The sequence below is a fragment of the Desulfovibrio sp. genome, assembly GCF_014803725.1.
In the GTDB taxonomy this organism is placed as follows: domain Bacteria; phylum Desulfobacterota; class Desulfovibrionia; order Desulfovibrionales; family Desulfovibrionaceae; genus Desulfovibrio.
Genome location: NZ_JAAVBE010000016.1, coordinates 1 through 53,279 on the forward strand (window position 1 = coordinate 1; position 53,279 = coordinate 53,279).

Below are 53,279 nucleotides of genomic sequence, written 5' to 3' on the forward strand. Positions count from 1 at the left end.
GCGGTGTTGACGCCAGACCCGGGACTCGTGATGGGATTGCCGCCGGCGCCCACAGTGACCGGGTACTCCTCCCCGGCCACGAGCCATGCGAAGCCCCAACGTAAGCCTCCGCTGTCGCCGCCAATTACGCTATAGTAAGTCGCATAGGCCCCGTGGCCGCCGTCGATGCACAGCACCTCGTGCCAGCCAGTCACCCGCGCGGTGAAGGTGCCGGACTCGGTGAGCCAGAGCTCACCGTTGAGGAGCAAGTTGCCGCCCAGAGCGGAAAGCCGGCCAGCTTCGTCCACCGTGACGGTTTTGCCGTCGGGCTGCATGAGGCCGGCCTTGAGGAGCGTGGCCAGGTGCGTGGGCGATTTAATAACCGCGTCTAGTGCCGCCACCAGCGCGGCCTCCACTTTGTCCAGGTCGCCGTCGTCCAGCACGCCGGGCGCGTAGCGGCGCGCCAAAAATTGCGCCAGGCCTGCGACCACGTGCGAGGCCTGCCGGGCCTGCTTGTTGGCGAGCTTGGCGCGGGCGATCCCGGGCTGGTGGCCAACATTGCGCTGCATGTCCACGGCGTATTCGGCTTGGGAGAGCAGATCGCGGCCCTCCTGGCCCTGCGCGCAGAAGGGCAAAATCTCGTTTATGGTGTCCTCGGGCGCAACGGTGACGCCCGTGTCCTTGAGGTCGGTTATGCTTTGCGGCTGTGCCATGTCTGGTCTCCTCGGGGGGCACTGTACGGCGCCCTGGCTTGCCGTTGCCCCCCGATATTGTTCGGGGGGCTGCCTATGCGGGAACCATGTACTCGGGCCAGCGGCCGGCATCGCCGGCCTCGTCCGGCCAGCCGGCAAGGCCGTCCGACTCGCAATCCCACGCGAACAGCTTGCCGCCGTCCGGCGTCACCGCGTACCAGTTGATGCGCACGCCCTCGGGCTTCAGCGGGATATAGTTGCCCGTGAGCAGCGCGCGGAAGACGGCATCGAGCCTTATGCCCGCTATGCCCACGCTCATGCTCATGTCCTGGTTGTCCTGGATGACCAGGATGCTCCCCGTGTCCGCAAAGACCATGCGCCAGACGGCGTAGGCCTGGGGCACGCTGCCGTCCCAGTGGTTCGCGGCGATACGCGCCTTGACCAGGCGCCGGAAGTTGTCGTCATCGAGCACGGAAAGGCCCGAGGCCGGGTCGTAGCGGCCTTTCCACACGCCCTCTTCCCAGCCCACGCCCTCCACGTCCCAGCTAAAATAGACGCCTTCCAGGGGCGTGTACAGGTAGCGGGTGACGCCCACCCACAGGCCCACGGCGTCAAGCTGCACGCCCACGGCCGTGTCCACGTCAAAGGCCGGGGGCAGCGCCGCAAGCGCCGCCTGGGCGTCCGCAAAGGGCTTGACGCTCGCGGCCACCAGCGCCAGAAAGTGCGGGCGGCGGTGCTCGCTCGTGACCAGGGCAACGTAGTCCGCCACGCCGGGCATTAGTCGCCCCCCGGCAGCAGCACGTCCTCCACGGCGCACTTGGCGGCGGCGTTGAACGCAATGGGCAGGTTGGCCTGCTGCCACGCGGCCTCGCCGTCCGGGGCGTCGCCCGTGCAGATCTCCACGGCCAGAACGTCAAAAGACCTGCGCCCGGGCACGTCCGCCTCATTTATGGGGCACAAGAGGCGGCTGACCAGCACGTCCTCGCCAATGGGCAGCGCGTTGACGTAGGCCGCAAGATTTTCGCGGATGGCCTGCGCGGTGCTGGACAAAAAGCCCGCCAGGGGCTTGATGGCCACGCGCAGGCGCACGCGCACGGGCGCGGCGTAGAAAAAGCGGATATGGTTCGGCACTCCCATTTCGTCCCGCGTCAAGACCTCCACGTCGCCGTAGGTGTAGCAGCCGGGCGTCTTTTTGATGGCGATGGCGTCCGCAATGGCCTGGGCGTTCCCCCCCTCCACCACAAGGCAGATACTATGCGGCGGCAGCCCGTTGTCGTCCGCCACGTTGGTGTCGTTTTCGTAGCCTCGCCAGCGCGTCACGCCGGCCACGGCCGCCACGGCGCCCAGGGTGCCCTCAAATACCGTGAGGCTCGGCAATGCCGTGGAGACCGCCTGCCGCTCGCGCAGGGCCGCGTCCGTCTCCACAGCGCGGCCGGGCGTGGCGGCCATGGTGTTGACGGCGCTTTGCCAGCCCCGGCAGGGAGTGGCGATGATCTTGATCTCGCCGGCGCCGGCGTGGATGTCCCCCGGCTCCTGCGCCGTGGCCGTGACGGTAATTTCGCCCGCGGCGGGGATGACAACCTCGGCGGGCAGATCCCACTTGCGCCCGCCGTCGTCCTCCAGTTGGCCGCCCCGAATGATAGTTCCGGCCGCGCCCACGAGGCGCACGGGCGCTGTGCTCACGCCCGCGGCGTGGCGCCTTATGCCGTTGATGATGACCATGCGCGAAAGCCCGGCCCCCTGGGCCGTCTGTGGCGAAAAGGCGTTGTAAACAGCCGCGGCGAGGGCGTAAGTATCCTGTTGCGCCAGGGCTATGATGGCGGCAAGCTGGCCCTCCTGGCTGTCCGGCTCAAGGTAGAGATCCGCCCCGAATATGTCCCGCAAACTCTGCCGCATGGCCTCAAGCGTGGCAGGGTACTCCGGCAGACGGAAGCCGTCCCGGTCAATAAAGGCGCTGTCCGCCATGGTGCCTCCTCACAACGTCGCGGCCACGGTGGCCGGCCCGTAAACAGTGTCGATCTCTGCGCTCACGGTGAGCTTGCGCGTCTCGGAGTCCCAGGAACTTTCATAACTCACGAGCGCCCGCACGCCCTGCGTCTGCAAAATGCGGCGGCGCAAAATGGGGTCATAGGTCTCCCGCGTGTGCTTGCCCCAGACGTGCGTGGCGTAGGGCGTGCCCTCGGTGAGATCCAGGAACCACTCGCCGGCGAGCAGCGCAAGGCGCGTCTTGACCGCCTGCGCCACGCCCAGGGCGTCATCCACAAAATAGTCGGCCTCGCCGTGGCCCAGCCGGAAGTCCCCGGCAGTGTCCAGCTTGCGGTAACGCATCAGGCCGGCTCCCCGGTTGTGCCGCCGGAGTCCCCCGGGTGTGTGTGGTGCGCCACGCTCTTGCCCCCGGCGGTCATGTCGCCCGTGGCGTCCAGCGTGCCCGTGAGGGTCACGGCCCCGCGCATGCTCACAACGCCCGCGCCCCCGCCTGTGCCCGTGGCGATCAGGTTGCCCTCGATGGTCACTTGCGGCGCCTTGATAGTCAGGCTGGCACTTGCCTCAAGCGTTATTTCCCCGGCCGGGGAAATGACCAGGCTGCCCTGTTCGTTGCGCATGTCCACGGTCTTGTCCGGCTTGATGGTCAGGCTTGCCTTGCCGTCGTCCATGCGCAGTTGCACGTTTTCGGGGTCTACGGGCGGGTTCAGGCGCCCCGCTTGAGAGCGGGGGCCCACAATGGCCAGCCCGTCCGAAAGGTCGTGCATACGACTGTCCGGCGGGGGCACGGTCTTACCCCCCTGCCACCAGCCGTCTATGCAGCGGCTGGCAAAGACCACCAGGGCCTCGTCGCCGGGCTTGATGGGATAGGTCAGCGAAAAACCGCCCCCGCAGGGAAAGACCACGGGCACGTCCACCAGCAGGGGCATGGCCTGGTTCTGGACATGGCCGCCTTCCCCCTTTACGCTGCCCATGACCGCGGGCTGCACGCTCACGGTCATGGCCACGGGGTCAAAGGCCTGGACAATGCCGGGCAGCGCCGTCCAGAGCTGCGCCTGCTGGCCTTCCTGGGCGAGGCGCTGGGCCTCCACCGGGTCATTGAGTCGTTCTGATCTTTCCATAGGCGGAGGGTTCTCCCATGCTAGATGTTATTGAACGTCAGCTTATTGAAGCAGAGAAGGATCTTGCTCTCTATTCCAGCGCCCCGATTAGTGTGTTAAGTGGGGCACTTTTTGCAATGCTTGGATTGATGCCAGCATATCTTAGCAGTGATATAAAACATCTTGGCCTCTACTTTACTTGTATTTTTATGATTGGTTTTATTGCAATATTATGTTATATTTATTCAAAGTGTAAATTAAATAATGATATAATCCCTAAAATTGTAAGACTGCGCACCGAAAAAATGAAACTTGAATATGAGATGTTCAAAGCGCATCCATAGGTAATTTTGCGGTGTCGTCAATGCCAATGCACACCAGGTCGGCGTACCAGTCATTGCCGCGCGTATCGCCCCTGAACTCCACCTTGAGGATGCGATAAAAGCCGTCCGCGTCCATGCGCGGGGCCTGCTGGCCGGCCGCCTGCTTCAAGGGCGACTGCATGGCCTTGACCTGCGCGTTGTCGAGCTTGATGCGGCCGCCCACGGCAAGGCGCGGGTTGAGCAGGCAGCGCACGGTGATGCCGTCCTGCGTCTGCTCGGGGCTGCCCACAAGGCCGGTCTCATGCGTCAGCACAACGGCCTCGCCGGGCAAATAGCCCTTGCGCGGCACCATCTGCACCTTGCCGTCCTGGATGCTCCAGTCGGTATCGGTATCGCGCGCCTCGTCGCGCATGTACTCCCGCGCCATGCCGTACATGACCTTGCCGCGCGGAAGGGGCTGGCCCCCAAGGTCGGGCGTATAGCCGGGCTTTGCGCCCTTGGCCCCCATGCTTCCCTGGCACACGCGCACGCGGTCGGCCGGGCGCGAGCCCGCGGCCAATGTGGTGTTGACCGTGGCAAAGTTGTAGGCGCGGTCGCCGTCCGCGGCCAAAATGGCCAGCACCGTGTCCACGCCGTTCTCGCGCCACAGGCGCACCTGGCGGATATTGCCACGGAATATTGTGCCCAGGTTGCCCTCATAGCCGGCGGCGAGGTTGACCTGGGTAAACTCGCGGCGAATCTTCGCGGCCGTGTCGTCCGAGAGATTATAGACGTTGATCTCGGCGCTGTTGGGCGTCTCTGTGTCGCCCTTTTTTGTGGCAAAGGTTATGCGCAGGGCGGAGAGCTCCAGCCCCTCGCCGCTGTCCGGGCCCACAATGAGCGAGCAGGCCCTAAGCCATTGCCGGCCTTCGTTTTCGGAACCGCTCACCCGCGCGTCCTGCGCGGGATTCGCGCTCGCTGCGCCCTGAGCGCGGTCAGGGCTTGCTCCGCTGCGCGGCGCCCCGCCCTCCCTGGCGGTGAAATCAGGCATTGTCCACCTCCGTTTCAAACAGCAGCAGCACGTCCTCGCCCAAGTTGTCCAGGTCGGGCGGCATGTCGCCCGAAAGAGAGAGTCCCCCGCCAAGGCCCAGGTAGGCATAAGGCCGCAAAAGATCACAGCCGGCCACCAGCGGGATGCCCAGGACAAGCGGGGCGAGGTCGTCCGGCGCGTCAAAAATGTCCAGCAGCCAGCCCCCGGGGGCGTCCGGGCAGGTGCTCTCCGCCCAGCGCACGGCCAGGCGCAACTCCCGCCCGGCCAGGCTTATGCCGAAACTTTGCGGCTCGGGTGTCAGGGGTATCTCGTACAGTGCCATGCGGGCACTGTACCAGAAGGCTTATATGTGGTATCCCCCCGAAAAAGTTCGGGGGGAAGGCCGTGCCAGTGCAAACCCCGCAGGCCATGGGACAAGGAGGGATCAATGGAATTCAATGAAGGGCTGACAAGCCTCGCCAACCGCGCGCAGAAAATGAAGCCGAGCCTCAATACCGAAGAGGCCACCAAGACAGCCTGCGTGCTGCCGTTCATCCGCCTTCTGGGCTATGATGTTTTCAACCCTCTGGAGGTCGTGCCGGAGTTTGTGGCGGACGTGGCTGACAGGAAGGGGGAAAAGGTCGATTACGCCATCCTCAACAGTGAGGGCAAGCCCATCATCCTCATTGAGTGCAAAACGTGCGGCTGCATGCTCAACAGCGACAACTGCGAGCAGCTTCACCGCTACTTCACCACTGTGGACGCGCGCATCGGCGTTTTGACTGACGGGCTGCGCTACCTCTTCTTCTCCGACCTGGAGGAGTACAAGAAGATGGACAGCCGCCCCTTCATGGAAATTGACCTCGAGAACATCGACGCCACGCTTATTCCCGAGCTCGCCAAGCTCCGCAAGGATGCCTTTGACCTTGAAACCGCCCTCGGCACGGCCAAGGAGCTCAAGTACAACCGCCAGATAAAGAACCTGCTGCTGGCCCAGATGGAGGAGCCCAGCGAGGGCTTTGTGGACTTCTTCGTGCGCGAGCTCTATGCGGGCCGGGCCACAAAGAATGTGCGCGAGCAGTTCGCGGCCTTTGTGAAGCGCGCTTTCAGCGAGTTTGTGGAGGAGCGGGTGGACGCCCGGCTCAAGTCCGCCATCGCCGCCGCGCCCAAGAAGGCCGAGGCGCCCGCGCCCGCCCCGGTCGAGGAGAAGGTGGTCACAACGGAAGATGAGTGGCAGGGGTTCTTCCTGGTCAAGTCCCTGCTCATGGGCGTGGTCGATCCTGCCCGCGTCTTTATCCGCGACGCGCAGAGCTATTGCAACGTGCTTCTGGACGACAGCCGCCTGAAGCCGCTCATGCGCATGTATTTCAACAACCCCGAGCGCATGCGCATTGAGCTTTTTGGCGAGAACAAGGAAAAAACCATGGTGGACATCACCGGGCTGGATGACATCCTGCAATATGCGGAGGCCATCCGGGATACGGCCCGGCGCTACGACGCCCAGTAGACATGAAAAAGCCCCGCGCACGCGGGGCTTTTTCGTGCGCGAAACGCAATTTGAAAATTTTGCTTGACTCAAATTGTAAGTATATGCTTATCTAAGCCCGCAGGAGGTCAACGTGGCAGACGAGCAGACCACCATAACCATACGGGTAGCCAAGGAGGAACACAAAAAGGCTAAGGTTGTTGCCGCACTTGAGGGGAAAACTCTCAAACAAATCTTTTTGGAGGCAATTAATCGGCTGGCCGAAAAACAAAAACGGGATTAAAAACCTAAATCGGCGCGCCTCAAGACTGGTACTCTTAAAGCGCGCCTAACCGTACCACTACATCGGAGGTAGTGAAATGGCTGATAACACAGTATCTCAACTCGCGCCCATTGTCAAAGAAAACAGCGGTATAACCTTTCACGCCCTGGGGCCTGCCCCCGCCGTCCTTTCCACTGACGTGGCCCGCCACTTCCAGAAACGGCATACCAATATCCTGCGCGATATTGACCGCCTGCGCTCTATCCTACCGAAATCATTTCTTGCGCTCAATTTTGAGCCCAAGTCCGTTGAGGTAAAAATCGACAACGGGGCGACTCGCCAAGTCCGCGCCTTCCTCCTCACCCGCGACGCCCTTTCCCTGCTCATCATGGGCATGACGGGGAAGGCGGCCATCATGTGGAAGCTGCGCTACATCGAGGCCTTCAACGCCATGGAGGCGGCGCTGGGCATGGCCGCGCCCCGGCAACAGGCCCTGCCCGTGGCGCAGGAAGCGCGGCTCAAGGCCACCTACCTTGAGGGCATGCGCGAGGGCGAGCGCCTGGCCGCCAAAAAAGACCGGCTGCGCCTTCTGGAACGGGCCATGGGCTACCGCCGCAAGGGCATGAGCCTTCGGGACATTGGCGTGCTGCTGGGCATTTCGCACAACAGGGTGGACAGGCTGCTCGCCGCCGGGCGCAGACTGGGCATGGGCGTGGAAGCGGCCCGGAAGGACAAAGGGGAGGCGGCGTAATGGCGGGCATCTATGACTTCCCCACGGCGCAGCCCTTTGACCGGGTGCGGGCGGTAGCCAAGGCCCTGGGCTTTTTGGGCACGGCCACATGGGCGCTGGAGGACATGGCGGCGCAAAAGCGCGGGCCGGATCTCAATGCGGACGACTATGAGGGGCTCTCCATCCTCTTGCAAACCTGCGCGGAGACCTTGGCTGAAGTGGAAAAGACGCAATGAGCGAGAAGGGGGGCGAAAGCCCCCTTCTTACTTGTTCATATCGCGCCGATAGCCCTTCCCTTGCAAGCCGGCCTGCATGGCGCTTTGCTGGGGCGCGGCCTTGGCCTGCTTTTGGCCCTTGTCCGCGCTGCCCCCGGTGCGCCCGGCGTTTTTGTGCCGCTTTCGCGGCGGCACGCTGGTCGTCTGTGTCTGGACGATGATCACCTCGCGGCATTGCGCCGTGACAAAAAGGGCGTGTTCGCTGGTGTTGTCCGTTGTGGTGTTTACGGCCTCCACCAGCATGTTGGTGTAGAGGCGCTTGCCGGTGACAATCTCCACGGGCTCGCGCTTGCGCATGAGCTCAAGCAGCTTCTCGTAGATTTCCCGGCTGGCCCCGGGGCCGGCCGTGTCCGAATGGCCCGCGCGCAGGGTCAGGCTGGCGGGCTCGACGTAGGCGTGGTCATTGATTTTCGCGCCCTGCTCCACGGGGTGCTCGGTAATGGTCACCTTGTCCTCGTGGGCCTCCTCCACCACCACGGCAAATTGCAGGCCGCCCAGGTTGCGCCCCGTTATCACTGTCCCGCTCTCGCTCACCGCACCGCCCCCTGCGTGTTGCGCGCAATGTCCGCGGCCACGTTATGCTGCGCCGCGGCCACCTTGCCCGCCACCTGTTCCGGGTTTTGCGCGCCGTTGACCGTAATTTCGGCCTTGCTGTCCACCTTGACGCTCGTGTTTTTGTTGGTCGCGCCGTGGGCCTGGAGGGGCGAGGGCTTGAGGGCTGCCCCTTGCGGGATAACAGGCGGCGCGGCGGGCGCGGCCTGCTTTTCCGGCGCGGCAGCGTCCCCGGAAAGGCCCAGCTTTTTTTGAATGAACTCGGGCAGGATGGACGCCATGCTCCTGATTTTGCCCTTGATCCAGTCGATAGCCGGCGCAAAAAAGTCCATTATGGCCTTGGCCGCGCCCTCGGCCCAGGCGGCCACGTCCGGGAAGGCATCGGCAAAGCCGTCCCAGAGGTGCCCGAAAAACTCTTTTATGGGCTCCCAATACTCAATGACCAGGGCCGCCAGAGTTATGATGATGCCAAGGGGATTGGCCTTGAGGATGCCCCACAACACCTTGAATGCGGCGGTAACGCCGCCCAGGACACCCTTGACCGCCAGCAGCGCCCCCTTGAGCGCCAGGGCAACGCCAAGGCCCGTAGCTATGGCCGTAAACAGGCGTTCATTTTCGGCGCAAAACTTGAGCACGGCGGAAATGGCGTCGCCTATGGCCTTGCGTACGGCCTCGATGGTCTCTTCCCAGAGCCCCCAGTCAAAATAGCTCTCGCCCCCCTCCATGTAGGTGCAATAGTCGTCAATGAGGGCCACAATGGCCGCAAGCCCGGCCACGATGGCGCCAAGCGGCGTGGCAAGGAAGCCCGCGTTGAGGAGCTTCCAGGCCGTCAGGAAGAGCGCGAGGCCCTGGACAAGGCGCTTTTGGCCGTCATCGAGCTTGTCATACCAGGAGACCAGGGACGCCGCCCAAGTGACGACACGGCGCACCAGGGCGCCCACAACCCCGGCCACGCGCAAGACCAGGCTTATGACGGTCTCAAACAGGCGCTTGATCTTGCCGAAATTTTCCATGACGACGCGGCGCAGGCTCTCCACGTCCCCCCTGATCTTGCCCAAAAAGGCCCCGCCCACGGCCTTGGCCAAAAGATCGCACATGGAGCGCAGCTTCCTCAGCTCGGCCATAAAGGCCTTGCTGTCCTCCGCGGCCTTTTGCGCGTCCCGCCCGGCAACGGCGTACATGGCCGCGAACTCGCTTTTGAGCTCGCCCACGTCCCGCGTAAGCATGGGCACAAGGGCCGGGTCAATGCCCATGCGCCTGGCGTAGAGCCGCGCGGCCTGGTCGCTCATGCCGCGCATGGCCCGGCCCGCGCGCTCCAACAGTACGCTCGCGTCCTTGATGTGCGGGTACTTGCTCTTGAGGCTGCCCAGGGACGTAGCCACCGCGTCGGCGCTGGCGCCTGTCTGCTCGGCCACGTAGCCAAGCTCCTCCAGCTTTTGGATAGGGACGCCCAGGCCCTCGGCCTTTTTGGCCAGTTCCACCTCGCTTTGCGCCACGCGCATGATGCCGGCAATGGCCGCGCCCGCGGCCACAGAGCAGGCGGCGCCAAAGCCGGCCACCTTGGCCAGCGCCGCCTTCATGCCCTTTTCGTCGACTTTAAAGCCGATGCTGGCCAAAAATTCGGCAATGGTCGCCGCCATCATGCGTCCTTGTGTCTTATGGCGTCCAGGTAGCGGCGCTCATTTTCGGCCGCCACGTCCAGGGCGTCGTTCATGAGCGCCACGTCCTTGAGGTCAAGCTCTCCGTTTTTCAGGCTCTCATAGCGGCACATGCCGCGCACGGCGGGCCGCAAGAGCCAGTCCTCGCCGCCGGGCATGGCCACCCACTCAACACTTACGCCGTCGCCGTCTCCCCCCCAGCCGGCGCGAGCGAGGGGAGCGCGAGAAAAAACCCCGCAAGATTGTCCTGGAGGGTGTGGGCGGTGAGCGAAATCAGGGTCAAGAGGTCGAGGTCGTACATGGTCGCGCCGTTCTGGCGCACGCGGGCCCAGCCGCCCCCCGCAATGCGGCACTCGCACACGTCCAGGCAGGCGTTGCAGATGTATTCCAGGCTCTCGTCCGGGAGCGCGCCGATGGCGCAGCCCAGCGGCTCCACAAGGGTCTCGGGCCGCTCCATGTCCGCCTGCTGCAAAAGGCCCTGGAGCTTGCCCAGCACGGGCGCGGCGCGCTTGACGATATACATCTGCGCAAAGGCGTTGAGCTTGCCCGTGCGGTAGGTTGTGCCCTGGATGATCACTTCCTTCATGGCTTGTCTCTTGGTTTAGAAGATTTCCGGGGTGCCGCTGCCGATCTGGCTCTCGATCTTGCCGGCGTGGAATGTCCACTGATAGGTGCCCCCCTCCTGGGCAAAGACCTTGTCCGGCGCCTTGGAAAAGGCCACCTCCTGACACGTCACGGTGTCGCCGCGGGCAATGTCCCGGATGGTTACGGTGTTGCGCCCCCAGGAAGAGCTCGACTTGCTCTGCGTGTTGTAGAGGTTTTGCAGGAGGCGGTTGACCGGGCTGGTGCGCAGCAGGGTCACGGTGATAGTGCCCGAGCAGTCCGCGATCAGGGAGTGCATGGCCGCGCCGTCCGCGCCGATGGTCATGACGTTTTTGTCGCCCGTGGGCGTTATGGCGATGCCCTCCTGGGCAATGCCCACACGGTCGCCCGAGAGCGGGAAATTGCCCCCGGGCCCGGAAATGGCGGCCTGAACGTCCAGGAAAGAATATGCAAAGCCCATGATGCCCCCTTTTAGCGGTTGACGTTGATGGCCACGTCCACGGAATGGATGGCCCCGGCCAGCTTGATGGCGCACTGGATGGGCGGGGCCTTGCGCTGCTCGCGCTCGCTCTGCGCCTGCAACTCGATGGGCTCGGAATAGACGTAATAGCCCTTGGGCAGGTACTCGCCGCGCTCAATTTGCCCGAAGCCGTCGCCGTTCCAAGTGCCCGGCGCCACCAGGGCGTTGTTGACGGCCTGCTCCATGACGTTCTCAATGCAGGCGATCAACTGGTTGACGCCGGAATTGGTTTGCGGGATCTTGGTCTTGCTCTGGTAGAGCAGGTTCCACAACTCCGTCTGCACGGCGTTTTGCAGCCAGTCGGTGCCGTGGATCTCGTCAAACCAGGCGTCGCCGCTCATGACGCCTTCCTGCAAAATGGCCGTGTCGTTATTGTAGGCCGCAAAGACGTTGCAACGCTTGGCCGCCAGGGTATTGGCCTGGCTTTCGGTCAGGCCCTCGGCTTCCACGCTCGGGAGCTGCTTGAATTTGAGCGTAATGGTGGAGCGGTTGGCCGAAAAATTGACCGTAAAGGCCCGGCCGATGGCGCTTATGGCCGCGTAGGGGTTGGCGCTGTAGCAGACAAAGCAGCGCGAGAGTTTCAGCGCCTTGGCGCGGCTCGCCAGGTCGTCCGCGTAAGCACTGTCCAGGACGCGCGTATCGGTAACGGTGGCCGCATAAATGCGGCTCTTGGGCGCCGCCTGGAGGTACTGCGCCACGGCCAGGTGGTCATCCACGGGCACGTCCGCGTCCGCCACGGCAAAGCCGTACCAGTCGCCGCGATCCGCCAGCTCCACCGCGCACGCTTTCAGGCTTTCGGCGTCGTGGCCGTCCTGGGGCGCAAGGCCCGTGGCCCGCGTCATCTTGAGCATGGCGGCGAGCGGCGTGCCGTTTTCGGCGTCCTCACAATAGTTGAGAGTGGCTTCCGCGCCCGTGGCCTTGCTGGTCAGCGCGAAGCGCTCGCCGTCAAAGGTGCAGTTGGCCCCGGCGCCCGCGGCTTTGGCGTCAATGACGGCGGCCACGGCGTTGAGGTTCGTGGCCGCGGAAAAGTCCAGGTCTTCCAGGGCCGTCTCCACGCCGCCCACGCTGATCACAAGGGAGCCGTCGGTAATGACGCTCCAGCGACTCATGGCCATCTCTTCGGCCGTGAGGATGCCGCCCGCAAGCTGCGCCGGGCTGGCCGTCTTTACCCAGCGGCCGATTTGCAGGATGGCCGGGCGCGGGGACTGACTGAAAAAGAGCTCCGCGGCCAGATATTCCGGGGCCGTGACGCCGAAGTCCGCCGCCACGCCGTCAATGCCCGTGTAGGTGCGGATACGCTCCGCGGGACTGATCACAGAGGACGGCCCGGCAATGAGCAAGACGCCGAAATTGCGGCGGCTGGCGGCCAGCGGTTGCAGGTTGACGGTGACGTTGACAACGCGGTCAACGGAAAGGGCTTTCGTGGCCATAGCGTGCCTCCTATCGGCTTCTGCCGCACAGGCCGCAGGCCCGGGCGGTCTTGAGATCCTTGATGTCTGTAGTCCCTTCGCGGGGCGGTGTCTTGCCCATCCACGGCCCGCGCGTAAACGTGATGCTCACGTCCTGGCGGCGCTGCCAGCGCCCGTCAACAAGCTCCGGCGCGGGCGTTATGGCGCCCACGCGCACCAGGGCGAGGTTGGCCGGCTCGCGCAGCATGGCCCGGTTTTGCTCGATCCACAGGCCGTCGCGCAGTGCCCTTGCCAGCGCCCGGGCGTGGGGCCCGTAAAAACTGCACAGCACGGCCAGGCTCTCATGGACAGCAAGCCGGGTTGCGCCGCCCTCATGCCAGGCCGCGCCGCCCGGCGCGTCCTCGCCCACAATGCCAAGCGCGCACCAGTCCACGTCCGGGCCCGGGGCCGCGGGCGGCTTGGGCTGCCAGCGCGGGCGCACCATGGGGCCGGGCAGGCCCGTAAGGCCGCAGACCATGCCGTGCAGCACGTCCTCCAGGGTCGGCTCGTCAGGCCCGGGCGCGGGCTTGAGCCACCCGGCCGAAAGACTGCTCGCGTCACTCACTTGCGGCCTCGGGCAACAGCGTGGCCAGGGCGCGCACATAGCCGGGCCACGGCTCCACGCTGGCCACCTCGTAGCGCTGCCCCTGCCACAAGATCACGTCCGCCGCTGTGCCTTCGGGGCGCTGGCCCCCGCGCAGGGGCTCGCGGCTGTAAACCGTGATGGTCTCGCGGTCGCGGTCGCCTTCGGGCAAGCGCTCCAACTCGCGCGGCGTGGCGGGCTGGACGACACCCCGCCAGGGCAGCACTTCACAGGCCAGTTGCGCCCGGCCCATGTCGTCCACGGTCTCTGTCTGACGTTCCACATCAAAGGCCGCGCAAAAATCCGGGTCGGAAAGCAGGTAGGAGACATCAAGCGCCATTGCCGCCCCCCGGCGTGATAAGGCCACTTCCCCCGCCGCGTTTGCGGATGACATAGGTGTGGCTTTTCATAAGCTGGGCCGTGTCGATGAGCGGGTTCAGCCTGCCGCGCTCGAGGCGGGACTTGCCGCGCTTGACCTCGCCCTTGCGCTTGCCCTTCTCATACGTGAGCACCTTGCCTTCGTCGTTTTTCAGCAGGGGCTTGTAGTCCAGCGTTTCGGCCTTGAGCGGCTGCCAGTCGTTATCCTGGAACATGGCGCGCACCGAGCTTTCCCCGCGCTGGCCAATATGGTTGAGCGCCGCTTCCACGGCCTGCTCATTGCCCTTGAACGCCTGCGCGGCCGCTTCCCGGAGCTCCTGCGCCGCCATAGGGAGTATTTTTTCAATGCCCGGTATGAGGTGCGGGCGCGCCGGAATACCCGCGGCCGGGGCCCCGAACTCGTGAATATAGGACAATTCGGCGTTGTTAATGCCGTGGCTTGCCCGCGCATGGGCGCCGTGATCCTTTTTCTTGATGTCGCCGCGCTCGTCGTCATCAGCCGGGACGCCGATGAACACGTCCTGCCCGGTCAAATTGGCCACGGCCCGGCGGATGGCGGCTGTCTGGTTCGCCGTCTGCCTCACGGAAAGCGTGGGCTTCATGCCACCATGCCCCCGGCCCCCACTATCTGCACCAGCGCCCAAAACTGCTGGCCGTAGCTCGTCAAATTGTATTGGCCAGCCCCAGAAAGGGCATTGCCCTGGGCGGACGCGCCCGTGCGCGTGGTGGAGTGCGAGAGGCCGCCCACGGTCTTTGTCTCGCTGGTCACGGGGCCGGCGGCCGCGTTGATGCCGCCCGTGCCCGAGGCGTCCTTGGCCGCTTCAAGCTCAAGCGTTATCTGGTGCGCGGCATAAAGCCCCATGCCCTCCTCGAGGAGTTCCCCCCAACGAGCGGCGGGCAAGAGCTTGCCCGCCACCCGCAGGTGGAACGCCACGCGGCCGTCCGGCACAAGGTCCGGCGAAAACTGCGGGAACGCCTCGCGGAAGGCCGCCACGTTCATGGCTATACCCCGTCCGCGTAGGCCACGGTCTCGGGATAGACGAACTCCACCTCGCCCAGAGCGGCGTAGTAGGTGGTCATCTGGTACAAGCCCCGGAACTCCACGGGCGTGTGCTGGAGCGGCACCAGCGGGAAACGCACATACTGGCGCGACTTGGTGTAAGCCACCATGCGGTCTTTCTTGGCCGTGCCGATGCCCGCCAGGTGTTTGACCGGGGCCACCTCCAGCAGCCTGCCGTTGACGGTGTTACAAAGGCACTGCTCGCGCACATATTGCAGGATGCTGATGCTGCCCGCTGCCGTCATGGGCTTGGTGAGGCTGCTCATGGCCTTGGGCGGGACCAGCAGGCGATCCGGCAGGATGGAGTAGCCGCTGGCCTCCCAGGCGGTTTCCAGAACCTGGTTGATGCTCTTCAGGATCTCGTCCGGCGTGGACGCGCTCCACAGCTTGGCCAGCGTTGTCGCGCTTACGTCGGGGTTGTTGCACAGCCCCGTGGCCCCCACGGCCTCGTCGCCCACATAGACCATCTGATCGATGTCCATCTGGTGTTTGAGGTGCAGGGCGTCCAGCTTTTCGCGGTCAATGGGGCGGCTCAGCTGCTGGGCGGCCGCCAGTTCCTTGACCGTGTAGCCAATTTCATTGGCCCACAGGCGCAGGGGCTTGCTGGACTTTTCGATGTTGACGGCCACGCCGGGAATGGCCGTGGCGTCCTTGCCCGCCCAGTTGATGCCACCCGCGTAGATGCCGCCCATAGCCGCAAAGCTGGTGTTGGTGTAGCTGGACACCTCGTCGGCCAGGGTCACGTCCTCGCGCAGGTCAATGTCGCGCCCCCAGGTCACGGCCGCCAGGGGGCCGTGGAGTTCCGGGTCCAGACGCTCGAGTTCCCCCTTGAGGAAAGCCCCGGCGTCGCGGATATGTTTTGCGTCCATCGTAAACATGCGTCTCGCTCCTAGATGTTGAAGGCGATCTCGACGATGCCGCCGTCGTCCGCGGCCCCCATAAAGATGCAGCCGGGCACCTCCACGGTCTCGTCCTTGACCGCCGTGGCCTCGATGTCGCCCACGGCCTTGCCCTCGGCGGCGGCAACGCGCACGTGGACGGCCGCGCCCTTGGCGGCCGTGCCGCGCGCAAGCCGGACGGCCATGTAGCCGCGCCGCATGCAGTCCTGGATGCTCCCGGCCGTGGCCTGCGCGTCCTGTGTGGGATAGGGGCGCACCACGAAGCCGTAGACGGCGTCGGCCGCCGCCGAAAGCGGAGAAAGTTTGCCCGCGCCGTCCAGCTTGACGGGCGCGCCGAAAGCCACGTCCGCGCCCATAAGGCCGGATTCCACCGTGGCCTCGGCCTTGCGAGTCACGTCCCCGGCAAAGCCCGAGGGCATCCTGGTCAGGTAAGCGTTACCCATTATTGCCTCCCTTGCCGTAGAAAGCGGCGTTGGCCTTGTTGATGTCAGCCGGGGTCCACACCTTCGGGCCGCCATTGGCGACGGGGCGCGTCAGGCTGTCCGCGGTGCGCCGGTTGTTGCCGGCGGCCGTGACAGCGGCCACGGCGCCAAAGGCCGCGGCAAGCTCGGGCGCGCTCGCGCGGGAGAGCGGCTTGTCGCCCAGAATGTCCCGCACGAGGCGGGCGCTATCCGCGTCGCGCATGGCGAGCGCCAGCGCCCCGCGCTGCACGGCGTCCGCACTGTCGCCGGCGCGCGCGCCCGCAAGGCCCATACCCTTGGCGCGGCGCACCATATCCGCGTCCGCCAGGCGCTTGGGCCGGCGGTCACGGGCGGGCGCGGACGGCTCTTCGTCCTGGGGGTTCGCCGGGTCGTCATCGTCGCAAGGGTCTTCATCCTGCGGGCTGCCGGGCTCCTCGTCCCGGGGATCGTCGTCGCCCGCTTTTTTGGGCATGAGCGCCTCGCAGAGCGTGCGCAGCATGAGCTTGATCTCTTCCAGGCTGGCGGCCACGTCGTCGTCGGTGGTCGCCGGGGCCTGCTCCTCGTCCTTGCCGGGCGTGTCCTCGTCCGCGGGGGCCGGGTTTTCCTCGTCCGCGGCCTTGGCGGCTTCCTCGGCTTCCGCCGCATCCAGCCAGCGGCGCAGCCGCTGCCAGGGCGTACCCTTGGGCTTTTTGGCCATAGCTTCCTCATCCTTGATTTTGCAGCGCCCACCGGCCCTGCCGTGATCGACCAGGGCAACGTGGTTGCCCCGTATATGCGTCTGCCGCCCCACACCGGGGCGGATGCGCTCCACTTCCGCGTCATAGCCGCAAGACAATTCGCGCAGGCCGCCCTCAATGGCGGCAATGGCTTCCGCGTCCGTCACCAGGATGTCCGCCAGCACAAGGTCGCTCGCGGGCCCGCTGCCCCGGCGCACATTGGTCACAATGCCGCGGGCAAGCTCGGCCCAGTTTTCCGGGGCCACGTCCTCGTCGGGGTGATCCAGCGTGAGCGGCTTGCCCTCAAAACTGGCCAGCGCCTCCGGGCTAAAGACCTCGCTGTCGTCCCGGTAGACCAGCACTTCCTTGCCGGCAAAGCCTTCGGTTATGTCCTCGCTCACCTCTTCGGGCAGGTAGCGCATGACGCCAGTCCGCCCCAGGGCGGCCTCGCGGCACAGCAGGTAGCCCTCGGGCGTCTTGTCCAGGTGCTCGGAGAGATTCACAACGGTGCGGATACGCATGGGGGCAGCATGGACTTGGGGCGCAAAAAAAGCCCCCCCGAAAAAGTTCGGGGGGGCCGGAATTGTAAGACGTGTTTACAGGGTGTTTATCTTGCCGCCTGCTGCGTCAAACGGGGCCGTCCTGTAGGTCGGCCCATGTTGGCACTTAAAAATGTCTTAGACGGCGTTTTTGACATAGGGGGCGAGATCGGCTTCCCGGGCGTAGAGGACGCCATAGCCGGATTCGGCCTTATCATCATCAAATTCCACCTCATATGTGTTGTCCGGGAAGACATTGATGACGGTCGCGAGCTGGCCGGCCTTCGCCGATACCTGTGTATCGCCGTAAAGGTCACGGCCCTTCAGGGAGTGCAGCAGCACAACGCTGTCAAGGTCGTTATATGGCATGGCTTTTTTTGTCCGGCAAAATATTTATGAGGCGCGGATGGGTTGAAATACTCTTTCCATCATCGGCCCTCTTATAGAACCACGCCGTAATGACGTCAACAGTCTTGCCATTGGGCCCCGTTACGGGCACTCGCACATTAAACCGGATTCCTTTCTTGTCTGGCGTGCCGTGAGGCACGGCCTCCAGGTGCTCGAGGTAGGCCATGACCTGTTTTTCTATCATTGGGGCGTCCTTTGCCGTGGCTCCGATGGTCGCCTGCCAAAGAATCGCCTTATCCTTCCCCCGTGGGTGATTAAAATCCATTGAATATGTGGTCAGCTTCTCCGGCACGAATATGGCCTTGTCCACGTTGAGCAGGGGCGCGTCCGGCACATGCGGGATGACTTCCGAGCCCACGGACTTTTCCCATTGCGTCAGGAGACGCTTTTGCCCGCTCTCCCGCTCCTCCTCCTGCGTGGGGAGCATTGCGCGGTATACGCCCTTGCCGTCGCTCCTGGGTATGACCGGCTCCGGGTAACAGCGGCAGTTGGGGAACTCGCCGGCATGCCCGGTCATGCCGTCAAGCGTGGGCGGCTCGCTCCACTTGACAAACTTGCCCTCCATGGCCCGGTGGCTCGGACGCGTGGCGCCGTCGCGCACACTGCGCCAAATGTAGCCCTCGCTCCCGAACTGCTCGGAGCGCGCTTGGGTGAGGGCCGTGGCGGCCTTGCTTACCTCGGTCACGGCTATGACCTTGGCGCGGGCCTTGGTGACGCCGTTGAGGCCATAGATCTCCTCGGCCATGTCCTCGGCGCGCATGCCTGTAATGAGGCTTTCGTGGGCCAGTTCGCCCGCGCGTAGTGCCGAGTCCAGCACCAGGGACTTGATGAGGCGCGTATTTTCGGCAATGCGCGCGGCCACAACCTGCCCCACGGCATCGCCGCCCAAAAATGTCCGCATGTCGTAGCCCATGCGGTGCGCCAGACGCGCAAACTTGTCCGCGTTGTCGCGCTCTATGCCAAGCACCATGTTGGCGGCCGTCTGCTGCGCCCAGGGGCCGATGGTCTCGGCATAGTCGCGCAAGGTTGCCTCAGCGTCCCGGGGGGGATATGTGGCCAGCACGCCCGCGATCTTGTCCGCCAGGCTTCTAAGGGCGCGCGCGTAGGCGCGCTCGGCCCCGCGCGAGGGCGTAAACACGCCCGCCTTGGCCTTGGCCGCGTCTGCCCATGACCACACCAGGCCGGGCCATGCCGGGGCGCGCCAGGGTGTGCTCATTGCTGGTCAGGGGCCGCGGGTGTTGCCAGGCCGGCGAGACCTGCCCCGAGCTCGGGCAATGCCGGGGCGGCCTCGGCCTTTTTGGCGGCCTCGATGTCCGCGTCCGTAATGCCCGCAAAGCGCCCCGTGAGGCGCGAGGAGTCGCGCAGGGCGGCAAGGGCCTGGGGCTCCTTGATGATGCCCCCTTGCGTAAGTGCCGCCACGGTCTGCGCGTCCGCCGTGGCAATTTGCGCCTTGTCCATTTCCGACGGCTGCATCAGGCTCTCAAACGCAAACGTAAAGCCCTCGGGCAAATCCTCGCCCCACAGGTGGCGCGAGAGCACGGCAAACACCACGTCCAGGGCGGGCCTAAGGTCGTCATCCTGCAAGGTGGATATGGTGTCGTAGTAGGTGCGCAGATCCGACTCGCCGCTGCTGAAGCCCTTGGGGCTCTGCCCCAAAAGACGCACCAGGGGGATGCCCGTCGCCCCCGCGATCTGCTCGGCAAAGGCCTGCAAGGCGTCGTACATGCCCGCAAAGGTATAGCCGGTCGTAAAAAAGGTGTCGTTTTTGTCCAGCAGGGTAATACCTTCGTTGCTCTGCATCTGCCGGATCATCTCAAATTGCTTGACCAGCGCGGTCTCGGCGCGGCCGCCCGTGGCCAGGATGGCGCGCAGCCCCTCCACGCCTATGACGCGCAGGAAAGACTTGTACAGCAAGTTTGCGCTGCCCTGCGTGGCGCTGTCATAGGCAATAAGCCTGTCGTAGGCCTGCTCCACCACGCTGGCGCCCCAGTGCTGCTCGGTGCGGCGCTGCTGCCAGGGCAGCTCAACGCCGATGAAGCGCAAAACGCGGCTGTGGTGGATTTTCTGGCGGTCAAAGCCCTCGCCGGTGTTGACCGTATAATACTCGGGATAGCCCAAAAGCGGGCCCAGGTCGTCGATAAGTTCGGTGCTGGGCGTCAGTTGCCAGCGGTCGAGCACATGCAGGCCGCGGAAGCTGCCCCGGGCAACTGCCGAAATATCCAGGGGCCGCGCCAGGTCGTCCCCGTCAATGAGCAGCACGGCCAGCGCGCCGCCGTAGAGCCGCGCCCACTTGATAGCATCCGAGAGTCGCCCCGGGCAGCCCAGGCGGCGATAAGCCTGCCAGAGCTCGTCGGTTTTGCCCACGTCCCATTGCGCTTGGATGTCAACGCCGCCGCGCACCATGTCCTCGGCCACCACGTTGACCATGCGGCCCACGAGCCAGCTTGTGCGGTACATGTCCTCAAGTTGCAGGCGGTCGCGCGTGAGATAGCCCCCGGCCTGGTAGCCGCTTTGGGCGAGCATGTTGTCCTCGCCCAAGCCCAGCCGCGCCACGAAATTCTGGAAGCCGTCCCGCATGCGCAGGCTGCGCCGCGCCTGTTTTGCCTTGGGTCTAATCATCGGCAAGTTTCTCCCATACGCTCAAGCCGTGGCTCTTGAGATAGCGCAAGGCCTGGCTGGTGGCGTCCACCTGGTCGTCGTGGGCCCCCGCGGGGAAGGCCACGAGTTCTTCCTTGTATTCATCCAGCCAGGGCGCGGCCGCCGGAAGGTACACATTGCCCCCGGCAAACAGCGCCGTCACGGCATAGGCCCGGGCAATCTTGCTGCCGTCCGGCTCAATGGGCACAAGCCCGGGCACGTCGTCGCGCAGGGCGTCCAGCACGGCCGGCCCGTTGGCCTTGTCCTCAATAAGCACGGCCGATGTCTCCGGGTGCCGCACACACATGGCCAGCACCGCGGCCTTGCTGGCCGTAAAGCCCATGCGCGCCCGGTGCTGCTCGAGCAGGTAGTAGGCAACGCCCGCGCGGGCCCACAACTGGCCCACCACAAAGTCCGAGCCGTCCGTGTCCTTAAAGGTCATGTCCCAGGACTGGATCACCTCGTCAAAGCGCTCCGGCAAGTCTCCGCGCCGCCATGTCCTGAACCATGCCTCGTCAAAGATGTTGCCGCCGTCCGCCACCGGGCTCTGCTGGTACAGGGCAGACCATTGCGTAGGCGAGAGCGTGGCCCGTGTTTCCAGCAGCTTCTCCACCGGGTGCAGCTCCGGCACCAGGGCGCGGCCTTCGGCGTCCAGCGCCGGGAACTTCAGGTGCTCGGCGCGGCTGTTTCTTTTGCTCACCGTGCCTATAAGGTCGTCCACGGCCCAGCTTGTAGCCATGATGATTTGCCCGGAGCGCCGGGAAAGGCGGGTCAGAAAGACCGTGTTGTACCAGCCCTCAATGGTGCGCTTGACCGTGGCCGAGCGGGCCTCCTCCTCATTTTTGATGGGGTCGTCGATGATGCCTATATCGACGCTCTTGCCGGTCAAGGCGCCGCCCACGCCCGCGCAAATGTAGTACCCGCGGCGCCCCACAATATCGAAGCGGTCAGAATTGCGGAGCGCCAGGCCCTCCAATGTCACCACGCGCTTGGGGTTCAGGGACGCATGGGGGAAGAGGGTGGCGTATTCCTCGCTCATCATGATGCGTTGCACGTCCCGGTTCATGTCCCGGGCGAGGTCAGCGCCATAACTGCACGCCGCAATGCGGAGGTCAGGGTTCTGCCCGAAGGCAAAGGGGGGAAACATGCGGGAGACAAGCTGGCTCTTGCCATGCTGCGGGGGCGCCTGAAACAGCTTGACCGGGCGGCGCCCGGCCAGCACGGCCTCCAGGAAGTCATCCAGCGCGCCGCAGACGGTGCGGGAAAAGTCGCTATGGATGTAGTCCGGCATTATGTAGGAGACAAAGGCCGCCATATGCCGCCGGGCCTGCTCGGCCTTGAGGGCGCGCCGCTCCTGCTCGCGCTGTAAACACTCGATGGCCTGCGCGCGTTTATGCGCCGGCATGGGGCACTTCCACGGTCAATTCGGCCAGCTTGCGCGCCAGGTCTTCGTCCGAGAGTTCTTTTATGGAGGCCGCGCTGCCAAGCTCGCGCACGCGCGCGCGGATCTGCTCGCTTGCCTCGCGCCGGGCCTCCTCGCGGATACGCTTGGCAAAGTCCGCCTCAAGGGTCATGGCCTGGGAAAGGTTCTTGAAACTGCGCGCCAGGCGGTCGATTTCCGCGGCGTCCACCTTGGCGTCCGGGTTGCCCATGCGATCCTGTATAGCGCGGTAGCAGATGCCGCGCAGCATCTCCACCAAAAGGCGCCCCTGCTCGCTCTCCACGCTTTCCGCGCCAAGCTCCTGCGCCAGCGCCCGGGCCATGTCCCGGTTTTCGCGCATGACCTTGGCCGCCGCCTCAAAATTGCTCGAATAGCGCCACAGGGCCGTCCGGCTGGGCGCGGCCTCGCCCTCGGCCGCACATTTTGCGGCCACAAAGGCGTGGAGCTCGTCCAGTGTCATGCGGCCCTGGGCCAGGGCCTTGTCGATCTGGCTGCGCAAGGAAAGCGGCAGGCGCGTCACCGTGCTTTTGCGGCCCATATTAGTCCCCCAGCCGGGGCCGCTTGATGCCCGGCACCACCACAAGGCCCCTTGCCACCTCCACGCCCCGGGACGTGACACGGAAAATAGGCACCGTGCCCACGTATTCAACGCGCAAAAGCCCCCGCTCCTCCAGATACGACGCGTCCTCCATGACCTGCACGCGCGGCACGCGGTGCGCCATGAGTTCCAGGGCGTCCTGCATGACGCTGGCGCTCATGCGGCCGTCCGCCTCCTCGGCCAGGAAGCGCAGGATGACCAGGCGGCGGTCTTGCGCAAGGCGCTCCTGAAATTCCGCATTGTAAGACATTTCCGCCCAGCCCTCCTACTTCATATGGACTTCCTGGAACATGTCCACGGTGCGTTCCAGGCGGCTTATCATGTGCTCAAAGCCATCCATCTGCGCGCGCAGGCCTTTGACATCGCCCTCCAGTTCTTTGACCGTCACCATGATGTCCTGGAGCTCGGCCGAGGTGGGCAAATTGTCCAGCTTGCCGCTGAGGGCCTGCAATGTCGTGGCGCGCGCGTTCTGGCGCCGCTCCACAGCATCAATGCGGGCCTCGAGGCCGGCATTGGCGCTTTTGCGGCAGGCCTCGCAGTCCTGCCGGGTCACAAAGACCTTCTTAATAGACCACCACAGCCACAGGCAGGCGCCCGTGGCCACAAACTGAATGATGCCCGGCAGGTAATGCCAGAGCAAAGAGGCCACATGCTCCATTAGTCATCTCCCGGCGCGGGCGCCTTGGCTGGCGGCTCGGCTGGCATAAGTTGCGCCTCGTAGCAGTCCAGGGCATCCGAGAGTCCGGCAATATAGTCCCGCATGATCTGGTCGCGCCGCTTCAGCAGCGCATAGCCCCGGGGGCTCTCCAGCAGGTCAAGCCCGGAGAGCCTGGGCAGCTCCGGGGCGGCAGGGCGCGCGCAACGCGCGGGCCAGATGATAACCGGCGCAGACTCGCGCGGGGCCGGGGCGCCCGCGCAGGCGCTACAAAGGGCGGTCAAGATCAGCACACAAGGCACGGCGCGTGGCATCGTCCGGCACTCCCTGGGCTTCCGCCCCGCTCATGGAGCGGAGGGTCATGTTGGTAAGGATGTCCTGCCAGCGCCCGGCATCAGCGCGGGCGGCGGTCTCGCGGTCAAGGCAGGCCTGCGCCTGCACCATGAGGGCCTGTGTGGCCGTGTTGGCGCGGTCATTGGCCGCCTTCCACATGGCGATATTTTCGCGGAGCTGCCCCATTTCAGCCCCGGCACGGGCGGCCTTGGCCCTCCACCGGGCGGCTTCCGCCTGTGCTGCCGTGACCTCCAGTTGCTTGATGGCAATGGCCCCGACGATGACCGCCCCGAAAAAGAGGTAGATGATGGTATCTCTCACGGCCGCCCCTCCTGGGTGGCAAGCTCGGCCAGCGCCGGGCGGTAGCGCTCGCGGCGCTCGCCCATGACGTTGCGCACATAGGCCCGGTTGACGCTGTAGGGGGATTTGTCCGCATAGGCCTTGCCCATGCTCTTGCGCGACTTTCGGCTGTGCGTCTCCACATGGCCGCGCCACCGGCCCTGGTCACAGCCCTTGACACGCCCGCAATAGGCGCGGTCTTGCAACACGCCGCCAAGGCCCCCGTTGTAGGCCGCCAGCATCATGGCCGCGCGGTCGTCGTCCGTGGCGCAGCCCTTGAGGGCGTTCCAGGCGTGGCGATCCTTGAGAAGGAGCGCGCGCAACTGGAGGCGCGGGTCATAGCGGTCTTCCCAGCGCCACGTCTTGAGGCTGGCATGGAGCCTGCGCACGTCGTCAAAATTGTTAAAGCGCACCTTGCCGGCGCTGTCGTAGGCGATGGTTATCTGCCCGAGCCCAAAGCCATACTCGCGCGAGGTCTTGAGCTCGGTGCGCGGGTTCCAGCAGCGCCGGTCGCGCAGGCCGTAGCACGTCTCTTGCTCCACCTGGCCGGCATAGATGGCCGGGTCGTAAAAGTCCGGCGTGTAGGCCAGGTGCTCCTCAAAGAGCATGGGCAGGTAGAGTTGCGCCAAGAGCGGCAGCGCCAGCAGGGCCGAGGCCATGGTTACTTGCCCCAGGCCATAAGGGTTATGAGCAGCCCGAGGATCAGGATCACCCGCGCCAGCACCACCAGCGCCGAGGCCACGTTGCCCTCCACCAGCGCCGCGCGGATATGCTTGGAGAGACGCAGGTAGGGCATGAGTATCTTGGAGAGCATGAGGGCGGCGCCGGCCATGCCGATGACATATGCCAGGTAGCCGGCGAGTCCCAAGGTGGCCGCGGGGTCAGTCAAAAGGCCCAGGCCCAGGCCGGCCGCCAACAGCAGGAGCGCGCGGAAGTCGTAGAGCGGGCGCAGGGTGGCAAACAGTTTTTTGAGCAGGTTCATAAAAAAGCCTCCTGCGCTGGTGTAGCGCAGGAGGCCTTTGAAAATAGCCCCGAACTTGTTCGGGGCTATCCGGGCACATTCTTGTTAAAGTCGTCGATGAAGGCTTTGGAAGGCATGGCCTCACGGATTACCGGCCTGCCATGTAAAATTTCAAATAATAATATCAGGCCACGCGCACCGATTTTACCGGCATGACCTTCCCGTAAGTCCCCAGTCCCACACAGGCGTACAAGTTGGCCCTCAAGGAAGGACTGTAATGCGAGCCCAGAGTCTGCGGGTATGTTATCGCTCTCATACCCAACGGGATCTTGGTTATCCAGTTCAACTACAACCATATTCCTTGGAAGATTGTTGGTTGGCATTCGCCATAGCTCCTGCGTTAAATATTTCGAGGAGGCTGCCCTGGCGGGCGCTGTGTCGTGCTGACTTGGCCAGATATTCCACATAGCGCTGCGTCACGTCAAGGCGCAGGGCAATTTCCCGCTCTGACATGCCCCTGGCGAGCATGTCGAGGATCTTGCCCTTGCGCGGGCCTTCCTTGCGTCGGTTGGGCGTGACGATGATCTCGCCGCCATAGACCTGCGCCAGCTTGCGCAGGGCCGCGAGCCCGATGATCCTGGCGAGCTCGCCGCCCTCGTCCGGCACCTTGGGCACATAGAGCGTCACGCCGCCCCGCGTGCGGCACAGAGCGTGCGCCGCGTCGTTACCAATAAGGCCCGCAAGCTCGCCCCAGCTTATCCAGCACGCGCCCATTAGTATACCTGCCTGCCGTGGCGCCTGGCGTCCCGCGTCAGGGCTGCGATGACGCCGCGCAACTGCTCGGGCGTGGCCTGGTCAAGGGAGCGCGTAACGCCGCCAGATTGCTTTTTGAGGATGCTGACGGCATAAGCCCAGGGCATGTCCGTGCCCTCCACGCGGCCCTTTTCGGCAAGCTGCGCCTCGATTTTTTGCATGAGCTTTTTGCGGCCCTGCCCCGTGTCGTCCTTGGCAAGCGTGGCCGGCACCGTGCGCTTGCGGCTCGTCCCGCGCCGCGCGTGGCCGCGCTTGGGGCGGAAACCGTAGGCGCGCAACTCAAAGACCATGCGCTGCAAGCCCTCACCGTCCAGGTGCGCGGCCGAGCTGACGCCAAAGTTGCCCTCAAGCATGGCGCGGTATTCCGCGTCTGTGAGGCCGAGTTGCTTTTTCGCCACGTGGATCTTGGCCAGGAGCGCCTTGCGCATTTCCTCGGAGACCGTCCCGCGTTTACGGCGTGGCGCCGGGGGCCGCTTGGGCGCAGCCTGGGCTGGGGCCGCTTGCGGCTCCCGGGGGCCGGAAAAGTGGATCACTCGGGCGCACATGGCTAGGCCTCCTGCTTGGGTACTGTGGGCCATTCCGCCCACATGTCCCCCACGGTGAGGGGGCAGGTTCTGTTATTTTCCCCGTAATCCGGCCAGCGGGACTCCCATTCCCAGCCAACAAAGACCGGCGTGTCACTCCCATCGAAAGCCTCTACGGGCTGTAGCGTATAGCCCTGGTCTCTTACTTTTTCTTCGCCATGCGGGCGCAGGAGATAGACCGTCCGAAGCTCCGGGATGAGATCCCATCCCTTGTCATACAGGAGTTCCTTGATGGAGTGCGGGCGCGTCTCGAGGGTGCCGTCGTAGGTAATCCAATTAATGCTCGTGGTCATATTGCGCCTCCCGGTTTTTCATCCACTGGCGGGGGCGCCCGGCTTGATACTTTGCGGGCAGGGGCGTCACGTCCTCGCAACGGGCATGCCAGCGCCGTCCGGCGGCACTGACCAGCACATACCAGCAGCCGTCATTCGCCAGGATGGGCTCGGAGTACGTCCAGCCCATAACAGGCTCGCCCACGTCAAGTTCGCCCTCGCCCGGAAGCCACACGCGCACGCGCATGTCCGCGCAGATCTCCGGGCGCGGCGTGGGCTCAAGCGGGCCCGCAGCCAGCAGGCCCGCCATAAATTCCGCGAGCCGGGCGCGATCCATGTACAGAGGCGCGCCGTCAACACCATCATGCCAGCGCCTGTTTACGCGCACACGCCACGCACCTTCCGGGCCACCGTAAATTTCGGCCGGCGAAAGCTGGATGCGCACGGGCTTGCCGTCCACGCGCAATACGCAAGAGACCGGGAAGCGGCGCGGGTCAGGCCTCATAGCGCGTTCCACTCGCTTTCTTCAGCCTCGGTGCTCCCGCGCAGCCGTGCCCAACACTTAGGGCAGCGGTAGTCATTGGTGGGGCGTCCGCAGTCATGGCAACGCCGCTTTGTGCCGTGGCCGTATTGACGGATGCCGCCGCGGGGCAGCATCTCGGGGGCGATGGGCTTAGGCTCCGCATAGCCCGCGGCCGTGGCCGCGCCCTCGCCAAAAGCCAAGAGCAGGAGGCGCCGCACAGAGCGCAAGCTATCTGCGATGTAGTAATACGGCCCCGAGGGGCCATTGCGGCGCACGAGGTGGAGCGGGCGCCCTTTGCGCCCTATGCACTCGCCCGCGCGGTTGATGTAGTAGCCATCGAGGCCCGGGAGCGGCACAAAGCCCTCGGGGATTGCCTTGACTTCTTTTTCCATGTGCTCGGGGGCTGGCGCGGCGGTCACGGGCTCCGGCTCGGGCGCCGGCTTGGGCTCCGGCGGCCACGCCAGGGCAATAAGCTCCCGGGGCGTCAGGCGCACCAGGACGCCGCCGCGCGAAAGCACATAGCGCGTCCCTCGCCTGCCAAGCTCATAGCCCGAGGACTTGCGCAGCCTGCCGCGCTCGGAGACCTGATAGCCCGGATAGCCGGGTACGTCCCGCCACTCCATGACTTAGCTCTCCTGCGCCCGCTTCCGGGGCGCCCCGGCCGCGTTGAGCGCGTCCAGCATGACTTTCACCATGGCCTGCGTTTTTTCTATCGGCCGTTTGCCCTGATGGACAAAGCAAACCAAGCTGTCGTCCGAAAGGTCTTTAATAAACCAGGCATCAGCCTGGGAGCGGCGCAGGATAAAGCGTTGCGGATGTCCGGCCATTAGTCCTCCTCGTCCTTCTGGACTTTGATGGCGTGGCCGCAATGGGGGCATTCCGTAGGCTTTGGGGTCTCGTATGAGTACGCGCCAAAGAACGCGTAAAGGAGGGCGACGATCAAAAAGCCCTCCGAGTCCAGCATCCCCGCGGCGAGCACCATAAGCGCCGTCACCGCATGGTGGGCACAGGTGACAATCACAAAGGCTTCCAGCTCGGGCTTCATTCTTCTTTTCCTTGGCTGCTCGTCAGGTCCGGCGCGCCACCGCCGGACGACCGCGCCGCCCTTGGATCGGGCGGGCGGTTTCGCTGTTAGTCCTCGTCAGGGGCGTGGTCGCTGTCGCCGGTCAACCAGTCCAGCATGTCCATAAGGCCCTGCTCATAGGACATGCCGGGATAGCGGGTGCCTCCGTCAATGCCCTGGCTGGCCCAGTTCCACACGCGGGCGATCTCTCCCTCGCTCCTTACGATGTTCACGGCCGGCCTCCGTTGAGGGCGGTCTTGAGGTCCTTGCCGGCCTGGAAGCGCACCACAACGCAGGCCGGGATTTCCACGGGATCGCCCGTACGCGGGTTGCGGCCGGTGCGGGCGCGGCGCTTTTTGGGCTCGAGCTTGCCGCCGGCCAGCGGCACGGACTCGCCCCTGGCCAGGGCGTCCTTCACCGTCTCGGCAAGAACGCGTAGGAAGTCCTCGGTATCGGCCTTGCTGACGCTTTTGTCATAGCGGCTGCGCCGAAAGGTCAAAGAGTCCACAAGTTCAGCCTTGGTCATTGCTTGACCTCCGTAATCGGGTTTCTGCCTTCCATTTCCTTCGCAGTTTCGTTCAGGATCGCTGCCACTGCGTCATGGAGTTTCTTGCCCGCTGCATCGCCAAGCGGTTGCAGCCACTTTTTAAAGGCCGTCTGCGTGAGGATGTGGCCGTTATCGGTAAACTTGACCATGATCACCACATCCTGGTGCCCAAAGACAGCATTATCGCATTTCACTTCCACCCTACGCCCCCTCCGGCACGGGCTCGCGCGGAATGTCCACGAAAAAGTCGTCCGTCTGCTTGATTTTCAGCCCCACCAGGGCAAGGCGCTCCTCCGGCCAGCCAAGCAACACGGCCTTGGCAAGGCTCTCCTTGACCATGATGCCCTCGGCCAAGCCAAGCTCGCGCAGGCGCGCCAGCGAAGCCTCCACCGTAACGCCGTTCTGCTGTGCGATGCTCGGCATCGACATGCGGAAGCCGATTTTCCCGGCGCCAAGGTCAAGAGTTTTGCCGTCCGTAAACAGTTCCTCTTTGCGCAGTTTGGCCCAGGTGCAGAGAGCCTTTTCCAGATCCTTGTAGCGATCCCGCAGCCCCGCCGCCTTCTGCGCGGCCTCGGCCTTGGCGCGGTCGATTTTTTCCTTCAGCTCCACCTCAATGAGGGTCAGTTCGCGGTCAATGCCGGCCATATCCGCCACGGCCTCCGTAGCGTCATTTTTGTCTGTCACCACAAAGGCCCTCACAACGCGCCGTGCCATGCCTATGCCTCCTCGACCGTTTCCTGCGGCCTGTAGTACGCCTCCAGCGCGGCCGCGCTTTCGGCCACGTCCTCAAGGTTGATCCGCGCCAGGCGGATAATCTCGTAGTCCTGTTCCGGCAGCCGCCCGGCCAGTTCGCCGAGACGGGCGCTTATGCTGCGGATCTTCTCATGCAACATGTCTTTCTCCTGTATTCTTGGGGTTGAAATGCCGGCAGCCGTTGCGGCAGGCCCGGTAAACACTCACGGCCAGCGGAGACGCGCTCACAAAGGGCTTGCCCTGCTCCTCCTGGCATTGCGCCGCCGAGATCATGCCCAGGGCCGGGCAGGCCAGTATCTCGGCCATCAGCATGGCGCGCACGCGGCCGGCCAGGAAGTCCAGCGAGGCGGCGTACCTGGCATTAATGACGCGGGAGACAAGGGCGGGACTTACCTTGATGCTCACGGCCACCTGGCGGATGCTCCGGGCATCGCAGGCTTCCGCAAGCCGCAAGATCCAGTCCGGCGCAGCCGCGCCCCAGGCAGCCCGCGCCCGCTCCACGGCGCCCCCGGCCCTCATGCCGCGCCCTCGGCCGCGTCAACGGCCTCCTGGAGCGTCTGCCCGGCCATGATCTTGCCCGTGTTAGGGTCGTAGAGTTGCTTGACGTGCAATATCTGCGGAGCCTTTGGGCCGGTATCCTTGACAAGGCGGTAGGGCTCGCCACGTTTTTGCGGGGAGCGCAGGTAGCCGCCCCGCGCAAGCCAGGTACAATAGGACGCCGCCGTGGCCATCTTGAGGGTGAACCCGGCCATTGCCGCATTGGCCACAAGATCTCGCGCGCTAAACTCCCGGAGCACGCGCATTGCGCGCCACATGGCCTGTTGTGCCGGTTCCGGCACCACGCTCCCGTCTCTGCGTACGCGCGGGGCCTCCACGCCCATGTCCTGCACAAGGGTATAAGTGGCATGTTCGCCGATTCGCCCCGGCCATGCCGCCACGCGGATGATGCCCGCGTGCAGTAGGCCGCGCAGGTAATCACTTACGCTATACTTGCTCCGATCCACGCCTGCCCTGCGTGCCAAATCCGGCACGCGAAAGGTCTTGAGCTCGCGCATGGCGCGCCAGAGCTTTTCCCGCGTCGAGAGCACGCCAGCCGGGGCGAGCGTCACGGCTTTGCGCTTGCTGCTCATGCCCGCCCCCGCACCGGCGCCTCGCCCGTGTACATGGGGCGCTTGCCCCACTCGGTGAGGCCCATGGACTTTTTGCCCAGGCCGAGGCCGGCCTGCTGCGCCCGCTCGAGGTTGACGCAAATACGGCGCGCCACGCCCTTGCTCACCTCGTGGATCTTCGTGAGCAGGTCGTCCTCGATTGCCACCTTGTCGCAGTACAGGTCGCGCAGAGCCCGGGCATCCGCCATGGTGGCGTACTGCGCCGGAATCCACTCCAGGACGCGGTTGTGGATACGCTCCCACCGCGCGAGGCCCGCGGGCAGGTGTTCCTCGCCAATAAGCAGGATGGCCGCGCCCGAGGCTTCGTAGATGTCCCGCACTATCTCAATGCTGGACTTGGCTACCAGGTGGTCACATTCGTCCACGATCAGCGGACGGCCGCTGGCGGCAAGCTGCGCCGCCACCTGGTCTTCCATGTCGTAGATGGTCTTCGCCGGGACAATGCCCATGACCTTCAGGACGGCCTGATAGACGGCCTTGCGCGTCCAGCTTGACTTGGCCTGGACGTAGTAGGCTTGCAACTGCATGGCAGCCACGGCCGCCGCCGTGGACTTGCCAAGGCCGGAGGGGCCGTAGAGGACGACGATGCCCGGCAGGTGCGCGGGGCGCTTCACGGCGCCCTGGAGCGCCGAGACCGTGAGGCCCACGTTTGCGAGCGGCGCCTTGCCGCCCAGGTTGACAATCTGCTTTGACTCTGCCATTGTTGAGTCCTCCTGTTTTTGGCGGGGTGCGTTGGTAGTGCGGCGCGCCCCGCGTTTTTATTGGTTGACGGCCCGGAGGGGTTCCGGGTCGATCAGGGCAAAGCCCCGAAATTCGTTAGATTCCGTATAGATTTGCAGCCACTCCACCTGGTCCGCTGGCAGACTTTCGCCCGCGTCCTGGCGCGCCTTGAGGCGTTTCCATAGGGCATACTTTTCTTGCGGGTGCTCGGGCAGCCAATGCTCGGCCTCGGCCTGCGCCATGGTGGCGCGGGCAAGCTCCAGCGCCGCGGCCACGTCAACACCCGGGGGCAGGCTTGCCGGCTCTTCCACCGCCTTGACCGCCTGCGCCGCGGCCTCCAAGGCGTCGCTCTCATGCTCCACCACTTCCGGCGCGGCCGGTGTTGACGCCTCCTCAATGGCGCGGGCGCGATCCTGGTACATTGCCATAATGTCCGCGGCCGCATGCCCGGCGCCCGTGCTCTCCGCGGCCGAGTCCAGCACCTTGCGGCCGCTGGTGATGGAGGCCATCTGCTTGCGGCGCTTGTCCCGGGCAAGCTGCATGCGTTCCTCAAGGGCAAGCCCGGAGACTTCCGTGGCCACGCCCAAAAACTCGCCATTCTCGCCAAAGATCCACGCCCGCGTCCTGTCCGTGGGGTCGACGCGCACCTGCGCGCGCTCGCCCACGTGCGGCCCCAGGGCCGCGGAGTCGTAGCGCATGCCGTCCAGGCGGATGCCCTTCTTGGTGATTTCCCGCCAGCCGCTATCCATGAGGAGCACGTCCAGGGCGCGCTCCTGCTCGCCCGTCAAGCGGCGCACCTCGCCTTTCCACGCCTGGCGTACCTGCCAGGGCGTCTTGCCCTTGAGGCCGCTGTGGGGCTTGTGCCGGTAAACCGTGTCTGTCCAGGCATCGCAAAACTCTTGCAGCTCTTCGGGCGTGATCGCCATGGAAAGCTGGTCTTGCTCCGAGGACATCAAGCGCTTGGCGAATGTCTCGCGCTCGCGGATCTGCTGACGCGTGGCTACATTGTGCCCGAGGTAGCAGGGGCAAAGAGGGAGGAGATGGTGGCTAAACGTCCGAAAAACGCGCTCAATGGCGGGCTTCAGGCGCGGCTGGAAGGGGGGCAGGATGTCCGGGACAATGCCCAAGTCGAGAAAAAGCCCCTGCATGAAGGTACTGACAAACTCTTTGCCATTGTCAGTAACTGCAACACGCGGAACGCCCCAGTCAAGGATACAGCGGCGCGTCAGGTTCGCCACGGTGCGGCCCGTGCTCCGCTCCGCAACTTCAAACTTCACCTCGCGCGAATAGCAGTTGATGATCCCTACGATGGTGTAGCGCTTGCCGTCCGAGAGCATGAGGTCAGCGGGCGTGCCGTCGTATTCCCAGCGCGCGTTGTATTCCGTTAGGCCCTCATAGGCCACGCCCGTTGCCGACTGGTACTGGCCGCGCCACTTGTCCGGCGCCGTAATATAGGCCAGCAGGGAGCGGTGCGTTGCCTTCCAGTTGGCAATCCATGTCTGGAGCCGGCGCAGGGACGGTACCTCAATGTCGTGGCCGTGGTGCGCCAGGGCCTCGATACGCTCGCGTATAACGGCCGCGCTGGCGTTAGGGTACTGGCGCACCATGCCCAGGATGGTGTTGATGACCACGTCCTGCCGGTCGATGCAGCCCGCGCCGCGCATTTTTGGGGCATATTTTCCGCCGAGCGAGGCCGCGCCATCTGCCTTGGCGCTGGCGTCCCAGCGGCGCAGGGAGCTCATGCACAGCGTGGGCAGTTCCGCCCGCGTGGCCTCGGAAAGGACTATTTCCCCGGCGTTGTAGCGCCGGGCGAAGGTCTCAAGGGCCATCGTATATGGCAGGCCCGAGTCCACCATAAAAGTGCGCGCCGCCAGTGTGGCCTCAATGCGGGCATCCGCGCGCCGCTTGGCAGCACCAGAAAGGGAGGCGAGGGAGACGTGCGCCCCCCCATTGGAGGCGCACGTGCTGCCGGAAGAGGAAGAGACCGGCAGCAAATCTTTTGCCACGCATACCTTGGCGGCAATGGCAAGGCGCGTGGGCTCGGGCATGGAGGACACAAGCCACTCATTGCCGCCGCCCTTGCCTGCACGGGTACGGCCGCACCAGCCTTCACGCTCGGCCCGCTTCAGCGCGCTCTTAACCGACACACTAAGTATATCAGCGAGCTCTCGTGTGGTGTAAGATTCTCTCATTTTACGCCACTTCTTTGGCCGTCATGCGGCGGGGGTCATAAAGATATTCTTCCGGGACGCCTGCTTTGCGCAGGGCATCCAAGACACGCGCACTATGCTGTTTACCTGTTAGTGTCTGGCTCATAGCTGAGGTAGAGATGCCGAGCGCGCGTGCGAGGCTCGCAGAATTTGTGCCGTGCTCCGCAAGCGCCTCGTGTATGCGGTAGACCGCGCGGCAACGCTTTTGCCCGCATGCCGTGCGAAAAAAGAGGCTCCCGTCATTCTTACCCATGCAATCCGGCCTCCAGCATCTTGCGGCGCTTACGGGCCGCCCGCATCTCCGCATCCAGCTTTCCCAAGTCCCGGTAACGGCGATCCTCGTCGGTCATAACGTCCAGCCCCACGGCGCGCAGCATGGCGCGGAGCGGCGCCGGGTCTCCCGTGGCAGCCACAAAAGCCAGCAGGGCGAGCACAGACGGCGGGTGGCTCTCGTCAGACGGTGAGAGCCACTTGTCCAAGGTGTCCTTAGATATGGCGCGAGTGTTGCCCCCCGTGAGCTTGATGCCGCACATGGCGGCCACGGCGTTGATTTTGTCCGGCAACGCCTTGCGGCCTTCTCCATCGGGCGCGCCCGCAACGGCGCGCATGGCGGCACGGATTTCCGCCATGACCCCTGCCATCGGGGCTATGTCATCCAAGAGGGAGAGCTGCCGCATGAGTGGCTCCATCGAGCTGTCCAAATCTTGCCCGCTTGCGGACGTTGACCGGGTGCGCGGCGGTTGGTAAAAATTAGCTTGCTAAGGTAATTCCTAACCGCCCGAATCTGTTTTAAGACGAAATATCGAATTTGTAAACAGAATTTCGGGGTAAAACTTTAAATTTGTCCGAAATTTTATTTCCCTGCGTTTCCAAGTGCTTGCATGCAAATACGAGGAAAAGGTTAGGGTAATAGTTCGGGCCGGGAACTTTTACCCTATGAGTACCCTTGGTGAACGTCTAAAAATGATTAGGGGCGCTGAAAAACAGGAAGACTTTGCCGCGCGCATGGGCATTTCAAAAAGTTCTATGAGCGGCTACGAAAAGGACGAAAATTTACCAGGCGCAGATGCAATTTCAAAAATTTGTCTCAAGGCCGGAATTTCGTCTGACTGGCTACTCTTTGGAAAGGGCTCAATGCAAGGAAGCGAAGAGGCGGGCGTCGCTAGAGCCTTAGACCATAAGGTATCCCCGGAAGATTTGATTATGATTCCAATGGTGGATGCTATTCTCTCCGCTGGCACAGGCAGCCTGGAAACCAGTGGCCAGATGGCGCGAGAATACGCTTTCAGACAAGATTTTATCCTGCGCAAGGGGAATCCCGCAAATATGGTCTTGATGCGCGTCAGGGGCGATTCTATGCAGCCCGAGGTCATGGATAATGACGTCGTGCTGCTCGATCAGTCCAAGACGCGGCCACACCCCGGCCCGATTTTCGCCGTGGGCATAGAGGACGCCATATACCTGAAGCGCGTGGACATGCTCCCGGGCCAGATCATCCTTAAGAGCGTCAACACTGACTATGAGCCCATCCGCATAGATATGGGCGAGCAGACAAGCGACCAGTTCCGCGTCATCGGCCAGGTGCTTTGGGTAGGCAGAGAGTACAAATAACAACGCCCCGCGCGTGCCACTTTTGACACACAGCGGGGCGTCCGATGATTTTCAAATTGCGTTTCGCGCGGCCGGTTTTTTTCAAATTGCGTTTCGCGCAGGGTAAAAGTTCCACGCGGCGCTTTTTTGATGCCGCGCTCACGCAAGCCCGCACCAGACGTGGCTTCCCGTTTCACCACGTCCCTCTAAGTTCCGTTATATTCCGCTTCTTTTAATTTTCAATCTGTCTGTCGCTGCACACCGGAAGGGGGAAGTGACATGGCAACGCTCAATCAGGGCAAAATCGTCAAGGCCTTGGAAAGCACCCTCAAGGGGCCGCAGCAGGATTTCATCTGGGAATTCCTGAAAGCCTTCGGCACCTCCCCTGCCACGCTCAAGCGCCTGCGCCTCGGCGACGGCCAGCGCAATGTCGCCAAACTGGAAGGCGACCTCGGCATGCCGCAAAAGCTGTATTTTCGCGCTGTGCCCGAGGGGCAGCCCCTGCCTGACGCCCTGGCCGAAATCCTCGCGCAACCCCTGCTCGCCGCGCATAAGATTCGCTTTGTCATGGTGACGGACTTCGCTACCGTCATGGCCCATGACCGCAAGGTGGACGACACCGTCACCTTTGATTTTGCCGAGCTGCCCCAGAATTACGAGTTCTTCCTGCCCCTGACCGGCCTCTATGAAAAGCCCGTGGCCTATGCCGAGCACCCGGCGGACACCAAGGCCTGCGAAAAAATGGGGCGACTCTACGACGGCATCCGCAAAATCAACGACTACCAAAAAAGCGAGCTCCACGCGCTCAACGTGTTCCTCACCCGGCTGCTGTTCTGCTTTTTCGCGGAAGATACGGGCATCTTCCCCAAAGAGCAGCAGATGACGGATGCCGTGCATTCCCTCACCAGGGAGGACGGCTCGGATGTGGCGGACTTTTTTCAAACCCTGTTCAAGGTGCTCGACCTTCCCCCGGACGCGCCGGAGCGCAAGCACCTCCCCGCCAGCTTTCAAGCCTTCCCCTATGTCAATGGCGAACTCTTCCGCGAGAAGGTGCGCATCCCCAACTTTGACCGGAGGACGCGCCGCCTGCTCATCGACTGCGGCAACATGAAGTGGAGCGAAATCTCGCCGGTGATTTTCGGCTCCATGTTCCAGGCCGTCATGGATCAGGACGCCCGGCGCTCCTTGGGCGCGCACTACACCAGCGAGAAAAACATCCTCAAGGTGGTGCGTCCGCTCTTCCTCGACGCCCTTGAGGAGGAATTTCAGGCTATCCTCGCCCTAAAGAAGGACAAAGCCAAGGCCCTGAAGGACTTCAAGAAAAAGCTGGGCTCGCTGACCTTTCTTGACCCGGCCTGCGGCTGCGGCAATTTCCTTATCGTCGCCTACCGGGAATTGCGGGATCTGGAGCTGCGCGTCCTGCTGGCCATGCGCGAAGAGCTCATCGGCGACACCGATTTCCAGTGGTTGAATGTGGATCTGCTCTCTGGCGTGACCATCGAGCAGTTTTACGGCATCGAGCTTGAGGAATTTCCCGTGGATGTGGCCCGCGTCTCCCTCTGGCTCATGGAACACGTCATGAACGTGAAACTGGGCCAGACCTTCGGGCTGGTGGTTCCCACCATTCCGCTCAAGCACGCAGCGAATATCGTGTGCGCGAATGCCTTGACGACCCCGTGGGAAGAGGTGGTCAAGCCGGAGAAGCTGAACTACATTTTGGGGAATCCCCCATTCTCTGGCGCATACCAAATGTCAAGGGAGCAAAAACAAGAAGTTGCCGATGTGTTTCACAATGTTCGCTCTGCGGGAGTCCTTGATTACGTAACTGCCTGGTACAAACTGGCCATTGATTTTATTCAGGGCACAAATATCGAGGTGGCTTTTGTTTCCACCAACTCAACATGCCAAGGCGAACAGGTAAGCGTTCTTTGGACCTATCTTATCAATAACGGCTGCATTATCAATTTCGCGCATAGAACCTTCGCATGGAGGAATGAGGCGCGCAATAATGCTGCTGTCTATTGCATTATCATAGGATTTTCACTTATTGAACGTCCAGAAAAGAAGATTTTTTCTTATCCAAATATTTTAGGTACCCCTACCGAGGTAATACTTTCTGCCATAACTCCCTATCTCACAGAAGGGAAGCTACTGGTTGTGGAGGCTGCCATTAAATCCCTTTCCGCGCCCATCCCCATGGTCTATGGCAACAAACCTACCGATGGTGGCTTTTTTATCTTCAGCGATGCAGAGAAAGACGAATTCATTCAGAAAGAGATACAGGCTGCCCCCTATTTTCGGAAACTTTTGGGCGCGCGGGAATTTCTCCATGGTGAGAACCGCTGGTGCCTGTGGCTGGAGGGTGCCCCGGAGAATATCCTGGAGCTGCCTCTTGTTAAAGAGAGGGTGGAGAAACGAAAGCAATTTTTATTGCAAAGCAAAGCCAGCATAACCCGGGAATTTGCCTCTCAGCACCCGGAGCTTTTTCGGCAAATCACACAGCCGAAGGGATGCGACTTTTTACTCGTTCCGCGAGTCAGCTCAGAGCGCCGGACTTATGTCCCCATGGGATTTTTCCATTCAGATGTGATTGCTAGCGATGCCGTCCAAATCATCCCCAATGCCACCCATTACCACTTTGCCATTCTCACCTCCGCCATGCACATGGCATGGATGCGCACGGTCTGCGGGCGGCTGGAAATGCGCTATCGGTACTCCCGCGACCTGTGCTATAATACCTTCCCGTGGCCAACGGTTTCGGCTGCCCAGAAGCAGGAAATCGAACACCTTGCCGAAGAGGTACTTGCCGCGCGGGAGGCGCACCCGGAGCTGACCCTGGCGGAAATGTACGACCCGGACAAAATGCCCGCGACCTTGCGCCAAGCCCACCACGCCCTCGACATGGCCGTGGACGCCCTGTACCGCAAGAAGCCCTTTGCCAATGACGAGGAGCGGCTGTAACTCCTGTTTAAGCTCTATGAGGACTTGGTGAAGAAAAAATAAGATAAAAAAGCTCAAAAATTTTTTAAAAAAATTTTTCTTTTCTCCAAAGGAGCAAACCATGGTAGCAAATTTTGGAAAAAATCAGATGGTTGCGGACACACTTGATGCATACCTTCAGCAGAATAAGCCTCGATTTGCAGTTCAACTACAAGGGAAATGGGGAAGTGGTAAAACATGGTTTATTCGTAAATATATTGATAAAAAAGATATTGGCAACCAACCTTTTTGCTATGTGAGCCTCTTTGGAATCGAGCAGCTAAAAGAAATTGACAGTCAAATACTATCCCAGACAAACAAAATTCTAGCAAAATCACAATTATTGAGTAGACTTGCAGGGGATATTATCGAAAAATGCACCCCTGCAATTAATAGAGACAATATAGATAAACTTTGGGAGTTTCTGAGAGATTTGTGCAAGATTCCAAAAAATCTTGTACTTGTGCTGGATGACCTTGAGCGATCCCGCATTCCTCTAGACCTAGTGCTAGGTTATGTGAGTGATAAGCTGGATCAAGTAGGGATAAAAGTTATTTTGTTATGCGATCAAGAACAAATCCCTGACCAAGAGAAAGAGAAGTTTTCCCGTTTTAAAGAAAAGGTTGTCGGAAGTACCATTGCCGTTATTCCGGATGCAGAAACAGTTTATAATTATCAAATAGAATTAATTCCCGACCCTAATATAAGAAAAATATTTCAACAAAATAAGAGAACATTAATAAAGGATTTTATGGCCTCTAAAACTGATAACCTTAGAAGTATAAAAAAAATTATTTATGAATTTTCTATGTGCTATAAATATATGACCGAGGATATGCAAACAAATTATTCTTTTATAAATGAATTTTTACATGTGCTTTTTATTTTTTCTATAGAAAATAACAAATCTCTTAAAAACATAGAAGATTATCGCAATAATAAGAATAAAATTTATATATATTATGAAAGACCAGAACATTATTCAAGACCTGATGCAGTCACTAAAGATGATGAATGGTGGTATGCACAATTATCTAGTGAATACAGTAAATTTATAGAAAAATTTTTTTATAATGGTATAATAGATGAAGTAGCACTTATGGATTCCTATGTAAATCTAGGATATTCCAAGGATTCTGAGATTCCATTGATAATATACCACAAATTTCAGAGTCTGGACATTGATGAATCCGAAATGAAAGATCTATACAGTCAGCTTCAAGAGGATATAAAAAATCATAAGTATACTGATCCCAGTGTAATTCTTCATGCATTTGATATCATGCTTAAGTTTAATCAGATTGGTCTCGACGGAAGGCAATCTGAGAATATTAAGGCTTTAGCTAATGAATATTTAGAAGAAGTTAAGTTTTTCAGCAAACCGTTCAAATTAAATGAATTTGAAGCGGAACTTTTATTTTTATCAGGCAAGACAGATTCATTCCGAGCAATCTACCACGCTGTATGTCACCGGATAACTGAACTTCACACAAAAAAAATGAATACTTTCATTAAGAAATCAAGCCAGCTACTCCCAGACAATCCTGATAAGTTTATTGCACGTTTTTCTTGTAAGCGTGCCAACCCAGCAAGCTTTACGGACCTTAACGCAAGAGACTTTGCACAAAGAGTAACTAAAGTGCATGTATCAAAACTTCGCAAGATAATGGAAATAATTTATTTTAACATAACACATACTAATAATAAATTACATCATAACATTCTATGGTATAAGGAATTTTGCAATGCACTTAAAGACAACTTAAACTCCATGTCACCACTGGCTCGATACACATTAGATACATTGATTGTTGAATCGGAAAAAATCCTTCCACCTCAATATCCTGAACAACTTCTTGAAAAGCAACTCAAAGGATGACTCCTATGCCTGAACTTCTCCATGTCACCTATGCCCAGACCGGCAAGAGCTCTGCTCCCGACGCCCTCGGTATGCGCGAGATGCAGGCGCGCGCCTATGCCAGGCGCAACGCGCAATACCTGCTGCTCAAGGCTCCGCCCGCTTCCGGCAAGTCGCGGGCGCTCATGTTCCTGGCGCTGGACAAGGTCCACCATCAGGGGCTCGACAAGGCCATCATCGCCGTGCCGGAAATGTCCATCGGCGGCTCGTTCAGCGATACCAAGCTTAGCAAGCACGGCTTCTTTGCGGACTGGCACATCAAGCCGGAATACAATCTCTGCACGCCGGGCAACGAGGGCAAGGTGGACACCTTGCTCCAGTTCCTGACGGACGACAGCGCGCATTACCTGCTTTGCACCCACGCTACCCTGCGCTTCGCCTGGGGGCGTCTTTCCGATGTGCGCCAGCTTGACCGCACGCTCATCGCCATTGACGAGTTCCACCACACCTCCGCCGAGGAGGGCAACAAGCTCGGCGCTATGCTGGACGATATCATGACTCACAGCACGGCGCATGTCATCGCTATGACCGGCTCCTACTTTCGCGGCGACCAGGTGCCCATCCTCACGCCCGAGGCCGAGGCGCGCTTCACGCCGGTCACCTACACCTATTATGAGCAGCTCAACGGCTACCGGCATCTCAAGTCGCTGGGGCTCGGTTACCATTTCTATCAGGGGCGCTATTTCGACGCCCTGAAAGAGGTGCTGGACACCCACAAGAAGACCATCATCCACATCCCCAAGTCAATTCGCGCGAATCCTCCGGCCACAAGTATGACGAGGTGGACAGGATACTCGACCTCATTGGCAAGGTGGAGAGCCGCGACCCCGAAACCGGCATCTTCACCGTCCGCACCACTGACGGCAGGCGGCTCAAGGTGGCCGACCTTGTGAGCGACGACGCCAGCCGCGTCAACGTGCTCTCCTATCTGCGCAAGATCAGCGCGGGCGGCTCGCGCGACGACGTGGACATCATCATCGCCCTGGGCATGGCCAAGGAGGGCTTTGACTGGCCGTGGTGCGAGCATGTGCTGACCGTCGGCTACCGCAGCTCGCTCACCGAAGTGGTGCAGATCATCGGGCGCGCCACCCGCGACTGCGAGGGCAAGAGCCACGCCCAGTTCACCAACCTCATCGCCCAGCCGGACGCGGCGGACGAGGACGTGAAGACCTCGGTCAACAACCTGCTCAAGGCCATCACCCTGTCGCTTTTGATGCGCGAGGTGCTGGCTCCAAACATCACCTTCCGACCGCGCTCCACCATGATGGACCGGGACGTGGCCCAGCCGGGCGACATCATCGTGGAGGACGGCGACGCGCCGATTTCGCCGCGCGTGAAGGAAATCCTGGAGTCCGGCGGCGTGGAGCAGATATTGACCACGCTCATCACAAAGCCCGAGGTCATCGGCCCGGCGCTGGTGAGCCAGGAGCAGGCCAAGCTGGTGACGGAAGTGGAGATGCCCAAGATCATCGCCGAGACCTTCCCTGACTTGCAGCCAGAAGAGGTGGCGTTGCTCAACGACCTGGCCAAGACGCGGCTTGCGGTGCAGGCAAGCGGAGGCCTGATTCCGGCGGACTCTTTGCCGCCGGGGCTGGAAGTGGTGGGCGTCCCCGATGGTGAGGGCGATACGGGCGCAAGCGATGCTGGGGGCGCGTCGCCGCGCGCCGTGCAGGAATTTTTGCGCATCGGCAACCGGCTGCTCCATGTGGACCAACTGGATATTGACCTCATCGACCGCATCAATCCCTTTCAGGGTGCGTTTGAAATCCTCTCCAAGGCCGTGGACGCGCCCATGCTCAAGACCATTCAGGACCATGTCACGGCGCGAAACAGCGCCATGACAGAGGAAGAGGCCGTCCTGCTTTGGGAGAATATCAAGGAATTCAAGAAAGAGCATGGCGTCCCGCCGTCCCTGCTGGCGGAGGATGCCTACGAGCGGCGGCTGGCCGAGGCGCTGGCCTTCATCCGTGACCAGAAGGCGCGGAAACTTCAGGAAGCCGCCGCAGGGAAGGACCAATGAAACTGCGCGCAAGGGCACACAACCGGGCGGCAACGCTTGGGGATATTCTCGCCGAGGCGGACGAGCTGCATCTGCTGGACGGCGTGGAAGCCAAGCAGGCAAAACCGCGCACTGCCAGCGAGCCGGTAATCAGCAATTTTCTGGAGCTGGTGGATTTTGTGGCCGCGCATGGCCACGAGCCCTGCGCGACTGTGCCGGAGGAAAAACTACTGGCGGTGCGGTTGAACGCCTATCGCACACGGCCTGAATTGCGCGCCAAGGTTCGGGAGTACGACTCGGTCGGACTGTTGGGGGAGGGAGAAGCAGGTGCGACGGCGGGGCTGCAGGCTGTGGAGCAGGCGGAGAGCCAGGAAGCCCAGGCAAAGCCTAGTCCCACTTCACTGGATGAAATTTTTCAGGATGACGACCTTGACCTCCTTGGCAGCGTGGACACCTCCATCTTTCAGCTCTCCCACGTCCCGGCGCACAAAGTGAAGGAGACGCCGGACGAAATCGCCAGCCGCAAACCCTGCGAGGATTTCTACCGCTACGAAAAGCTGTTCCACGATTTCCAAAAGGTACTGAAAACCCAGGCGGTCATGCAGCCCCGCTTCTCAAGTGAGGAGACCGTGGTGGTAGGCAACGTGTTCATCCTGCGGGGGATGCTCTGCTATATAGACAGCATTCTTAAGGAGGACACCTCCCAAGCCGAGCGCGATAACCCCCGCTTGCGCGTGATTTTTGAAAACGGCACGGAAACCGATCTGCTCAAGCGGTCCTTCATCCGCGCCTTGTATAAAGACCCGCACGGTAAGTATGTGGACTTCGGGCTGAACCTCTTTTCCAAAACTTCCGTCACCATCACCGGCAAGGACCAACCCACCGGCTATATTTACATTCTCACCTCGGAGACTGACGCCCCGGCACTTGCCAAATGGAAAAACGCCGGGCTGCTGGTGAAGATCGGCTACTCCGCGCAGGATGTGCGCGAGCGCATCAAGAACGCCGCCAACGACCCGACCTATCTGGAGGCCCCTGTCAAGCTTCGCGCCTCCATCGCCTGCTACAATCTCAACCCGCAGAAATTTGAGAATCTTGTCCATTCCTTCTTGCACAAGCAACGGCTCAACCTGAAGCTCATTGACCAGAAGGGTAAGCCGTACCACCCCGAAGAATGGTTTACAGTCGATTGGCAGACGGCGCTGGAAGTGTGCCAGCGCATTGTGGATGGGAGCATCACCAAGTATCGGATCGATAATACAACTGGGAAAATAGTTGTAAAAAATATATTTCTATCTAATTCTGATTCTATAGAAGGACAATAGGCGCAAAAACTATTTATTCCATCCATATTATCTTGCCATAGTCTCCTACAAAATCGTTGGGGACTATGGCAAGCTAATATATTTATGAGTCAACTGCCACCAAATCATCTTCATCTACTTCGAATTCCGTGTCTTTTTTTCCTATATTGCACTTGGCGCAAAGCGGAACTATATACCACTTCCTATCTGTCGAGTCAGCTTTTTGTACATGTGCACCATGTTCCGCATCTCTCGTGCATCCCTTGCAGGAACATGTCTCAAATGGCCACACCTGCTTTTCTTCCCAAAACTCTCTCCATGAAGAACATCCAGCCGGGGGAGGATTATCACTGGTGCCTTTCAAATTTTTTACTTTTACCATTTCTTCCCTCCTTAGTATTGTGAGGAACCATTTGGAATTGCTACCTTAACATATTTAGCCACGATAAGACGCTGTACTTCCTACTGAGGGAACATAAATTTTTTGCTAAAAAATAGCAAGAAAACCTATATAATTTTAACGTGTCCACTTTATTGAAAGGATTACCCACTCGAGATGATTAAACTATCAATTTTATTAATTTTATCTATCATCTATGCTATCAATTAGATGGTAGTGCCCCCGATATGGATTGAGTGTTGGCGAAAGCCGCCCGAAGCTCTACGGAGAGGGTCATCGCTATCAAGGATACGCTGGGTTTCGGCCAAGATCACAAAAAAATCAAGTTTCGGCAGTCAACCCTGAGTCAACCTTTGAAAATTTCCACCAGTCATAATCTCGGTTTCCTGTGCTGCCTGTACTCCACTTGTACACTAAGCGTGTGTGCTCATCCATTTATGGGTCATGTAAATCCGCCATTATCCGTGTCGAGACAGTACGCAGGCGCATCGCATGAGCGTTCCAGTCCCTACATAATGCGGCAGTCGGAAAATGGACGATCCTCCGCCACTTCGAGGAGAGTGCTACTATCTACCAAAGGCAAGAACTGCCAGAGATACTTTCCAGTAAGCACAAGTCTACCGCCCATACCCTTGGCTTCAGCCTAGCTCAAGTTCCCTACGAACTTATCACCGCTGAAACGCCACCCCTGCATTCCTAGCCTCTCCTATGCCAGGGATACTAACGTTTCAATGGGCCAGTTTATGGGGGGATCACGGTTATAATCCTGGCGCAACTCCTCGATGAGCTGCAGAGCTTCTGCCAGAGACACGAAGATATTCTGGTTCAGTCATTCATCCCGGGGCTTCCCTTTGAAACTCTCCACGAAACCGTTATCTGTCGGTTTCCCGGGTGGGCTGTGTCCCAGGTCCTGTATTTTTGCGCCAATGCATTCAAGGCGTTGCCTATGGACTCCTAGCCATTGTCTGTAGGAAGTCCGCGTGAGAGGCGTCTTTGCAGGCGGAGGCGCTCCAACACCTGCACTACCCGTTGGCACAAAAGTGATACATCCACTTCCAGAGCTGCCTTGACCGATCCCAAAGAGCAAGGATGGCCAGGATATGGATACGCTGACCTGACTCAAGGCTGTCCCTGACAAAATCCATTCCTCATTGCTTGCAAGGATCGATGGCGTTGGTTGTGCGACCGCAGGACACAGGGACACTTCTTCATGGGACGCAAGCGCAAGGCTAGACCCTCCTAGCGGTACAGGCGTTCTGTCCGCTTGTGGTTCACAACGAGCCCCCACGCTGCAACAAGATATGCAGCCGCAGAACGCCAAAATGTCGCCCATCCTCTACCAATCCCCGTAGGCGCGGGGCAGGTCCGCATCCCGGTCCAGTGGTGGGGGACGCCGCACAGTGCTCCGACTGGCACCAAGTGCCACACGAGACCGCCGCGGGGCGGCCCTGTATGTCGTCGGGATATAGCGCATGGCCTCACGGCACGACGCGGGCTTCAGAAGTTTTTGACAGGACATCCTTGCGGATGGAAATGTTCAGCGCGTGCTCTGCCACCATCTCCCTCAGCTTGGCGTTCTCCTCCTCAGGCTGGCGTAGGCGCATGGCATCCGAAACATCCATGCCACCATTCTTCGACAGCCACTTGTAGAAAGTGGCATCCGAAATACCGTGCTTAAAGCATATGTCCACGAAGCGTATACCGGCATCGGCCCTCACAAGATCCCGATGATCTTCTCTCCGCTAACTCGACTCCGTTTCATAGTGTTGCTCGCGCGCAGGGACACTAATTTTCCGATGGAACAGCATTTTTTTTGGGGGGGGCAGAGGACACATCCCAGACGAGAGAAGTTATGTGGCTAGAAAGCCTTCTGGATAGAAGAAGTCATCGACTACGCAGTCGACATCATCTAGCGAGGAGCCCTATCGAAGCCGTAATTGGGGTACGAGCTTCGAGCCAAAAGGGACATGTTGCAAACTGTTGAGTCCAACCGTAAATGGCGTCGTTGGAATTGGATGGTGTACACTTCGCCAAAAATAGTCTTTTTCCCAAAGTGCCTATGCAAAGATGATAAGAATTTCAATAGATCAAATTTTGAGGAAATGATCAATTTCTACTTGCACCTAATAAAAATTTACGACATTATTAAAAAAATCATTCAATTTCATGGCATATGCGGAGGAAGTATGGGTAGCATAGTCTTTAAGCTCTATAGGTACCAGATCCTTCCTATTAGCAAACAATATGATCTTCGATTTTCTCTGGAAGATGTGATAGCCAACAAAAATAGGCTTTTTGCAGAATCATTGATGAAAATTAACCCTGAATCTTCAAGTACCTCTAAAATTAACTATAGGATAACAATAGAAGAGAATACACTTAGTAAATTCCTACTGGTTATTTCAAGGGAGAAAAATGTAAAATATTATAGGAAAGATCATGTGAAGGATATCATCCCATCATTTCCACCTGCATATATTCTCATTGATAATGCAAATGATATCCAAATAATTGCTGTACAAAATACTATTGAATATAGCTCTACAGAACAAATTATAAAAGTATTAATAGATAGAATTAATGCAAAGATAAAATATATGAACCTTTACGTTAAATACTCTTCCATTTATCGTGAAAGTTCTTTTTGGAAATTTGTGGAGAATCATAAGAATGAAATTGCTTATGTGTATTTTGAAATAATTACCCCAAACATGTCCTCGATTTCAAAAAATTTAAGTGATGACTTTAAAAGGATTGCAAAGGCGACAAATGCTGTATCAACTAAGTACAAAATTCAAGCAAATATGGATAGCCACTTAAATATTGATCGAGACAATAGAGATATAGCAGGATTAGCTGACTATACATCCAGAGGCGGCGGCGAATCAAAAATTAAATTGCGTGGAACAAAAATTGATTTTCGATCTAATGATTTTCAGTTACAAGTTGAAATTCCTGAAATAGATATTCCACGAAATTATAGTAACCTATTAGAAAAAATTGTAGGGGAAGTATACAATGGCTCAGATAGGTAAATATACAATAATGTTTATTATTGCTATTGTTATCATATTACTAAGTAACATTACAGATAGCACATATCTTAAAGAATCATTCTCGAAGGACGCGTTACTATTAGGTGGAGGAATTTTTACAATTCATGCAGCATCTGTGGGAATTCTCATCAGCCAACTCTCTCTCCTATCATGGAGGGAAAAGCATGATTTCACAAATACAGTATCGAGTATTCGAAAGAGTTTAATTGAATCCATAATCTGCCTTGCGCTAATTATTATGGGTGCAATTTTCCAATACTCAAAATCATGTTATCTTAATAATCCTAGTCATCCGGTATTAAATATAAAAAGTACATCTTTAATCATTCAAATAGTATGCATTTCAAATTTATTATACATCATTTATGATACAATTAATGCAATTCTTCTTAGCTTTAAAAATATGCCCCTTAATAATGAGAAGTAAACAAAAATCTGTAACACATTAATATCTAGCTTGATGGATTTAATATATAATCTTTCGTTGCCTCTTGCCGTTTATCCTAGCCATTCATTAGAGGCGATTATTAAGAAGAGTACGACGACATAAACGATGCGTAATCCCTTCTAAGCATTCTAGTCTACCCATTCTACTTGGAACCTACTAGACATAGCCGGACTTAAAAAGTAAGGCTAGGAAGCAAGATCACCTTATAGCGAATAAAGGCCAGCCCCGGAGAAAGCATGCCGTCAATCAGCAATACCTTTGGCACCGAGGAACCTCTCCTGAGCGACCTTTTGCGCATGATCCAAGACGGTACCATCCAGTTGCCAGATTTTCAGCGGGGCTGGGTGTGGGACGATGGCCGCATCCGTGGGCTCATTGCAAGTATATCCCAAGGGTATCCTGTCGGTGCCCTGATGAGCATGGAAACAGGGGGAGACGGAGTTCGCTTTTCTCCTCGCCCTTTTGAGGGCGCGACCCCGTCCAAGTCTCAGCCTGATATATTGATGCTCGATGGCCAGCAGCGCATGACGTCCTTATTCCTTGCACTTAAGCATAAAGAAGCCGTCCCCACTCGTGACGAGCGTAAAAACCCAATGGAACGCTTCTATTATCTCGACATGGAAACGTGCCTGAATGGTTCTGACCGCTTTGACTCCGTAATTTCAGTACCGAAAAATAAAAAAATTACAAGCGATTTTGGGAGGATAGTAAATCTAGACCTTACGGAGAGGAAGAAAGAATTCGCATCCGGGATGTTCCCGCTCAACATAATATTTGATACCGACCTTACCAGTCAGTGGCAAATGGGGTATCAGGAACATTTCAATTTTGATACCGAGAAGATTAAATTCTTATTTAAATTCTCTTCTGATGTTATCATCCCCTTTCAAAAATATAAAATCCCTGTGATAAAGTTACTTAAAGAAACGCCCAAGGAAGCGGTCTGCCAGGTTTTTGAAAATGTGAACACTGGAGGTGTATCGCTAACTGTATTTGAGTTATTAACAGCAACCTTTGCGGCAGAGGATTTTCGTTTACGGCAAGATTGGGAAGAGCGCAAAGTCCTCCTGCGTGAGATAGACCCGGTGCTGGAGGGGGTAGACGAAACGGCCTACCTCACCGCTATCGCGCTTCTAGCTTCATACAGGAGGCATTTGGAACAGGACACTGCAGTGAGCTGCAAGCGTAAGGACGTCCTCAACCTTGAATTGACCGAATACAAAGCATGTGCCGATGATTTGATGGAGGGCTTACGGAAAACAGCAAAATTTCTCCATTCTCAAAGAATTTTCGATATGTGGAACCTCCCCTATCAGACACAGCTTATTCCTTTGGCTGCGATTTGCGCTTGTCTGGGAGATAGGTTTGAAGACCATGAAGTTAAACAAAAAATCAGCCGCTGGTATTGGTGCGGCGTATTTGGAGAACTTTACGGAAGCGCCAATGAAACCCGCTACGCCCAAGATATTCAGAATTTTATGGAGTGGTTGGAGGCTGGCGATGAGCCGGTGACCGTCCGCGATGCGAATTTTGCTCCAGTTCGCCTATTATCGCTCCAGACGCGCAACAGCGCGGCATACAAAGGCGTGATGGACTTGACCATGAATATAGGATGCAAAGACTTCATAAGTGGGGACTCAATCCAACAAACTAACTATTTCGATGAAAAAATTGACATCCATCATATTTTTCCTGCAAATTACTGCAAGCACAATAATCTATCCCCGATCCTCTGGAACAGTGTGATAAATAAAACTCCACTTTCAGCACGGACAAATCGCATTCTTGGGGGCAAGGCTCCCTCTAACTATTTGGAAAGAATTGTAACCACACATCATGTCAATTCCGTGGCCCTAGATGAGCATCTTCGCTCACATCTCATCAATCCCGCGAACCTCCAGACGGATGATTTTGGTAAATTCATCATTGACCGAGCCATAGCATTACTTGATTTGATTGAAAATGCCATGGGCAAAAAGGTCAGTGGACGAGATTCTGAAGAGACTATTAGAGCCTTTGGCGCATCCCTAGTGTAAACTTGGAATCATGTTCAGTGCGAGTGGTAGAGACACTTTGCAGAGGCTCATTTCACCTCATCCTTGTCCGGTGAGCGGGCCGTTGGGTATCGCGCTCCTCCCCAGCCTTGGAATCGGTCGTCTGATCGCCTTCATTGGCACGGGGCTGTGTCTCTGCCAGTACTGGTTTCGATAACTTACCGGCTTTGACTGCCAGCTCGCGCGCAACGGATGTATCCCCTTCAATGCCGAAAGCATAAGCCATCATGCGACGGGCGTAGCGTCGCCAGTCCCTGTCCGGGGGATTTTTCCAGGCTTGGGGCGCGCACTGGAAAAGCGTCTCCTCCACCACTTTTGGAGGAAAACCGACTTTGCGCATTTGGTAGGCAATGGAAGCATTGAAGCGCTCCGGTGTCACATTCGGGGAAGCCTGGAGGATGGCGCGGCCATAAGCCGTGTATGCGGCGCGCGGATCCCAAGTCGGCTGTGGCGGCACGGTGGGCCTTCCGCGAAATTCCGGGGGGAGCGCCTCAAGCGCCTTTCGGTAGCGCCAACGATGCGCCTGATAGACAAAACCGTGTTCGCGCAGCCAGTCCTCAAAGCGCTGGCGACGCGGCGGTTTTCTCTTAGGGAGCTCTCGCCGCAGCTGGCGCAGTCCCTTCCGCTGCTGGCGTTTGAGAAAATGCCTGGCGATGTTCAGGATATAGCGCGGGTAGCCCTGAAAGCGTTCATGCAAGGTTGACTGCTCCTGGCGTTGCTCCTTTTTCTTCCGTGCAAGCGCGGCATCAAGTTCGGCAGGCTCCTCAGGCTTGTCGCTTGCCGCCAGGGCCGCACAGTCCTCCTGATATTTCCGCCAGAGCTTTTGGTTGATGGGGCTCACCGGCTCCGGCTGTGGCGCGGACACCATCTCCCCATAATCTCCCACCACGAATTCCCCCAGCCTTTTCTGCAATTTACCAAGGCTGAACGCCTTGTCCACCGAAGACGCCTTGACTGCCACGTCACCCACGAAAATGATGGCCCCGGAGCCCTTGCGCTCAAAACGCAGTCCCACCTCCGCGAGCCTGGCGTGGAGCTCCGCCCAGGTTTCCGCCGTGGCGAGGATTTTGTGCCCGCGTTCGTGCGCCACCCGCTGGGCCGACTTTTCCCCTGTGGCGCACTCAACATCCCTGGCAGCCTGCGTGAGTCTATGCCCGCGCCTGCGCGGACGCGCCACGACCTTACCGCGCTCATCCACCGCGTAACGGGCGTGGGCTTCGGGCGTCCAGCCCTGCCGGTGCTCCACCAGCGCCAGAACCTTGTGCGCGGCCTCGATGTCAAAGCCGTTATTGGGGTCAATAACCTTCATGGAGACCGGGTGCATACGGTTGACGGCGATATGCACATGATAATTGTCCGTGTTCCAATGCAGCCCGTACACGGTCTGGCAGCCCTCAAGGCCCAGCTCCTTGAGAAAGATGTCTACGAGCTCGTCCACCTGCGCAGCCGTGGGCTGCTCGTCAGCCCTCCAGGAAAAGACATAGTGCGAAACGGGCATCCGCGAATGGACGCTCTCCGTCGCCAGGGCGATCATTTCCAGACGCTGGCCTTCATGCCGCGAAGCGAGAAAATTGCGGCTGCCCGAGTGCTCCACTTTTTCAGCACCGCGCCCTCCTTTCGGCTGCCGGATGTAGTCCACCAGGTCGGCGATTTGGCGCGCTTTTGACTTGGAACATTTTTTAGATTTGATCTTCTTCACGATCATGATTGGCCGCTCCGATGGCGTCGATTTTTTTCGTGATGGTGTGCAAAAGTTTTTCGTGGAGCAGCAAAAATTCCTCACTGACTTTCGCTTCCCGCAGAGTCAGAAAATGATGTTTCAGCAGGCCGCCCATGCGCCGCAGCTCGCGGATGGTCCACTCGTCCGTGCGCGGGATAATCGGCCTGCCGCCAAAAATTTTTGATCGAGCATATTCGGAAAGCGACACGCCGATGACCTCCGCTTTTTCCCGCAATCGCGTTTTTTCTTCCGGCGTGACGGGGAGGGTCAGCAACTGGTTTTCCGCATAGCGCGGTCGTGTGTTTCGGTGGTTCATGGTTCACTCTTTTTTGCCTTTTGGACGTGAGAAGCGCAGCGCCGAGCGGCCCGGGAGTCCAGAGGGATTTCCCTCTGGCAGGATGGAGACGTATTACGGCTCCCATCCTGCCAGAAAATACCGGGGGACTTGGAACTCAGCTTTTTGCCTCGCATGTTCCCCGCGTTTGCGGAAAAAATTCCTCAGAAAAGTGCGCTCCGTTTTTCAGAAGAAGCGGCCAGATTTCGCGGAGAAAATGCTGGCGGAGGGCTGTGTCTTCCGGCATGGGAAAGGTGCGGCTCTCCGGCGCGACAATGGCTCGTTTCTCCTCCGGCGAAAGGCCGAAACGCCACGCCTCGAACGCGGAATTTTTGCGTTCCTCGCGCGCGATTCTCAGCCGTTCCCCCTCGGTGGCGGCGTCCCTTTCCGCCTGTTCCTTGGGCGAGATATAGCCCTGCGGTCTGCGGTAATATCCTGTCCGCGCCAGCGAACTGAACACCCAATTAAGCGGGTGCGAAACCGGCTCGCCATTTTTATCGCGCATGGCTCCCTGCTCCAGTTCCCACTCGGCATGGGTGAGACCTTGCGCCAGATTTTCAGCCCCCAAGCCGACCTGAAAAAGGCGCCCAAGAATCTGGCGAACCTGGCAGGTGCCGAAACCGATTTTCGCCAGGTTGGGCCAATGGAACGCGATGTCTTCCTCGCTTAAGGATTCCAGACGCTGACTGGCCGAGGGCGGATCATGCTCCCCGGAAAAGACAGAAAGATTTCTTCTGTCTGTCTTTTCTTTAAGAAGAGAAGGCGCGGGATTTTCCCCGGTGGGCGTGGGCGCCTTCGTGGGCGTCTCCATGCCCGACTGCGCGCTCGGCTCTGGAAAGCTCGGGGGGGATATGTGCGGGCACGGATCCGCCGAAAACGCATAGCGGTTACCCTGCGCCCTGCCAGTGGCAGCGCGGCTGCGGACAAGGAAGCCCCGCTTGTCCAGCCGCTCCAGCGCGCCGCGCACCGCGCCCTCTGTGGCGCCAATGCCGTACAGGCGCGTGACGGCCTCGGCGATCTGCCAGTAGGCCATGAGCGGCGGCTGCGCCTTGAGCAGGCTCAGGATGGCGATTTGCATCTCGGAAAAACCGAGCGGACAGCGGGCTTTTCGCAAGACCGTCTTCGCGGGCCTCTCCGTGGACGGCTGTACGCCCGCATCCGCGCCGGTCTGCATACACGCCCGGCTGCACGGGCGACTCCGCGCCGGGCCGCACGCCTGGCTCCACAGCAGCGCGCCGGGATACACGGGCGAATTCATGCTGGGGTTCATGGCTGTCTCCGCTCCATCTACGGGAGGGGAACTTCCCCGGCGGCCACAAAAGCCATGAGGTCGGAGAGGCGGTAGCGGACGGCGTTACTGCCGGGCAGCTTAATATAGACGGGCGGCTGCGAGAGGTAGCGCCGCTGCTGGAGAGTGCGGTCGGTGAGGCCGAGATAGGCCGCCGCCTGCTTTTCGTTGAGCAGGATGTGGTAGGGATCGTCGGAGAGCTGTGCGAGCGGAGCCGATTTCTTAAGGCCGGAGTTGTGATGTGTCATGCTGCGAACCTCCTTTTGTGGCTCACAGCATGCGGAAGGCCCGTATTTTTTCCTATCCCAGATACGAAAAAGAACGAATCAGCGCGAAAAAGGACGTTTTCTTATCTGCTACTTTCAGTTTTCAGCTTTTGATTTCACAGGGTTACGTTCTTTCTTTACGCCACGCAGCCGGGGCAGGAATTTTGCGGCCTCGATGCAGCGGCAGGCGTCCTGATAGTCGGCATAGAGGGTGGTGCGGGCGGTCGTGAGCTCCCGAAAGTCATACCAGTCGAGATTCTTGCCCGTGCCCGTTTTCGTCGGCTGCCAGTGGGAATTGCTCTCCGGGAAGTGGCGTTCCTCCAGGGCGCGCATGGCCTCGGCCGGAGTGACGCCGTATTCCTGGCAATGATCCCAGAGCCACAAGCCGAGCATCCGGTGCAAGGGCTCGGCGCGAATCCTGCCCCGCTCCTCGTTGAGCGCGGCCCGGTAGAGGCGCTGCTCCTCCTGCTGGACGGCGGCAACGCACTCGGCGGAGCAAATCGGGGACTCACCGTGGCCGTCCCTAACCTCCTGCACCTTGCGCGCCTCCAGAGTACACCGCGCCGCATCGCGAGGGCAAAGCCGGAACAGCGCATCGCGGTCGATTAAGGGCGGCGGGCTTTCCCGCTCCCAATAGCGGA

General features: G+C 59.9%; 68 protein-coding genes, 1 other RNA gene and 1 pseudogene (1 of these 70 running past the window's edge). 13 read left to right on the forward strand and 57 right to left on the reverse strand.

What is annotated here, in order from left to right:
• The 5 genes and pseudogenes from HDR50_RS04595 to HDR50_RS04615 form a co-directional block, all read right to left on the reverse strand.
• Positions 1-692: pseudogene (locus HDR50_RS04595) on the reverse strand (hypothetical protein); the annotation flags it as partial.
• 73 nt (positions 693-765) lie between these two features.
• The gene (locus tag HDR50_RS04600) at positions 766-1,440 is read right to left on the reverse strand and encodes a DUF2612 domain-containing protein (protein ID WP_291356366.1); all 675 of its coding nucleotides are present in this window, start codon (positions 1,438-1,440) and stop codon (positions 766-768) included.
• Positions 1,441-1,448: 8 nt separating this feature from the next.
• Positions 1,449-2,636, reverse strand: a complete 1,188-nt coding sequence (locus HDR50_RS04605; RefSeq protein ID WP_291356368.1) for a baseplate J/gp47 family protein — start codon at positions 2,634-2,636, stop codon at positions 1,449-1,451.
• A gap of 9 nt (positions 2,637-2,645) precedes the next feature.
• Entirely contained in the window at positions 2,646-2,999 is a 354-nt protein-coding gene (locus tag HDR50_RS04610; RefSeq protein ID WP_291356370.1) for a hypothetical protein, read from the reverse strand.
• Positions 2,999-3,775 carry a Gp138 family membrane-puncturing spike protein gene (locus HDR50_RS04615; protein ID WP_291356372.1) on the reverse strand — a complete coding sequence of 259 codons (777 nt, stop codon included), beginning with the start codon at positions 3,773-3,775 and terminating at the stop codon, positions 2,999-3,001. The genes HDR50_RS04610 and HDR50_RS04615 overlap by 1 nt, the downstream gene beginning before the upstream one ends.
• A gap of 17 nt (positions 3,776-3,792) precedes the next feature.
• Here HDR50_RS04615 and HDR50_RS04620 point away from each other — a divergent pair, with 17 nt between their 5' ends.
• On the forward strand, positions 3,793-4,098 hold the full coding sequence (locus HDR50_RS04620) for a hypothetical protein (RefSeq protein ID WP_291356374.1): 306 nt from the start codon (positions 3,793-3,795) through the stop codon (positions 4,096-4,098).
• On the opposite strand, the gene HDR50_RS04625 is transcribed toward HDR50_RS04620, so the two are convergent.
• Together HDR50_RS04625 and HDR50_RS04630 are read right to left on the reverse strand one after the other, a co-directional pair.
• Entirely contained in the window at positions 4,082-5,107 is a 1,026-nt protein-coding gene (locus HDR50_RS04625; RefSeq protein WP_291356375.1) for a hypothetical protein, read from the reverse strand. The two genes, HDR50_RS04620 and HDR50_RS04625, sit on opposite strands and share 17 nt — an antisense overlap.
• Positions 5,100-5,429: a hypothetical protein gene (locus tag HDR50_RS04630; RefSeq protein ID WP_291356376.1), complete on the reverse strand. Its 330-nt coding sequence runs from the start codon at positions 5,427-5,429 to the stop codon at positions 5,100-5,102. Before HDR50_RS04630 ends, HDR50_RS04625 begins: the two co-directional genes overlap by 8 nt.
• A 105-nt stretch (positions 5,430-5,534) precedes the next feature.
• Between HDR50_RS04630 and HDR50_RS04635 the strand changes: the two genes are divergently transcribed.
• The 4 genes from HDR50_RS04635 to HDR50_RS04650 all read left to right on the forward strand — a co-directional run bounded on the left by HDR50_RS04635 (position 5,535) and on the right by HDR50_RS04650 (position 7,800).
• A complete protein-coding gene (locus HDR50_RS04635; protein WP_291356377.1) occupies positions 5,535-6,593 on the forward strand; it encodes a type I restriction enzyme HsdR N-terminal domain-containing protein in 1,059 nt (352 codons plus the stop codon).
• A gap of 112 nt (positions 6,594-6,705) precedes the next feature.
• A complete protein-coding gene (locus HDR50_RS04640) occupies positions 6,706-6,855 on the forward strand; it encodes a hypothetical protein (protein WP_291356378.1) in 150 nt (49 codons plus the stop codon).
• Between the two features lie 76 nt (positions 6,856-6,931).
• Complete coding sequence (locus HDR50_RS04645; protein ID WP_291356379.1) at positions 6,932-7,585, forward strand: Rha family transcriptional regulator; 654 nt, start codon at positions 6,932-6,934, stop codon at positions 7,583-7,585.
• A complete protein-coding gene (locus HDR50_RS04650) occupies positions 7,585-7,800 on the forward strand; it encodes a hypothetical protein (protein ID WP_291356380.1) in 216 nt (71 codons plus the stop codon). The genes HDR50_RS04645 and HDR50_RS04650 overlap by 1 nt, the downstream gene beginning before the upstream one ends.
• Positions 7,801-7,827: 27 nt before the next feature.
• Here the strand turns inward: HDR50_RS04650 and HDR50_RS04655 are convergent, their stop codons facing one another.
• The 43 genes from HDR50_RS04655 to HDR50_RS04865 all read right to left on the reverse strand — a co-directional run bounded on the left by HDR50_RS04655 (position 7,828) and on the right by HDR50_RS04865 (position 33,959).
• A complete protein-coding gene (locus HDR50_RS04655) occupies positions 7,828-8,373 on the reverse strand; it encodes a phage baseplate protein (RefSeq protein WP_291356381.1) in 546 nt (181 codons plus the stop codon).
• Positions 8,370-10,031, reverse strand: a complete 1,662-nt coding sequence (locus tag HDR50_RS04660) for a hypothetical protein (protein ID WP_291356382.1) — start codon at positions 10,029-10,031, stop codon at positions 8,370-8,372. Before HDR50_RS04660 ends, HDR50_RS04655 begins: the two co-directional genes overlap by 4 nt.
• The gene (locus HDR50_RS04665) at positions 10,031-10,207 is read right to left on the reverse strand and encodes a hypothetical protein (protein WP_291356383.1); all 177 of its coding nucleotides are present in this window, start codon (positions 10,205-10,207) and stop codon (positions 10,031-10,033) included. The genes HDR50_RS04660 and HDR50_RS04665 overlap by 1 nt, the downstream gene beginning before the upstream one ends.
• Positions 10,208-10,224: 17 nt before the next feature.
• Positions 10,225-10,635: a phage tail assembly chaperone gene (locus HDR50_RS04670; RefSeq protein WP_291356384.1), complete on the reverse strand. Its 411-nt coding sequence runs from the start codon at positions 10,633-10,635 to the stop codon at positions 10,225-10,227.
• Positions 10,636-10,650: 15 nt separating this feature from the next.
• The gene (locus tag HDR50_RS04675) at positions 10,651-11,112 is read right to left on the reverse strand and encodes a phage protein (protein WP_291356385.1); all 462 of its coding nucleotides are present in this window, start codon (positions 11,110-11,112) and stop codon (positions 10,651-10,653) included.
• 11 nt (positions 11,113-11,123) lie between these two features.
• Positions 11,124-12,602 carry a DUF3383 domain-containing protein gene (locus HDR50_RS04680; protein WP_291356386.1) on the reverse strand — a complete coding sequence of 493 codons (1,479 nt, stop codon included), beginning with the start codon at positions 12,600-12,602 and terminating at the stop codon, positions 11,124-11,126.
• A gap of 10 nt (positions 12,603-12,612) precedes the next feature.
• Complete coding sequence (locus tag HDR50_RS04685; protein WP_291356387.1) at positions 12,613-13,185, reverse strand: hypothetical protein; 573 nt, start codon at positions 13,183-13,185, stop codon at positions 12,613-12,615.
• Positions 13,178-13,543: a hypothetical protein gene (locus HDR50_RS04690; RefSeq protein ID WP_291356388.1), complete on the reverse strand. Its 366-nt coding sequence runs from the start codon at positions 13,541-13,543 to the stop codon at positions 13,178-13,180. The genes HDR50_RS04685 and HDR50_RS04690 overlap by 8 nt, the downstream gene beginning before the upstream one ends.
• Entirely contained in the window at positions 13,533-14,183 is a 651-nt protein-coding gene (locus tag HDR50_RS04695) for a hypothetical protein (protein ID WP_291356389.1), read from the reverse strand. The genes HDR50_RS04690 and HDR50_RS04695 overlap by 11 nt, the downstream gene beginning before the upstream one ends.
• Positions 14,180-14,581 (reverse strand): DUF4054 domain-containing protein, encoded by a 402-nt coding sequence (locus HDR50_RS04700; protein ID WP_291356390.1) that lies wholly within the window; start codon positions 14,579-14,581, stop codon positions 14,180-14,182. The genes HDR50_RS04695 and HDR50_RS04700 overlap by 4 nt, the downstream gene beginning before the upstream one ends.
• Before the next feature lie 2 nt (positions 14,582-14,583).
• Entirely contained in the window at positions 14,584-15,519 is a 936-nt protein-coding gene (locus HDR50_RS04705) for a DUF2184 domain-containing protein (RefSeq protein WP_291356391.1), read from the reverse strand.
• An 11-nt stretch (positions 15,520-15,530) separates the two neighbouring features.
• The gene (locus HDR50_RS04710) at positions 15,531-15,983 is read right to left on the reverse strand and encodes a hypothetical protein (RefSeq protein ID WP_291356392.1); all 453 of its coding nucleotides are present in this window, start codon (positions 15,981-15,983) and stop codon (positions 15,531-15,533) included.
• Positions 15,976-17,238: a DUF2213 domain-containing protein gene (locus tag HDR50_RS04715; RefSeq protein ID WP_291356393.1), complete on the reverse strand. Its 1,263-nt coding sequence runs from the start codon at positions 17,236-17,238 to the stop codon at positions 15,976-15,978. Before HDR50_RS04715 ends, HDR50_RS04710 begins: the two co-directional genes overlap by 8 nt.
• Positions 17,239-17,394: 156 nt before the next feature.
• Positions 17,395-17,625 (reverse strand): hypothetical protein, encoded by a 231-nt coding sequence (locus HDR50_RS04720; protein ID WP_291356394.1) that lies wholly within the window; start codon positions 17,623-17,625, stop codon positions 17,395-17,397.
• Positions 17,615-18,880, reverse strand: coding sequence for a phage minor head protein (locus tag HDR50_RS04725; protein WP_291356396.1), 1,266 nt, complete (start codon positions 18,878-18,880; stop codon positions 17,615-17,617). Before HDR50_RS04725 ends, HDR50_RS04720 begins: the two co-directional genes overlap by 11 nt.
• Entirely contained in the window at positions 18,877-20,283 is a 1,407-nt protein-coding gene (locus tag HDR50_RS04730; protein ID WP_291356398.1) for a DUF1073 domain-containing protein, read from the reverse strand. The genes HDR50_RS04725 and HDR50_RS04730 overlap by 4 nt, the downstream gene beginning before the upstream one ends.
• Positions 20,276-21,706: a phage terminase large subunit gene (terL, locus tag HDR50_RS04735; protein WP_291356400.1), complete on the reverse strand. Its 1,431-nt coding sequence runs from the start codon at positions 21,704-21,706 to the stop codon at positions 20,276-20,278. The genes HDR50_RS04730 and terL overlap by 8 nt, the downstream gene beginning before the upstream one ends.
• The gene (locus HDR50_RS04740; protein WP_291356402.1) at positions 21,693-22,280 is read right to left on the reverse strand and encodes a phage protein Gp27 family protein; all 588 of its coding nucleotides are present in this window, start codon (positions 22,278-22,280) and stop codon (positions 21,693-21,695) included. The genes terL and HDR50_RS04740 overlap by 14 nt, the downstream gene beginning before the upstream one ends.
• A gap of 1 nt (position 22,281) precedes the next feature.
• Positions 22,282-22,590, reverse strand: a complete 309-nt coding sequence (locus HDR50_RS04745) for an ArsR family transcriptional regulator (RefSeq protein ID WP_291356404.1) — start codon at positions 22,588-22,590, stop codon at positions 22,282-22,284.
• A 15-nt stretch (positions 22,591-22,605) separates the two neighbouring features.
• On the reverse strand, positions 22,606-22,998 hold the full coding sequence (locus tag HDR50_RS04750) for a DUF2730 family protein (protein WP_291356406.1): 393 nt from the start codon (positions 22,996-22,998) through the stop codon (positions 22,606-22,608).
• Complete coding sequence (locus HDR50_RS04755) at positions 22,998-23,288, reverse strand: hypothetical protein (protein ID WP_291356408.1); 291 nt, start codon at positions 23,286-23,288, stop codon at positions 22,998-23,000. The genes HDR50_RS04750 and HDR50_RS04755 overlap by 1 nt, the downstream gene beginning before the upstream one ends.
• Positions 23,263-23,649 (reverse strand): hypothetical protein, encoded by a 387-nt coding sequence (locus HDR50_RS04760; RefSeq protein WP_291356410.1) that lies wholly within the window; start codon positions 23,647-23,649, stop codon positions 23,263-23,265. Before HDR50_RS04760 ends, HDR50_RS04755 begins: the two co-directional genes overlap by 26 nt.
• Positions 23,646-24,326 carry a hypothetical protein gene (locus HDR50_RS04765; RefSeq protein WP_291356412.1) on the reverse strand — a complete coding sequence of 227 codons (681 nt, stop codon included), beginning with the start codon at positions 24,324-24,326 and terminating at the stop codon, positions 23,646-23,648. The genes HDR50_RS04760 and HDR50_RS04765 overlap by 4 nt, the downstream gene beginning before the upstream one ends.
• 2 nt (positions 24,327-24,328) lie before the next feature.
• The gene (locus HDR50_RS04770; RefSeq protein ID WP_291356414.1) at positions 24,329-24,649 is read right to left on the reverse strand and encodes a hypothetical protein; all 321 of its coding nucleotides are present in this window, start codon (positions 24,647-24,649) and stop codon (positions 24,329-24,331) included.
• A 321-nt stretch (positions 24,650-24,970) separates the two neighbouring features.
• Positions 24,971-25,402 carry an RNA helicase gene (locus HDR50_RS04775; protein WP_291356416.1) on the reverse strand — a complete coding sequence of 144 codons (432 nt, stop codon included), beginning with the start codon at positions 25,400-25,402 and terminating at the stop codon, positions 24,971-24,973.
• Complete coding sequence (locus tag HDR50_RS04780) at positions 25,402-25,986, reverse strand: regulatory protein GemA (protein ID WP_291356418.1); 585 nt, start codon at positions 25,984-25,986, stop codon at positions 25,402-25,404. The genes HDR50_RS04775 and HDR50_RS04780 overlap by 1 nt, the downstream gene beginning before the upstream one ends.
• 2 nt (positions 25,987-25,988) lie before the next feature.
• Positions 25,989-26,318, reverse strand: coding sequence for a hypothetical protein (locus tag HDR50_RS04785; RefSeq protein ID WP_291356420.1), 330 nt, complete (start codon positions 26,316-26,318; stop codon positions 25,989-25,991).
• Entirely contained in the window at positions 26,302-26,802 is a 501-nt protein-coding gene (locus tag HDR50_RS04790) for a hypothetical protein (RefSeq protein ID WP_291356422.1), read from the reverse strand. The genes HDR50_RS04785 and HDR50_RS04790 overlap by 17 nt, the downstream gene beginning before the upstream one ends.
• Complete coding sequence (locus HDR50_RS04795) at positions 26,799-27,443, reverse strand: NUMOD4 domain-containing protein (protein WP_291356423.1); 645 nt, start codon at positions 27,441-27,443, stop codon at positions 26,799-26,801. The genes HDR50_RS04790 and HDR50_RS04795 overlap by 4 nt, the downstream gene beginning before the upstream one ends.
• 3 nt (positions 27,444-27,446) lie before the next feature.
• Positions 27,447-27,647, reverse strand: a complete 201-nt coding sequence (locus tag HDR50_RS04800; RefSeq protein WP_291356425.1) for a hypothetical protein — start codon at positions 27,645-27,647, stop codon at positions 27,447-27,449.
• Positions 27,647-27,865 (reverse strand): hypothetical protein, encoded by a 219-nt coding sequence (locus HDR50_RS04805; protein WP_291356427.1) that lies wholly within the window; start codon positions 27,863-27,865, stop codon positions 27,647-27,649. The genes HDR50_RS04800 and HDR50_RS04805 overlap by 1 nt, the downstream gene beginning before the upstream one ends.
• 9 nt (positions 27,866-27,874) lie before the next feature.
• Positions 27,875-27,951, reverse strand: an RNA gene (locus HDR50_RS04810) — hammerhead ribozyme type II.
• Positions 27,952-28,116: a hypothetical protein gene (locus HDR50_RS04815; protein ID WP_291356429.1), complete on the reverse strand. Its 165-nt coding sequence runs from the start codon at positions 28,114-28,116 to the stop codon at positions 27,952-27,954.
• The gene (locus HDR50_RS04820) at positions 28,113-28,409 is read right to left on the reverse strand and encodes an HU family DNA-binding protein (RefSeq protein ID WP_291356431.1); all 297 of its coding nucleotides are present in this window, start codon (positions 28,407-28,409) and stop codon (positions 28,113-28,115) included. The genes HDR50_RS04815 and HDR50_RS04820 overlap by 4 nt, the downstream gene beginning before the upstream one ends.
• Positions 28,406-28,579, reverse strand: coding sequence for a hypothetical protein (locus tag HDR50_RS04825; RefSeq protein WP_291356433.1), 174 nt, complete (start codon positions 28,577-28,579; stop codon positions 28,406-28,408). Before HDR50_RS04825 ends, HDR50_RS04820 begins: the two co-directional genes overlap by 4 nt.
• 52 nt (positions 28,580-28,631) lie before the next feature.
• Positions 28,632-29,144 carry a host-nuclease inhibitor Gam family protein gene (locus HDR50_RS04830; RefSeq protein WP_291356435.1) on the reverse strand — a complete coding sequence of 171 codons (513 nt, stop codon included), beginning with the start codon at positions 29,142-29,144 and terminating at the stop codon, positions 28,632-28,634.
• Positions 29,145-29,146: 2 nt separating this feature from the next.
• Entirely contained in the window at positions 29,147-29,323 is a 177-nt protein-coding gene (locus tag HDR50_RS04835) for a hypothetical protein (RefSeq protein WP_291356437.1), read from the reverse strand.
• Positions 29,313-29,702 carry a helix-turn-helix transcriptional regulator gene (locus HDR50_RS04840; protein WP_291356439.1) on the reverse strand — a complete coding sequence of 130 codons (390 nt, stop codon included), beginning with the start codon at positions 29,700-29,702 and terminating at the stop codon, positions 29,313-29,315. The genes HDR50_RS04835 and HDR50_RS04840 overlap by 11 nt, the downstream gene beginning before the upstream one ends.
• Positions 29,699-30,313, reverse strand: coding sequence for a hypothetical protein (locus tag HDR50_RS04845; RefSeq protein ID WP_291356440.1), 615 nt, complete (start codon positions 30,311-30,313; stop codon positions 29,699-29,701). Before HDR50_RS04845 ends, HDR50_RS04840 begins: the two co-directional genes overlap by 4 nt.
• Positions 30,310-31,053, reverse strand: coding sequence for an AAA family ATPase (locus HDR50_RS04850; RefSeq protein WP_291356441.1), 744 nt, complete (start codon positions 31,051-31,053; stop codon positions 30,310-30,312). The genes HDR50_RS04845 and HDR50_RS04850 overlap by 4 nt, the downstream gene beginning before the upstream one ends.
• Before the next feature lie 57 nt (positions 31,054-31,110).
• Positions 31,111-33,219: a Mu transposase C-terminal domain-containing protein gene (locus tag HDR50_RS04855; RefSeq protein ID WP_291356443.1), complete on the reverse strand. Its 2,109-nt coding sequence runs from the start codon at positions 33,217-33,219 to the stop codon at positions 31,111-31,113.
• 46 nt (positions 33,220-33,265) lie between these two features.
• Positions 33,266-33,535: a helix-turn-helix domain-containing protein gene (locus tag HDR50_RS04860; protein ID WP_291356445.1), complete on the reverse strand. Its 270-nt coding sequence runs from the start codon at positions 33,533-33,535 to the stop codon at positions 33,266-33,268.
• Positions 33,528-33,959, reverse strand: coding sequence for a hypothetical protein (locus HDR50_RS04865; RefSeq protein ID WP_291356447.1), 432 nt, complete (start codon positions 33,957-33,959; stop codon positions 33,528-33,530). Before HDR50_RS04865 ends, HDR50_RS04860 begins: the two co-directional genes overlap by 8 nt.
• Before the next feature lie 259 nt (positions 33,960-34,218).
• Between HDR50_RS04865 and HDR50_RS04870 the strand changes: the two genes are divergently transcribed.
• From HDR50_RS04870 to HDR50_RS04895, 6 genes are all read left to right on the forward strand, one after another.
• Complete coding sequence (locus HDR50_RS04870) at positions 34,219-34,893, forward strand: XRE family transcriptional regulator (RefSeq protein WP_291356449.1); 675 nt, start codon at positions 34,219-34,221, stop codon at positions 34,891-34,893.
• Positions 34,894-35,151: 258 nt separating this feature from the next.
• Positions 35,152-37,833 carry a DNA methyltransferase gene (locus tag HDR50_RS04875; RefSeq protein WP_291356451.1) on the forward strand — a complete coding sequence of 894 codons (2,682 nt, stop codon included), beginning with the start codon at positions 35,152-35,154 and terminating at the stop codon, positions 37,831-37,833.
• Positions 37,834-37,933: 100 nt separating this feature from the next.
• A complete protein-coding gene (locus tag HDR50_RS04880) occupies positions 37,934-39,730 on the forward strand; it encodes a P-loop NTPase fold protein (RefSeq protein ID WP_291356453.1) in 1,797 nt (598 codons plus the stop codon).
• Between the two features lie 5 nt (positions 39,731-39,735).
• Positions 39,736-40,662 carry a hypothetical protein gene (locus HDR50_RS04885; protein ID WP_291356455.1) on the forward strand — a complete coding sequence of 309 codons (927 nt, stop codon included), beginning with the start codon at positions 39,736-39,738 and terminating at the stop codon, positions 40,660-40,662.
• Complete coding sequence (locus tag HDR50_RS04890; protein ID WP_291356457.1) at positions 40,551-41,789, forward strand: helicase-related protein; 1,239 nt, start codon at positions 40,551-40,553, stop codon at positions 41,787-41,789. The genes HDR50_RS04885 and HDR50_RS04890 overlap by 112 nt, the downstream gene beginning before the upstream one ends.
• Complete coding sequence (locus HDR50_RS04895; protein WP_291356459.1) at positions 41,786-43,093, forward strand: GIY-YIG nuclease family protein; 1,308 nt, start codon at positions 41,786-41,788, stop codon at positions 43,091-43,093. Before HDR50_RS04890 ends, HDR50_RS04895 begins: the two co-directional genes overlap by 4 nt.
• A gap of 82 nt (positions 43,094-43,175) precedes the next feature.
• On the opposite strand, the gene HDR50_RS04900 is transcribed toward HDR50_RS04895, so the two are convergent.
• Positions 43,176-43,454 (reverse strand): hypothetical protein, encoded by a 279-nt coding sequence (locus HDR50_RS04900; RefSeq protein ID WP_291356461.1) that lies wholly within the window; start codon positions 43,452-43,454, stop codon positions 43,176-43,178.
• A 1,496-nt stretch (positions 43,455-44,950) separates the two neighbouring features.
• Positions 44,951-45,190 carry a transposase gene (locus tag HDR50_RS04905; RefSeq protein WP_291356463.1) on the reverse strand — a complete coding sequence of 80 codons (240 nt, stop codon included), beginning with the start codon at positions 45,188-45,190 and terminating at the stop codon, positions 44,951-44,953.
• Between the two features lie 468 nt (positions 45,191-45,658).
• Here HDR50_RS04905 and HDR50_RS04910 point away from each other — a divergent pair, with 468 nt between their 5' ends.
• Together HDR50_RS04910 and HDR50_RS04915 are read left to right on the forward strand one after the other, a co-directional pair.
• Positions 45,659-46,507, forward strand: a complete 849-nt coding sequence (locus tag HDR50_RS04910; RefSeq protein ID WP_291356465.1) for a hypothetical protein — start codon at positions 45,659-45,661, stop codon at positions 46,505-46,507.
• 705 nt (positions 46,508-47,212) lie between these two features.
• Positions 47,213-49,012 (forward strand): DUF262 domain-containing protein, encoded by a 1,800-nt coding sequence (locus HDR50_RS04915; protein ID WP_291356467.1) that lies wholly within the window; start codon positions 47,213-47,215, stop codon positions 49,010-49,012.
• A 52-nt stretch (positions 49,013-49,064) separates the two neighbouring features.
• Here HDR50_RS04915 and traI read toward each other — a convergent pair whose 3' ends face one another.
• From traI to HDR50_RS04940, 5 genes are all read right to left on the reverse strand, one after another.
• Positions 49,065-50,735, reverse strand: coding sequence for a TraI/MobA(P) family conjugative relaxase (traI, locus tag HDR50_RS04920; protein ID WP_291356469.1), 1,671 nt, complete (start codon positions 50,733-50,735; stop codon positions 49,065-49,067).
• The gene (locus tag HDR50_RS04925) at positions 50,710-51,066 is read right to left on the reverse strand and encodes a hypothetical protein (RefSeq protein ID WP_291356471.1); all 357 of its coding nucleotides are present in this window, start codon (positions 51,064-51,066) and stop codon (positions 50,710-50,712) included. The genes traI and HDR50_RS04925 overlap by 26 nt, the downstream gene beginning before the upstream one ends.
• Before the next feature lie 136 nt (positions 51,067-51,202).
• On the reverse strand, positions 51,203-52,117 hold the full coding sequence (locus HDR50_RS04930; RefSeq protein ID WP_291356473.1) for a hypothetical protein: 915 nt from the start codon (positions 52,115-52,117) through the stop codon (positions 51,203-51,205).
• 254 nt (positions 52,118-52,371) lie between these two features.
• Positions 52,372-52,620, reverse strand: coding sequence for a hypothetical protein (locus HDR50_RS04935; protein WP_291356475.1), 249 nt, complete (start codon positions 52,618-52,620; stop codon positions 52,372-52,374).
• A 114-nt stretch (positions 52,621-52,734) separates the two neighbouring features.
• On the reverse strand, positions 52,735-53,279 hold the 3' end of the coding sequence (locus tag HDR50_RS04940) for a hypothetical protein (protein ID WP_291356477.1). The gene runs 985 nt beyond the window's last position; 545 of the gene's 1,530 nt are visible here — the last part of the coding sequence; its start codon lies beyond the right edge, outside the window; it ends in the stop codon at positions 52,735-52,737.

Bases quoted from the DNA above. Each gene is read 5' to 3' on its own strand.
- HDR50_RS04605 (WP_291356368.1), bottom strand. From the start codon at position 2,636: ATGGCGGACAGCGCCTTTATTGACCGGGACGGCTTCCGTCTGCCGGAG.
- HDR50_RS04610 (WP_291356370.1), bottom strand. From the start codon at position 2,999: ATGCGTTACCGCAAGCTGGACACTGCCGGGGACTTCCGGCTGGGCCAC.
- HDR50_RS04615 (WP_291356372.1), bottom strand. From the start codon at position 3,775: ATGGAAAGATCAGAACGACTCAATGACCCGGTGGAGGCCCAGCGCCTC.
- HDR50_RS04620 (WP_291356374.1), top strand. From the start codon at position 3,793: ATGCTAGATGTTATTGAACGTCAGCTTATTGAAGCAGAGAAGGATCTT.
- HDR50_RS04625 (WP_291356375.1), bottom strand. From the start codon at position 5,107: ATGCCTGATTTCACCGCCAGGGAGGGCGGGGCGCCGCGCAGCGGAGCA.
- HDR50_RS04630 (WP_291356376.1), bottom strand. From the start codon at position 5,429: ATGGCACTGTACGAGATACCCCTGACACCCGAGCCGCAAAGTTTCGGC.
- HDR50_RS04635 (WP_291356377.1), top strand. From the start codon at position 5,535: ATGGAATTCAATGAAGGGCTGACAAGCCTCGCCAACCGCGCGCAGAAA.
- HDR50_RS04645 (WP_291356379.1), top strand. From the start codon at position 6,932: ATGGCTGATAACACAGTATCTCAACTCGCGCCCATTGTCAAAGAAAAC.
- HDR50_RS04650 (WP_291356380.1), top strand. From the start codon at position 7,585: ATGGCGGGCATCTATGACTTCCCCACGGCGCAGCCCTTTGACCGGGTG.
- HDR50_RS04660 (WP_291356382.1), bottom strand. From the start codon at position 10,031: ATGGCGGCGACCATTGCCGAATTTTTGGCCAGCATCGGCTTTAAAGTC.
- HDR50_RS04665 (WP_291356383.1), bottom strand. From the start codon at position 10,207: ATGCCCGGCGGCGAGGACTGGCTCTTGCGGCCCGCCGTGCGCGGCATG.
- HDR50_RS04670 (WP_291356384.1), bottom strand. From the start codon at position 10,635: ATGAAGGAAGTGATCATCCAGGGCACAACCTACCGCACGGGCAAGCTC.
- HDR50_RS04675 (WP_291356385.1), bottom strand. From the start codon at position 11,112: ATGGGCTTTGCATATTCTTTCCTGGACGTTCAGGCCGCCATTTCCGGG.
- HDR50_RS04680 (WP_291356386.1), bottom strand. From the start codon at position 12,602: ATGGCCACGAAAGCCCTTTCCGTTGACCGCGTTGTCAACGTCACCGTC.
- HDR50_RS04690 (WP_291356388.1), bottom strand. From the start codon at position 13,543: ATGGCGCTTGATGTCTCCTACCTGCTTTCCGACCCGGATTTTTGCGCG.
- HDR50_RS04695 (WP_291356389.1), bottom strand. From the start codon at position 14,183: ATGAAGCCCACGCTTTCCGTGAGGCAGACGGCGAACCAGACAGCCGCC.
- HDR50_RS04700 (WP_291356390.1), bottom strand. From the start codon at position 14,581: ATGAACGTGGCGGCCTTCCGCGAGGCGTTCCCGCAGTTTTCGCCGGAC.
- HDR50_RS04705 (WP_291356391.1), bottom strand. From the start codon at position 15,519: ATGTTTACGATGGACGCAAAACATATCCGCGACGCCGGGGCTTTCCTC.
- HDR50_RS04710 (WP_291356392.1), bottom strand. From the start codon at position 15,983: ATGGGTAACGCTTACCTGACCAGGATGCCCTCGGGCTTTGCCGGGGAC.
- HDR50_RS04715 (WP_291356393.1), bottom strand. From the start codon at position 17,238: ATGCGTATCCGCACCGTTGTGAATCTCTCCGAGCACCTGGACAAGACG.
- HDR50_RS04720 (WP_291356394.1), bottom strand. From the start codon at position 17,625: ATGCCATATAACGACCTTGACAGCGTTGTGCTGCTGCACTCCCTGAAG.
- HDR50_RS04725 (WP_291356396.1), bottom strand. From the start codon at position 18,880: ATGAGCACACCCTGGCGCGCCCCGGCATGGCCCGGCCTGGTGTGGTCA.
- HDR50_RS04730 (WP_291356398.1), bottom strand. From the start codon at position 20,283: ATGATTAGACCCAAGGCAAAACAGGCGCGGCGCAGCCTGCGCATGCGG.
- terL (WP_291356400.1), bottom strand. From the start codon at position 21,706: ATGCCGGCGCATAAACGCGCGCAGGCCATCGAGTGTTTACAGCGCGAG.
- HDR50_RS04740 (WP_291356402.1), bottom strand. From the start codon at position 22,280: ATGGGCCGCAAAAGCACGGTGACGCGCCTGCCGCTTTCCTTGCGCAGC.
- HDR50_RS04745 (WP_291356404.1), bottom strand. From the start codon at position 22,590: ATGTCTTACAATGCGGAATTTCAGGAGCGCCTTGCGCAAGACCGCCGC.
- HDR50_RS04750 (WP_291356406.1), bottom strand. From the start codon at position 22,998: ATGGAGCATGTGGCCTCTTTGCTCTGGCATTACCTGCCGGGCATCATT.
- HDR50_RS04765 (WP_291356412.1), bottom strand. From the start codon at position 24,326: ATGGCCTCGGCCCTGCTGGCGCTGCCGCTCTTGGCGCAACTCTACCTG.
- HDR50_RS04770 (WP_291356414.1), bottom strand. From the start codon at position 24,649: ATGAACCTGCTCAAAAAACTGTTTGCCACCCTGCGCCCGCTCTACGAC.
- HDR50_RS04775 (WP_291356416.1), bottom strand. From the start codon at position 25,402: ATGGGCGCGTGCTGGATAAGCTGGGGCGAGCTTGCGGGCCTTATTGGT.
- HDR50_RS04780 (WP_291356418.1), bottom strand. From the start codon at position 25,986: ATGTGCGCCCGAGTGATCCACTTTTCCGGCCCCCGGGAGCCGCAAGCG.
- HDR50_RS04785 (WP_291356420.1), bottom strand. From the start codon at position 26,318: ATGACCACGAGCATTAATTGGATTACCTACGACGGCACCCTCGAGACG.
- HDR50_RS04790 (WP_291356422.1), bottom strand. From the start codon at position 26,802: ATGAGGCCTGACCCGCGCCGCTTCCCGGTCTCTTGCGTATTGCGCGTG.
- HDR50_RS04795 (WP_291356423.1), bottom strand. From the start codon at position 27,443: ATGGAGTGGCGGGACGTACCCGGCTATCCGGGCTATCAGGTCTCCGAG.
- HDR50_RS04800 (WP_291356425.1), bottom strand. From the start codon at position 27,647: ATGGCCGGACATCCGCAACGCTTTATCCTGCGCCGCTCCCAGGCTGAT.
- HDR50_RS04805 (WP_291356427.1), bottom strand. From the start codon at position 27,865: ATGAAGCCCGAGCTGGAAGCCTTTGTGATTGTCACCTGTGCCCACCAT.
- HDR50_RS04820 (WP_291356431.1), bottom strand. From the start codon at position 28,409: ATGACCAAGGCTGAACTTGTGGACTCTTTGACCTTTCGGCGCAGCCGC.
- HDR50_RS04825 (WP_291356433.1), bottom strand. From the start codon at position 28,579: ATGGTCAAGTTTACCGATAACGGCCACATCCTCACGCAGACGGCCTTT.
- HDR50_RS04830 (WP_291356435.1), bottom strand. From the start codon at position 29,144: ATGGCACGGCGCGTTGTGAGGGCCTTTGTGGTGACAGACAAAAATGAC.
- HDR50_RS04835 (WP_291356437.1), bottom strand. From the start codon at position 29,323: ATGTTGCATGAGAAGATCCGCAGCATAAGCGCCCGTCTCGGCGAACTG.
- HDR50_RS04840 (WP_291356439.1), bottom strand. From the start codon at position 29,702: ATGAGGGCCGGGGGCGCCGTGGAGCGGGCGCGGGCTGCCTGGGGCGCG.
- HDR50_RS04845 (WP_291356440.1), bottom strand. From the start codon at position 30,313: ATGAGCAGCAAGCGCAAAGCCGTGACGCTCGCCCCGGCTGGCGTGCTC.
- HDR50_RS04850 (WP_291356441.1), bottom strand. From the start codon at position 31,053: ATGGCAGAGTCAAAGCAGATTGTCAACCTGGGCGGCAAGGCGCCGCTC.
- HDR50_RS04860 (WP_291356445.1), bottom strand. From the start codon at position 33,535: ATGGGTAAGAATGACGGGAGCCTCTTTTTTCGCACGGCATGCGGGCAA.
- HDR50_RS04865 (WP_291356447.1), bottom strand. From the start codon at position 33,959: ATGCGGCAGCTCTCCCTCTTGGATGACATAGCCCCGATGGCAGGGGTC.
- HDR50_RS04870 (WP_291356449.1), top strand. From the start codon at position 34,219: ATGAGTACCCTTGGTGAACGTCTAAAAATGATTAGGGGCGCTGAAAAA.
- HDR50_RS04875 (WP_291356451.1), top strand. From the start codon at position 35,152: ATGGCAACGCTCAATCAGGGCAAAATCGTCAAGGCCTTGGAAAGCACC.
- HDR50_RS04880 (WP_291356453.1), top strand. From the start codon at position 37,934: ATGGTAGCAAATTTTGGAAAAAATCAGATGGTTGCGGACACACTTGAT.
- HDR50_RS04885 (WP_291356455.1), top strand. From the start codon at position 39,736: ATGCCTGAACTTCTCCATGTCACCTATGCCCAGACCGGCAAGAGCTCT.
- HDR50_RS04895 (WP_291356459.1), top strand. From the start codon at position 41,786: ATGAAACTGCGCGCAAGGGCACACAACCGGGCGGCAACGCTTGGGGAT.
- HDR50_RS04900 (WP_291356461.1), bottom strand. From the start codon at position 43,454: ATGGTAAAAGTAAAAAATTTGAAAGGCACCAGTGATAATCCTCCCCCG.
- HDR50_RS04910 (WP_291356465.1), top strand. From the start codon at position 45,659: ATGGGTAGCATAGTCTTTAAGCTCTATAGGTACCAGATCCTTCCTATT.
- HDR50_RS04915 (WP_291356467.1), top strand. From the start codon at position 47,213: ATGCCGTCAATCAGCAATACCTTTGGCACCGAGGAACCTCTCCTGAGC.
- traI (WP_291356469.1), bottom strand. From the start codon at position 50,735: ATGATCGTGAAGAAGATCAAATCTAAAAAATGTTCCAAGTCAAAAGCG.
- HDR50_RS04925 (WP_291356471.1), bottom strand. From the start codon at position 51,066: ATGAACCACCGAAACACACGACCGCGCTATGCGGAAAACCAGTTGCTG.
- HDR50_RS04930 (WP_291356473.1), bottom strand. From the start codon at position 52,117: ATGGCCTACTGGCAGATCGCCGAGGCCGTCACGCGCCTGTACGGCATT.
- HDR50_RS04935 (WP_291356475.1), bottom strand. From the start codon at position 52,620: ATGACACATCACAACTCCGGCCTTAAGAAATCGGCTCCGCTCGCACAG.